Below are 57,185 nucleotides of genomic sequence, written 5' to 3'. Positions count from 1 at the left end.
TCCGCGCGGCGGGCTCTGCCTCTTCGGAGTTGTACAGCAGTCTCAGGACGGCGCGGTTGCCGCTGGTCGATTGCAGCCGCTGAATTTCGGCAATACGGGCCGCAGTGCGACCTTTGCCGGTGGAACTCGCGCCAGCGGTCAGGCGCGACAGCTCCATGCCATGCGTTTGCACGTTTCGCGCGAGTTCTGCCTGCAACGTACGCGGCTGCGAACGCGCGTCCGGCGTGCGGTTGGCCGGACGGTTCTCGCCGACGGTTCCAACCTTTCCCATGACCGAAACTCGCGCCGCTCCGAGCATCTCGACTCCTCGCGCCGGGCTGCCACAGTGATCGGCCGTGATGCCCGTTACGGCAGTATGAAGAGGTGTCCGGTTTCTCGCAATGGGTCCCTGGTCAGCGGTGCCTGGGACTTCAACGACTGGGAAGCCACGCATGCGCAACTGTGCGCTAGACCACATACAGTACCGGCTCGGTCTGGAGAAGCCCGCACTATCGCCTATTGTCTGCATTATCCAAATCAAGCGCTTCAACCATCGGCGCGCGACAGGTTTGCTGACAGGATGAGAAATCTATGCGGAATGGGTCACTTCAACAGGTCGAGCGTGGCGATGACGTCAAGACGTTGCAGCAGTCACTTCGATTGGAAGCATCAAGCAACCGGACGGCTCACAAGCCGATGGTCTTGATGGCGCGCTCCACCATGCGCGCGGCGGCAGAGTGTTCCGAACAGGTTAGCGAAGGGTCGCCGTCTGGACATCCGTTTGATCTTTACGACAATCGCAAGGACCGCGAAGACGCATGTCAGCGCGGAGTCACATTAATTCCGGATTCATCCGGCGACCGGACCGCATTGCGGAGCCAACCCGATGGCCACTCCTGCTATCACTAACGCGCCTGTCATTGAAGCCGAGCCAGGCACTTTCGACGAGCTCATTTTCAAGCGCGATCTCAATGAAGTGCATCTGCTATTGGATTTCATTTCCGGTCGGCCCGATGTCCATATCACGGATCTCGGCGACGTCAGGTTTCCGGACCGCAATGGTGCCAACGGCGCTTTCCTGTCGGCGTACCAGCTTATAAAACGTATCTGCGAAATGCGTTATCCGCCACAGGCTGTGCAGGACGCGACAGACAAGGCGGACAATTCGGCGCTACTTCTGTCTGTGAAAGACAAATTGAACGCGATCGCGTATCCGGCTTCCGGCGTGACGATCGCTTATACGTACATTTTTCTTGCAGAAACCGATAAATCCAGACGCGGTAACACGTTGCGCCGGAGCCCTCAGACGCGCGGCTCCGTCGCCGAAACGGCGTATCCCGGCTTGATTGCAAGCGCGAAGCGATTTCGCTACTTCCATAAAAGCGTCGCGTGGATGGGTGCTCTCCTTACGCTGTTCGCGGCGTTACTGTTGTGGCTGGTCGTGTACGGCGTGCAGTTGACCTCGCGGTTCGAGGAAGACCAGAAGAGCGCGGCCGACATGACCAGTCAGATCTACGTGGAAGTTGACAAGGAAAATGCAGCGTCGCCTGTCGCGCAGCAAACGCACGACAGCGTTCCAGCGCGGTGCCACGCGGACAAGATCGGCCAGCAAAGTAATCGGATCAAGCTGCTGTGCAACCAGTGGTCCTACTATCAGGCGCGCTACGACAAGTCGATCAGCGACGCCGCGATGTTTGCGAACCGATGGCCATCAAGCTGGCTGATGAAGCCATTCCCGACTTCGCCAGGACTGGAGGCAAAAGGCGACGACGGATATGTCGCGAAGCAGGAGAACATCCAGTCGATCACGCTGGTGCTTTCCGCGTACGCGAGCTACGTGTTGCCCGTGATGTTCGGCGTGGTGGGCACAATGGCGTCGTTTCTGCGCGACATCGGCAACCGCATTACCGGCAGCCTGCTCGCGCCACGCGACGAAACGCTCGCCATCATCCGTCTGATTATCGGCGCGATTGCCGGGCTCGCGGTCGGGCTGTTCTTTACGCCAGCGTCAGTCGCGGCCCAGGTGAGCTCGGGGGCCGGCGTGCTGACGTTGTCGGCGTCAGCGATTGCGTTCCTCGCCGGCTATGGTGCCGACGGGTTCTTCAGGATGATCGACGCGATAGTCACGCGCGTGTTCAGCCTCGATCATCCCGACAAGGCGCAGACAACCAGGTGAAATGCACGTGGCGCGGCGGGGCCTCGCCAGCGGCGAAAGTCGGGGAGGTGTCGTAAGCCGCGAGGCGGAAATACGCTGGATTCCTGACCTGCCCATGAATTCCGAGTTCGATCGCGCCTTTTGGATGCGCCACTTTGAGTCAGGTGGTGTCGACGGCTGCGTTCTAATGTCGGTGCTGCCACCACCAACCGACAACAGGAATCAAGATCGTTGCCGACAACCACTGCCAGTTTGCTTTAGCAAATTTCGTTACTCGTTGAGCGGGCGTCACCGTAACGAGGATGGACTGACTGAACGTTCGAATGGTTCGGTGGGCGGGCGCGCCGTCCACGGTGACGAGTGCGTCCAGGTTCACGCAAAGATTGAACTCGCCAACCGTCTTCGGCTTGACGGTCCAGAGCCAGATGGTCGGCTCGTTGCTACTGATGGCCTGTGTTTCCAGAGAGTTGGCGGTGATATCGAAGTCGGAGCCGGTAAGACGGGCGCTCATACGATTCGAAATCCTGACCTGCGCGTATTCCACTACGCCACGGGCGGTGATCAATTTCGCTAGTGCGGCCGAAGGCAGGTGTAGATCAAGAACCAGTTCTATCCTGGCGCTATGGTCGATGTTGATGGGGCTGGGCGAATTGAATGCGATGCCGCCAAGCGGCATCTTCGCGATCGCTTCGTCGACTGAAGAAAAAATGGATGGCGGCGTTGGCGACGCATCGTCACGGAATGAGTCTGGTGGACAGGCCGCCGCTTCCACGCCGGTATCGAATGAGTCAGGCGGGCGGCTTACCGGCCGCGGTGGTGGCGTGCCTGATCCTCGACGTTTGATTCGAGGCAACGCCAGGCCTAAAGCTGCAATCAAGGCGAGCGCAAAGGCTACTAGCTGTGTCCATCTCATGACTGCCCCCAGGTCAGGTCTCCAGGTTGATCTTATGCCCTGGTTCCGCTTTATGGCAGCACGCTTGATTTACTCTACCTGAACGATTGATCAATCGACATTTTCAACAACGCGGCGAACTTGAGTGCCCTGCGGCCTTTCGAGAAGGGTCCCTCACACACACTCGTTGACGTGGCTCTGTTTACCATCGCGCCTCGCGTGCGGATTGTCGCGGTGTTCAGTAGAGCCCGTCGACAGCAGCGCATGAGCAAATGTCGGCGACTTCTAGAAGCGGTGACGCAGGCCAGCCGTCACAGCGATCTGACCGTTGTTCGACGAAGCGGCGCTGAGACCGTTAATGTATGCAACCATGCCAGAACCTTCGTTGACAAGCTGATATTCGCCTTGCAGATACACGTCCGTGCGCCTGGATAATGCGTAGGCAGTCTGCAGGTTGAATTGATTCCAATGCATGTGTACGCCTTCGATGCTTCCCCGTGTGTACGTGTACGAACCGGCAACGGTGAGAGCCGGCGTTAAGGAATAGCGGGCATTCGCTTCGATGTTCTGAAAACGACTGCTGCCGCCGCCAAGGTCGACGCCACCTGTTACCCCCGACTGACCGCCGCTGATGCCAGGGTCATCTCTCAGGTTTGTTTGCGCGTATGCAAGGCCTGCCGTTATCGGGCCGAACGTGCAGTTTGCGCCAGCGCCCCACGTTTGCTGGCGGCCAGCGAGGAATGTGTTGTCGCCGGAAACGGCACCGCTCGCGTTGAATGTTGCGCCCGGATTCGTGTTGCTGTTCAGTTGAAGATAGGCGGCTGCGATATTCAGGCAAGCGTAGTTGTACGCCATGCCAAAGCTGTATGCGCGGTTGTTCGTGAATTGACCCGCCGCGTTCGAGAAGCCGTACAACGCGCCGAACTTGAAACCGGCGAAGTTCGGGCTCTGATACTTGACCGAATTGTTGATGCGGAACGAATTGGTCAGGTTGTCGTTGTCGAACGGATGGGCGAACTGCGTGCCGCCATATTGCGTGCCCGTCAGCGACAGCGGGCCGACGTAGTCAACCATGCTGTCGTATTGACGTCCGAGAGTCACGCCGCCGAACTGGTCGCTTGCCAGACCCACGAACGCCTGACGGCCGAACTCGCGGCCGCCTTGCTTCAGCGTACCGTCGTTGATGCCGAAACCGTTTTCCAACGTGAAGATGGCTTTCAGACCGTCGCCCAGATCTTCAGCGCCGCGCAGGCCCCACCGGCTGCCGTTCACCGAGCCGCTGGTTTCCTGCCAGTTGCTGTGGCCATGCTGGTTGTTCGTGTAGGTGATACCGGCGTCGATCAGGCCGTACAGCGTGACGCTGCTTTGTGCGTGAGCGGCGGTAGCGAAAACGCCTGACAGGACCGCGACCATGAGAGCCTTTTTCATCTTCGCAACTCCGATAACAGGATGGGTCCTGGAAGCCGAGGCTTGAAGGAGACTTCATGCGATCACTCAAGAGCCGAAATTCATGTGAAGCGGTAGATGACCCAGACGTCTTCGCTTCCGGACGGGTAACTGTAGAGCCGTTGTCGTGGGAAGACATGTCGGGTTGGGACTCTGATGTCTCGCTTTCGCGCGCTCCTGATCGATACGGGATCGTCGGGGCGTTTCTAACGCCTATTAATAAGCCAACCCGGGACGAAAGCACAGTTTTATTTCTTCGCCGTGTGGCGTGATTGTTGAATTTCCCCGGATCGACTGAGAGAAGGCGGCGTGCTCAATGAGCAGCAAGGAGAAGCTGGATGATCAAAGGGTGTGCCAGCACCTTCACGCCGTCTGTTCTACGGGAACATACCGACTCTTGACTTCCAAAGTATGTCGCCTACATTGAACCTGGGGCAGGCTGAGCGTGGTTCTCTACTCTGCATTCCCGGCTCTATCGAAAGGGGCCGTCGCCTTGCGCGCTCCGCTAAGGCACCGACGAGATTCGCACGAGGAGGCGCACGATGCCAGACGGTGCTTTAGTGCAGCAGGCAGTTCGAGATGCGTTCACCCTTGGCTGGAGTCTTGTCGAGTTGCAGGGCCGTGTATGCGTCGAACTCGGCGAGGTCGAGCAACGTGGAATGCGCGTCGCCAGTCTCTGGCGGGTTTCCCTTTACAAGATCAGCTCGCTTCAGCAACGCGTCTTTCAAACCAGCACGACGGCGCAGACGGTCTACGAGCCAGAAAAAGATATTCCGAAGTATCTTTACCCGGCTGACGGGAGCGACGACTACACCAAATTCGGAATCCTTCCGGGGACCAATACCGAGCAGGACATGCTGCCGGATTTCAAGCTCTACGATGTCACTCGTCGAGCGATCAATTGCCTGTCGTTGCTCTATGTCAGTCCGGAAGAGAGCCTTAACCCGGGGCGAATCAGCCAGCTTCAAGGGGAACTGGCGCGACGCGTCAAGGACGAAGCCGTTCAGGGAACGTCGTCACCGGCCGTTCAGGCGCCTGAACAACCTCCCGGCGAGGGTGCGTCCACCGCCGCGGACAAACCCGATCAGTCTTACGCGAAAAGCCAGCTCACCACGCTTCTCGGCAAGTTTCTCAACGCCTGGGACGGCTATCTGCGCGAGCAGTACTACGTGGGTGGAATGATTCCAAACAACGGACTGGAGCTGGTCGCGTATGAGGCTGGCCGCTCGATGGCCTCGCTCTCGTGGAACGTCACCATCGGCACCCTCGAGCAGGAGAGGGAAGACCAGCGGGCGCTATGTGCAAGGCAGGCAACGGGCACAGTGCCGGCGACACCCGCCGCGCCACCTCAAGCTCCGCAGCGCGACGACGCAAAGGAGAATGCGGTCCGAACCGCATGGGCTTCGGCTTTCAGACCTGAGTTCATTATCCGGCTGCAGCACGACGTCGTGGCATTAAGCGCGGCGCTCGACGCCGCCTATCACGATGCGCATTCCGGAACGCCTCCGGCAGCCGGGTCGTCCGCGCCGGTTGGCCGCGATCCTGACCTGCCCAGTGAGTCGATTTGCGCGGTCAAGCAGAGCATCGAGTTCTGGCGTCGGGCCGTCGAGAACCAGCTTTCGGCCACCTATCCGGAGCAACGCGACCGGTATCAGGACTCTGCGGGGTGGTCCCGTCCGCTGCGAATCGCGCTGACGAAGCAGGTCAACATCTGGCAGACATTGCTGACCGGGCAGCAATCGTTGCGGGCATTCAGTACGGAAAGCGTGGCGCAGAGTCTGATGGAAAGCGTCTGGAACGACGTGCAGAGCGGAATCGCAAATGACTTCACGCAAAGCCTGAAACAGGCTCGCGGTTCCCTGGCAAACCTTGCACGTGAAGCAGGTGATGCGATCGAGGTTGTCTTCAAACAGGCCACCTTCCTGCTATGGCCCATCGGCGTGATCGCCGCGGTGGTGTCGATAGGATTTGTCGTCGTGGCGTTCACGGGCCCCCCGGAAGCGTTGAAAGCAGCTGCTGGGGCGCTTGGGATTACCGGGCTTGGATCGAGTGTGGCGAGCTTCTTCAGGAACGCACAGTTGAGGGAAACAAAAGACCAGCAAAAGAAACGCGTTCTCGATCCAGCGCTCGGGTCGACGAAAGGAGGCGCCGATGACGAGACCCAAGGCGGCCTCGCGAATCAGATCGGAAACACCGCGCACTCGCTTGCAGACGACGTAGTGAATGCATTCAACAAAGGCCTGGAGCAGATCCAGGTGGAACTGGAAGGCTTGAACCGGAGCGTGGGTGTTTCGTATCCACTGGTCGATTACTTTGCGATGAAGTCGATTTCCGGGCAGACGACCGTCGATTTCCTGACAAAGATTGTATGGACCGGCGACGAGCGGATCAGGGAAATGAAAGCGGTCATGCGGGCTGCGCTGGGTCCGCTGGCGTTGTTTGCAACGGCGTCTTCAACTGCATCCTCTCACGCCGATGCGGGTTCCGGAGACGTCGGCAGCGCTGCCGGGAAGGGCGGGCGGAACGTCACGAAGAGAACTGACGAGGCAGGCGGGGCGGTTGCAACGACCAGCCCGTGAAGGGGCCGTCACTCCCGGCTCGCGAAAACCTCGAACATTGCATATCCTTTAGTCAATCTCGGACCGCAAGCAGGTCCACCTCGCCCCGCACCAGCGAATCAATCTGCAACGCCAGAACAAAAGCGCAATCGGCTGGCTATACCGTCGGGGCACGGGCCAGACGTGACAGGAGCCTCTCAAATGAGCGATAGAGACGGATTCGACAGGCCGCTCTCCACGATGTTGATTGAACGGCGCAGCGACGCATGGAAGTCGGGCGTTCATCCTCTCGACCGGCTGGAGGATGGCGCCCTGGTTTCGCGTGACCGTGTGGACAACGTAGCCTGCCGCATCGGCGACGCATCGTGTGCTTCGGCTCATGCGAGGGTGTTGAATCGCTCGAAGCGCAGCGTCGATCTGTCGATGCAGCGTTCGCTGTTACGCCTGCAGATGCGCTATGGCAATCGCTATGTCGGTCAGGTTCTTCACCGCGTTGCAGGCGGGGGCGAAGCCGGGAACGACATGGACGGTATTGAACATTCGATCGACGCGGCGCGCAGTAGCGGTCGAGCGATGGATCACGGCACGCGCACGCGGATGGAGACGGCCTTCGGCGCCGATTTTTCGGGGGTGCGTCTGCACACCGACGCGCATGCCGACGGCCTGAGCCGTTCGCTCAGTGCGCGCGCGTTCACCACTGGCCGCGACGTGTTTTTCCGGCATGGCGAATACAGTCCCGGGACCTCATCGGGCCGTGAACTGCTCGCACACGAACTGACACATGTCGTGCAGCAGAACGGAGACGGCCTGCAGCGCAAGATGACGGTGAGCGAGCCTGGCGATGCTCAGGAGATCGAGGCCGACCAGATGGCGCGCGCGGTGATCGCGCAGGAGCATGCGCAGACGACCCATCGTGAAGCGATCCGGCGCGATCCGGAAGAGGGGCGCCTGGCCGGAAAGGCAACCGGAGATACGCTGCTGCGCCAGCCCGAGGCGGCGCACGAAGACGATGAAGAAAAGAAGCGGCTGCACACGAAGGCCGACACGGCCGTGGCGTCGCCTTCGGGGCGTCGGATAGTCGCTTGAGCAGAACGTGCATCCGTTCACGTCCAGTATGAGATCGGCCACCGCGCCCCAATAGCGATTCAAAACCGCGTGGTGCTGATCGTTCTTCTAGGTAACCTGCGCTGCCTTCAGGTAAACAGAAGGGGGTGTCGCCATGCGACGTCTCGTTTGTTGTGTTCTGTCGTGCGTGATGTGCGTAACAAATGGGTTCGCACAGTCGGCGAGCTCGTGCGGCGGTGCGTACCGCCAGTGCCCCCCGAATCCGGCGTCGAGCTCCGGCGGATCTGCGGGAACGCAATCGGGAACGTCAACGCAGTCCACTGCTACGCCTCCTCAACGCACCGCTACGCCTCCTCAACCCACCGCGCCGACGACGCAGACACAATCCAATCCGCCTTCCGCCAGCCACGGCGGCTCGTCCGGATCGAGCAGCGCCGGCACCACGGCGGCCATCATCGGTTTGTCGGCGCTTGCGGCAGGCCTTTTGACCTATGCCGTGACCCATTCACACGAAGCGAGCGCGCCATCCGCCAGTAGCGCGCCTCAGCCTGACGAGCCAACCACGAGTGAACAAGTGCCGGTGGCACCGCCGGTGCCGGCGCCGGTGGTACAGCCGGTGGTACCGCCGGCGTTGGCGGCTTCGTCCGTCGAAGATGCGCCGGCAAAGTGGGGCATCGTGCCGAAGCTGTCGGGCATCACGGTCCCTGCGGCGCGCAGGGCGCTCACGCAAAACGGCCTGCAAATTGCGATCGAGACCAGCGAGGCAACGCGAAACGGAAAACGGGTCGCGACCCAGAGCATCATGCCAGGCGAGCATGTGCCTCCCGGCACGGTTGTGTCGGTGACGCTCAAGCCTCCTCCAGTGCACGCTCCGGCAGTCCCCTGGAAGCCTCCATCCGTCGTTCATGTCCCGGATCCGATCGTGACTCCGTCTGTGTTTCCTGTCGTGCTGCCTGCCTCGCAGCCGATCATAGGTCCCACGCCTCCAGAGCACGAAGTCAGCCCCAGCGTTTCCCCGCCTCCAAAGCACGAAGTCAGCTCCAGCGTTCCCCCTCTAGCCATTGGCGGACTCTCATTGTTCGCGCTTGCCGGTGCGCTCGTCTACGGCAGAAAGCACAAACTGCGGCTCAAAGCGCCGCCCGTCTACCGCGTCCGCCTGCAAGGGGACTTCGGCTCGCAAACGGCGCGCGTGTCGAACCGGCGCATGCGCTTGCCGGCAGTCGACGTGAGGCTCGCTTCCGATCCATGGGACGCGCATATGGTCAGTTCGGTCAAACCGGCTCACAGGTGAACAGGCCATGTCCAACGCGACTGTCACGCTTGGCACGCTTTTATGGAACGACTCGCCCGGCAAGGGCGCTGCGGCCCTGATCGAGGCCGTCAAGCGCCATGCGCCAGCCAACGTCGCCGGACTGCCGGCGCTTCAATGGAAAGAACTCGCGCAGGCGATTGAAGACCAGGTCGCGACCGGCTTCGATGTGAGTCTCGGCGCGATTCTGGTGCGCTCATGGTGCGACCTCGCCGAGATCCGCGCGGCGGCCGACCCGCGACGTACGCCACCCGACACGACGCGCTCGGTCCCGCTCGTCGAGCATGCGATCGAGTCCGTGCATCACCCCAAGCTGGAGATCACCGTCGAAGGTGTGTGCAGCTTCGATGTCGTGTTCGAAGTGAAGCTCGCGCTGAAGCTCCGCGGCGCATTGCTTTGCATACGCAACGCGCGGATTCGTGAGATCACGCTCGGCGATTGCCACGGCGAGGCGACGTTGTCGGCGTACGGGCACGCGCTGCATCGCTATGAACTGGGTTCGGCCCGCTTTCCCGGCCATATTCGCTTCGCAGGCGAGGGCATGTCGATCGGCCCGCGCCACGCGCCCGATGCACGCGACCCCTGGCGCCACCACTGACTTGCGCAGCGCGCTCAAGGCACGTCGGTGCGCACAGTCGCGGGGTTGGCGATAGTGATCATGCCGGCCCACATGCACATGCACTGAGACAGATTGTCGAGCGCCGGGATGCCGCCGATCAGCACCGTCGTGGCGCCTGGCGTCCACGGGCTCACTGTGGCCGGGATACAAGGCATCGGCGTCAGCACGCCGAGCGCTGCGCTTGTTGCGCTCGCCACCGCCGGATTCGCGATCGACATGCACATGCCGAACGAGCCGATGTTGACGAGCGGCACGTGGTCCTGGATCGTTGCGGCAGGCGGCCCTTCCGCCGTCACGCGGTTGACCGGCAACACCGTCAGGCTGGCGGGAGCGACGCCAAACGTGCACTGAAGCAGTGCTCCCATCGAAACTTGTTGTGCCATGGCAGATGCATGCCTCCGTGTTGATGGCGTGATCTCTATCCGGGCGACTGCTGGTTCGCTGCCGGAGTCCACAGGAGCGCTTCGCATTGATGCCTCATGTCCGCGGGCGAAGGCGTCTGTCCGGTCTCGCGGAACTGTCCGTAGTCGGCATCCGTCTGCGTCAGCACAAGCCGGCTTTGCGGACCGGGAGCCGGTTCGCCGAACACCTTGTGTACCGCGAACTGATTGAAATCCCCGAGGCGACGAAGCGCGGACCCATAGTCGTACGCGAAGCTCACCATGTTCCTGTCATTGTCGGCTATACGTTTCCTGAACAGGTCGATTTCATCGGCAAAGTTCTCTGCGATCGCAATCCCCATGTACCTGGAATTGTTCTTGCGATTGTTGTTTTCACGGCAAAACGAGTTGTACGAGTGCGTTGCGCTGATCATCACATTGCGTATCGCCTGTCTGTCGACATACATTGCCTTGACCAGGTAGATACTCAGCGCAGCCAGCACGCATGCGGACACGAGCATGTATTTCCATGCGTCGTTATCCAGCTTTTCGATCGCCTTGAGAAACTGCGCGCATCCCTGAAAACGCTCGTCGGGATCGTTGCGCATCGCGCGGCGAACCATTTCCGCAACCCGCTTGCGGATCTTCGGATTGACGTCGCGCGGATCCGGCGCGGGATGGGCGATCTGTTGCGCCGCAACGGCGTCGAAGGTATCGCCGGCGAACGGCAGCCTGCCCGTTAGCGCCTCGAACAGCACGACGCCTGCGGAGTAGACATCCGATCGATGATCGACCGTGGAACTGTCGCGCAACTGCTCGGGGCTCATGTAGGCCGGCGTGCCGATCAGGCGTTCCTTCTGCCGCACCTTGCTGCCCACCTGGGTCGCGATGCCGAAGTCGATGATCCGCGCGAGGCCGTCGTGGTCGACGAGCACGTTGGACGGCTTTACGTCGCGATGGACGATCGCCAGCCGGTGCGCGCGATCCAGTCCAGCCAGCATGCCTTTCGCGATGGCGAGCGCCCGCTTTTCCGGCAAGCCTTTACCGCCGAGGCTCGCAATCAGTTCGCCGAGCGACTGTCCATCCACATACTCCTGCACCAGAAAATAGTCGTCGTTGACGTGGAAGTAGTCGACCATCGGCACGACGTTCGGGTGGGCGATCTGCGCCTGATGACGCGCTTCATCGTAGAAGTGCTGCGCGAAATCCGGGTTGTGGGTGAACTCGCGTTTCAGGACCTTGACCGCATAGCGCTTTTCCTCAAGCTCCGCGTTCGTCGCGAGGTACACGCGGCCCATGCCGCCTTCTCCCAGCCGTGCCTTGATCACATAGACGTTGCGCAGCGTCTGGCCGATCAGATCGTCTTCTCGCATTGATCACCCCTTTGCGCCGGTGGCCTGCAAGTAGACTGCGGTGCCGGCGCCGGCCACGACCGGCCGCTGCGGCGCGAGGCCGTGTCCGTCGATGCGGACGCCATGCGGTGTGGAAAGATAACCGGTTGTCAGGATCAGCGCGGCGCCATTGCTCAACGGCAGGATGTCCTGCCGGCTGCCTTTGCCGGCGCTTGTGCGGCCGATCGACGTCGCCCGTGCGTTGTCAGTCAGCGCGCCGATAAACAGTTCGGCGGCACTCGCCGTGTGCTCGTCCTGCCAGAGGAACACCGACGTTGCGAGCCGCACTCCGTCGCGCGTGCTGGTGTAGGGTTGCGCGCCGTCGCGCCCGGTGACAGTCACAATCGGTTGCCCCTTGTTCAGAAACAGCATCACCGTGTCGACGGCCGCATAGAAATCGCCACCGCCGCAGCCGCGCAGGTCGATGATCACGGGCAACTCACGTGGCCAGTGCGCGAGGATCGCTTCGACACCGCCTGGCGTCGTGCTCGTGAAGCCTGAAAGACGGATGATGCGCGCGCCACCCGACATGTATTCGGACAGCGCCGGCGGGTTGACGAGTTCGCGCGTCACGCCGATCCTGCGTGCGGACGCATTTTCGCCGGCGACTTCGAGCATCACCTGCGTGCCGGGCAGCCCGCCCGTCCACGCGGCGATAACCGCGAGCGGCTTGCCTTTGACGGGCTGGCCGCCGATCGAAAGCAACCGGTCGCCTGCCTTGATGCCTGCCCGTTCAGCGGGGCTGCCCGGAAACGGATAGCACAGGGTTTCGCCATCGCGGCGCCGTTCCAGTTCCGCGCCGATGCCCGCATAGGTGTTGTTCTGCAGCGCCGTGAAGGCCGCGTATTCGCTGGGTGTCAGAAAGCCGGAGTAGGGATCCTTCGTCGCAAGATAGGCGGCGAGTGTCTGCCCGACGATGACCGCCGGGGCATCCGCGCCGAATACCGCCTGCTCGCTGATGCGCGCGAGTGCCTGCGCATAGAGCTGCAACGCGGCGTCGCCATTCGCGCCGGCGCGCGTCGCACAATCGGGCGGACAGGGCGGCGGCGCCTGAACCGTAACCGACGAACTGACGAGCGGCGTGACCAGCATGGCGAGCAACATGGCCTTGTTCATGGGGCGGCAGGAGCCAGGAATACGCTCATTCCGAGATCGCGAGAATCGCGAGTTTTTTTCTGATCTGCTCGCGCAACGCGTCGGCTTGCTGCTTCGCCTGTACGTCGTTCAGGCTTTTGTCGCGCTGAAGCGCGTCCAGTTGCGCGCGGTATTGCGCGATCTGCGCCCGCGCCGCCGCCGTCTTCTGCTTTTCCTGCGCATTGGTTGCCGCCAGCTGATCGTTTCTTTTCTGCAGGGCGGCGAGCCGGCGGTCGAGTTCATCGCTCGACATCTTGCGGTTCGCGAGGTCGGCGCTCAGCTGCTGCATCTGGTTGTGCAAGTCTGCCTGCAGCGCCTCTTCATTTGAGAGCTCGACCTCCTTCTGGTTCACGCGTGTCTGCGTCGCCTGCACGTCCTGGTACTGGCTGATCACCGTGCAGCCCGAGCCACAGCCTGTGGCGAGGGTCAGCAGCACGGTCGTCATAGTGTGGCGCTTCATCCCGGCACCTTTTCGGTGAAGTGGTCGGCCGCCGTCAGATACGTTGCCGCTGGCTCGCCAGCGCGGCGGTCTGTTGCCTTGTCTGCTCGAGCAGCATCTGTTGATCACGCAGTTCCTGCGCGAGGCGCGGGTCCTGCAGATTGTTGTCCGCCTGCAGTTTGCGCATGAGGTTGATGGACTTCTCCTGCGCGGCGATCGAGTCGTTCGCGTTCTTCAGATCCGTGTCGAGCTTCGAGCGCTCCTTCGCAAGCGTCTGCTGGTCGATCGTTTTCTGCCCGATCTGCTGGACCACGGTATCCGTGTGCTGCGTGATCGCCACGAGGTCTTTCTTCATGCCGGTGTTATAGCGGGTGGAATCTTCGTTCACGGCCTTCACATAGGCGATTCGCGCGTCGAGGTTGTTCTCGTGGCCCGCAAGTTCCTTGCGATGCTTTTCGAGGTTCGAGGACAGGCTGTAGCAGAGCACGCCGCCCCCTGCGGCGGCCACGCCTCCCACCGCGGCGCAGGTGGCATCGCTGCCGCCTGCGAGCTTGCAGGCGAGAAAGCCGAGGCCGGCACCCGCGACGCCGCATTCCAGCGAGGCGGTCTGCTGCTGGGTGGCACATGCCGCGGTCAGCAACATCAGTATCATTGCCGCGAATTTTCCGGTCATCGCAAGTCCTCCTGCAAACGTCATCGGCACGCTGCGGCGTGCCGCGGTGACTCATCCGGCGGTCAGCAGCGCGATCAGAACGAAGGCGGCCACAACGGCCACCACGATCGACACGGTGGACAGCACCCGTCTGAGCTGCCAGTCCGGACGCCTCGCGGAGGCTTCCAGCAGTCGCGCAAATTCCGCGCAGCCGGCGATGCGCCGCGCCGGATCCTTCGCCAGCGCGCGCATGATCAGCGCGCTCACATGCGCTGGAACCGAACGCTCGCGACGTCGCGGCGCGACCGGCTCGTCACGCAGATGAGCCGCCAGCACAGCAGCCCGCACCGTCTCGCCGCCGCCGCTTGTCGCCTCGAACGGCGGGCGGCCGGTCAGCGTTTCGTACAGCACGCAGCCGACGCTGTAGACATCGGAGCGGAAATCGATAGCTTCCGCACGGATCTGCTCGGGGCTCATATACGCGTTGGTACCGACAGAGACGCCCGCGCGCGTGCGCCGCTTCTCGCCCGCGGCGAGCGCGATGCCGAAATCGGAAAGCCATGCGTGCTGATGCGCTTCGTCGAGCAGGATGTTCGACGGCTTGACGTCGCGATGCACGATGCCCTTGCGATGCGCGTAATCGAGCGCGTCCAGCACGTCCTTGATCAATGGCAGCGCGACGCTGAAAGGGAGCCGATGGCCGGGACTCGCATCGAGCGCCATCGCAAGCGATCCGCCGGGCACGAGGTCCATTACCATGCAGGGACTCCCTCCGATGCTGAATACGTCGCGCACCGCAACGATATGCGGATGGTGCATTTGCGCGTGCCGCCTGACCTCGTCAATGAAGCGCGCGGTCAACTGCGCGTCGTCGGCGATCATCTCGACCATCACCTTGATCGCCGCGTACTGCCGGTGCCGCTCGTCCCATGCGCGCCAGACGGTGGCCATACCGCCTGCGCCCAACTGACGCTCGACGACATACGGGCCGACGCGCTGTCCGGGCCGCAGGCTCATACATGCCTAGCGAATGCTCGACGGGTCGCGCACGCCGGGCCGGTCGAAGGGTTCATCGCGATGCCGTGGGCCCGCCGCCGCGCCGCTCGAATCGGATTCGATCTTCCTCAGCAGCCAGACCGTTGCGCCGGTCTTGATCCTCGCGCCGTCCTTCAACTCCACGCCGCGGCTCTCGACGAACTCGCCGTCGACGAAGGTGCCGTTCGTGCTGAGCCGGTCGAACAGCTCGTAGCGTCCCTGGCGGCAGAGCAGCACCGCATGTTCGTTGGACATCGTGTTGTCCGCGTGCAGCAGCACGTCGCATGGCCGGCCACCTTCGCTCTCGACATACCCTTTGCCGATTACATTGCGGCCTTCGTAAAGCACGAACAGATCGCCCTGTTGGTCCCATGTGAAGGTGACCAGCACGCCCGTGATCTTGCGGCGCGGCAAGCCCTCGCGCGGCGGGCGCGGCGTGCTCTCCGGGCCCGTGTCGATCCGTGTGGGTTGACCGTGCGGTGATGGGTCGTCTGACGAGATCATGGTGTTGTGCGACATGGTGGGACTCCTCTCGACGTTCTCGCTGAAGGACTGCGACCCCGCATCCGCCGCGCTGCGTTCCTGCGCGCGGCTTTCCGCCTCGCAGCGTGGACAGCTCGTCCAGCCTGGATCCATCGGATGTCCTTTCGGGCAGGTGAATTCCGCGCGGCTGCTTCCTGTGCTCTGGTTTTGTCTGCGGCCCCATAGTTTGGCGACAGAGGACCAGATCGATTTCTCGCTCATGACATTCCGCCTTTCGCGCGCTGTGTCGAGCACGCACCGAACGCTTGTGGCAGGCGCGTGCGCTCGATCGAATCATCGATTCCGGCACGATGTCTCATTCGGATTGCAGTCATCGGTCAACTCCCTGACTTTCACCGCCGTCGGTGCCTGGCTGCACCGGCACCGTTTCCGGACGGCCCTGTCTGTCGGCGCCGGGTCCACCAGGCGCATCACCGGTGACCGTGCGTGGCGGCTGACGGGATTCCTGAGAGGGTCCCGGCGGTCGTTCCTGTGGTTCCTGCTGCCGTTGCCCGGCAGCCATCTTCCTGCTCTTTTCCGGCGGCCGCTTTTGCGCGTGCGACGATGCCGGCGTGCTGCCGGCTTTCGCCGGGGCGACCCGGCGGTCCAACGGGTCAAGCCGGGCGTTTATCTCATCCAGTTCGGTCTTCATGCGAGCGTAACGCTCGTTAGCCAGATCGCGGTCGCGTTGCATGACGTCTTCCAGTTTCGCGATGCGGGTGTCGAACGCGTGTTCCGGTGCGAGCTGGGTCGGCGCCGGCAGCCAGTACAGGGCGAGCGCGCCGACCAGCATGGCGGGCGCGAACACCGCGCCTGCCGCACGTGCGACTGCGCCAGACCAGCTGCGCGGCAGCAAGCCGGGACGGCCTTCATAGCGCAACACCTGAACTGTCACGTTGTCTTCGCCTCCACGTTGCAGCGCGAGCCTGACGAGTTCGTCGGCAAGCTCCTGCGGTGTGCGCCCGCCTTGCATGACCGCCGCGATATCCGCGTCGCCGACATAGCCGCACAGGCCGTCGGAGCACAACAGGCACGTTTCGCCAGCACGCACGCGCATCCATCCACTCACTTCTACATCGACCTGCGCCGTGTGCCCGAGGGCGCGCTCCAGAATCCCTGCATCGGGGTGGTGCGCCGCCTGCGTGTGCGTCAACAGCCCCGCATCAATCATTCGCTGAACACGGCTATGATCCCTCGTCAATCCGCGCAACCTGCCGTCGCGGCCAAACAGATAAGCCCGGCTGTCGCCGACGTGCGCGAGCATGATGCGCGCGTCGCGGGCGAGCATCGCCACCGCGGTGGTGCCCATCCCATGCGTCGTCGGGTCGGCCGACTGGCTGCGCGCATAAACCTCCGCGTTGGCTTCGCTGAACGCGTTGCGCAATGCCTCTTGCGCCGACGCAAGCGAAGTCAGATTCGCGAAATGCCGCTGCAACACCTCGACTGCCAGCTCGGCGGCGATCCCACCGCCCGCATGTCCACCCATACCGTCGAGGACGACGAACACGTCCGCGGCAGGCGCGCGCACCCAGCTCATGCGATCCTGATTTTCGGTTCGCACATAACCTGTCTCGGAACGCTGCCCAACCGACCATCGGCTAATCCGGGGTGACGCCGTCATGGTTGGCCGCCGCTGCGTTCAGCGCACATATACGCAACCTCAGGGCACGCGGTTCCGGTCGCCGCTGCGATGGCTGATCGGTGCGCCTTCGTCGGTGCCGCGCAACTCGAAGGCGGTGCGCCCAAAACGCAATTCGTCGCCGGGCGACAGCGTCCGTGGTGTTTGCGACACGCGCGCGCCGTTCAGAAAGGTGCCATTGGTCGACGCAAGATCGATGAGATAGAGTGTTCCTGATTCATAGCGGATGATCCCGTGGCGCCGCGATACGAAGTCGTCGCCCGTCAACGGCAGCTCGCTTTGCTCATCGGAACCGACATGGATCATCGCGTGCTCGATCGGAAACCGTTTGCCACGCCAGTCGCCGGAGCGGCCGATCAGCCACGCCGAGGGCTTGCCTCGCTGCGGCGGCGGAAAGCTCGCTCCGATCTGCGTCGGCGCGCGTGCTCGGGGTATGTTCTCGGGCAGCGGCGCGCTGACCGTCTCGACCTTGACGACGGTGCGCCGCCTGAAGATCAGGAGCATCCACGCAAGCGCGGCAAGGAGCGCGAGCAACGCAGCGGTCAGACTGCCAAAGGTGATTCTCAATACAGGAGACGAGGAGGCGCTCCAGTTTTTTAACTTGTCGAGCCATGTCTCCTGCGGCGTCGGCGTCACACGGGACGCCGGCCCCTCGTGCTTTGCCTCCGGTGCGGCGATCGGCACATTGACGGGCACGCTTGCTGCGCTCGCGCCCTGCGCCGCGTAGCGCAATATGGCAGTGCCGGGTGCTACGGTCGCGCTCGATGCGGGATAGTCGAACTGAACCTTGAACGCGGGGAGCGGGGCGGTGCCGAGATCGGCTTTGATCAATTCGGATAGCTCCGGGTCCGAATGTGCAAGTACGTACGTGCCACCCGTCGCAGCGGACATATTTTTGAGCGACACCGACCATTGCGGCGCGAGCTTGCCGTAGCCGATCGAATCGATGTGCAACCCTGGTACTTTCGCGGCGTTGATGAGGCTGTCGAGCGATACCCAACTGCCTTCATCCTTACCGTCGGAAATGACGAGCACGATGCTGGACTTCGTTGCGGGATTGTCTTTCAGGCGCTTCACGGCCTCGAGGACCGCGCTGTAGAGCAGCGTCTTTCCGTCGGCGCCGACGTCGGCCCGGATTCCGCTGATCGCGCGCGAGACGGCCTCGGGAGCAGCGGAAAGCGGCTGCAGCCTGTCGGAAATCGTCGATCCGAAGGACAGCAGCGATGCGTTGAGATCGGGCCTCTGAACGGCAAACGCATCCTGTAGCGCGCTCTTGATCGCCGGCAACGCACGCTGCATCGATCCGCTGTGGTCGACACAGACGATCACGGTCGTTGCCGTGTCGGCGGATGCGTTGGTGACAGGCGTGATGTCCGTGGCGACGATATCCTGCTGGTCGGGTGCGGCTCCCGGAAACAGCAGATGGAAAGCGGTCGTGGACGGTTTCGGATCGGCGGTGCGAATCGTCGCAACGACCGAGCCAGGCTTGACCTGTTCAATGGAAACGACTTGCGGGTCGACGGCCAGCACAGCGCCGCTCGCGACAAGCAACACCCCGGTCACTACCGCACGAAGATGGTGCAGCCACCATGCCGCATTGCGCATGGCATGTGGACGGGGTTCGACGGACATGGCCAACCCTTTATGGTCTCCACTCAACGCATAACGCGCGGCGACCTGGCATCGTACGTTGCACCGGTGCCAGATATATTTATTGAGTGTTTGCTACATCATTGTTTTCACAAAAAACGCAGAAATACGATATGGATTGCTAAGTTAGGTTTAGGCGTACCTCATGTGTTTGTCAAGCGTGTTTCTGGACTGGATTTCGCATGAAGTGCCGCATCGTTTTGTTTCACGTGGTGCACGTTAAGGTCCGGGCGCGGACGTGCAGATAATTGAAACAATCGCGGCGCACATTGCACGCGTTAGTAAATCAATGTGCCGGAGGAACCCAATGGTGCTGCGTAGCGCTGTGTGTTGAGTGGTGCGCGGCACTGTGCGGGATCTCGACGCTTTCGTTGTGCATGCCGACGGTTGCGTGACATTGGGTCAGGTATGTGAACCGGGCGCGAGATTCGCGATTCGATTCGTCGTCGCAGGAAGTGCAAGCCAACGCTAAAGCAATCGAAACCACGGAGCGAGAGACGCGATAAAGCCCTTATCGCGCCGCGGAGAGTCACCTTGACATTCACAACGGCATGCTCTATCCATAAATCGTCTCGAAGCCAGCCTTAAAGCTTTAACGGCGTGCAGCAGAATTTCCTTTCGCGCTGAGCCAAACCGTTCCAGTCGTCAATCGCATTGGCCGTGGTCGGCCAGCACGGTCCGCGTGCAAGAAAAGTCAGTGGCGTGTCGCGCCACGCAATACGAGGGCCTTATGATTGAAGACCTCGACAAGACGCTAGCGGCTCTGCTTAGGCGGGAGTTGGCGCCGGGTCTTAGCGAACAGGTTCAGGTCAGCTTCGAAGCACCGGACGATCGCTTTCCTCCGCAATCCGTCACGACGCCCGCGATCGATCTGTTCCTCTATGACGTCCGCGAGAATCTCGATCTACGCAGCAACGACGTCTTCCTCGGCAGGGATGAGGACGGTTCTGTGCATCGGCAACGCATGCCAGTTCGCGTCGACGCGTCGTATCTGATCACTGCGTGGCCGCGCGAAGGGCTTGCGAACCCCGCCGAGGACGAACATCGTCTGCTAGGCGAAGTGATGCGCGCGTTGCTGAGGTACCGGACGCTTCCGCATGAATTGCTGCGCGGCAGTCTCGCCGCCGGCGACCTGCCGTTGCCCGTCAGCGCATTGCAGCCAGGCCGGCTGCAGAGTCTCGGCGAATTCTGGCAGGCAATGGGCGGCAAGCCCAAGGCCGCGATCAACTACACCGTCACGCTTTCCGTCGATGTAGCCATGCCCGAAGAGGTGCGGCTCGCGACAGAAAGAATCTTCCATTTCGACGCTGTACTGGGCAGACCTGCATGACGGAGTGAAAACGTCGGATCGATTAACCGTTTTGGCAGATATGACTGTAAGGGGACGTGTCTATGTCAAGCGCTACCTATCTTGCCCCTGGCGTATATGTGGAAGAGGTTCCTTCCGCTCAGCAGCCTATCGCGGGTGTGGGAACCAATGTCGTCGGGTTTATCGGCATCGTGCCTTCGACGATCTATATTCCGGTTCCGAATCCTGACTACAACCCGGTTGCCGCGCGCGCGGCGGCGCGGCTCTCGGATCTCGCCGATGCGCCTTCTGGCGGCCCGGAAGATCCGCGCCAGGCGATCGCCGCTGCGGAGGCTAAAAGCAGGGATCTTGCGCTGCTTGACGCTACGCTCAAGGGCATCGAAAAGGATCTCAAAGATCTGAACGACCAGCTGGCGAAGGCCACGACGGACGCCAAAGCGTCGAAGGACATTTTCGACTCGGCGTCCAGAGACGCCAAGGCTGCCACCGACGCGCTCGCCGGTGCAACCGACGCCAACCGGGACGAGCTGACAGATGCGCTGGAGGCAGCCAAGGCAAAACTCGAGCCAGCCATGAGCAAGAATCTGGCTGATGCAGACGGGGTAAAGCGACTCAAAGGCCTCGTTCGTGACAAGCAGACAGAGCAAAAGAATCTTAACGACAGACTGATTGCGCTCAAAGGGGAACTTGCACCGCCAACGCCGCCAACGGATACGACCCCGGGCGAAGCCGAAGCCCCATCCACCACGGATTCGACGCAGGCATCCAAACCCGTTCCCAAACCCGCGCGCCCGCCCCGTTCGCTGGAAAAAGAGGACGACACCTTCGAGGACGCAGAGGGCGTCGACGTGTCCGGGTCGCGCTCTGTCCTGCAGCCGTTCATGCTGCAGGAATTCACGGTGAAGCCTGCATGCTTCGAGACGAAGCTATGCACGAACTTTACCGAGTACACGCAGCGCTTCGGCACCTTTTCGGCGTACAAGCCGGAGGCAGATTTTCCGGATGACCCGCCGGAGACCTGGACATTCAGTCCGATGCATCCGGGCCATCATGCGCTGACGCACGCGGTCAACGGCTTCTTTCAGAATGGTGGCACGAAGGCGTTCGTCGCGCGTATCGAGAACGAAAGTCAACTGGAGGACGCGCTGGCGAAATTCGCATCGATCGATGAGCTTGCGATCATCGCCGCTCCGGGTGTGCCGAGGGACGCTGGCAACTGGGAGTTTCTGATGGCCCATGTCGAAAACCGCGAAAACTGTTTCGCGATTCTCGACAGTCCGCTGGTTGTGCATGACGAGGACAGCAACGACCTCGACGTGAACCAGTTGAACTACGCGAGCAGCAGCGACAACCAGGCGTTGCCGCGCCCATGCAAGAACGCCGCGTTCTATTTCCCGCACGTGGAAGTGATTGACCCGGCCAAACAACTGCAGGATAGCGATCTGACACGCAAGGTCGATCCGAAATATCGCGGCCGGACCTATGTGGCGCCGAGCGGCCATGTCGCGGGCATCTATGCGCGCACCGACACCGAGCGCGGCGTGCACAAGGCGCCGGCGAACTGCGTGGTGCGCGGTGCGATCGAGGTCAAGTACTACGTCAGCAAGCCGATCCAGGAGATGCTCAATCCGCAGGGCGTCAACGCGATCCGGATCATGAACGGCGCGGTGACCGTGTGGGGCGCGCGCACGATCGGCGGTGACCGCAACAGCGAATGGAAATACATCAGTGTGCGGCGTCTGTTCCTGTTTTTGCAGAAGTCGATTGAGGAAGGGACACAATGGATCGTCTTCGAACCCAATGACGAAGCGTTGTGGGCCAAGATCCGTCTGAACGTGTCGGCGTTCCTGACCAACGTGTGGCGCAGCGGCGCGTTGTTCGGCGCCACGCCGCAAGAGGCGTTCTACGTGAAATGCGACGCCGAGCTCAATCCGCCCGAAGTGCGCGATCAGGGCCTCGTGATTACGGAAATCGGTGTCGCGATCGTGCGGCCCGCCGAGTTCGTGGTCTTCCGTATTACCCAGGCCACAGGTCCCATCCGGACCTGAGCGGAGCAAGCGATGCGTGCGCGCACGTCGCCGACCAGCAAACCGGGCGCCCGCCGGACGCCCGGTCTCTATTTCGACTGGTATGCAGGCGAGGGCACCGCGCAGTCGACGGTTCAGAGCGGCGTGCCGCTTTTCGCGGGCTTGACAGGCGCGGGCAGTGTCCACGTCGACGCGCCGCCGCTACACCGCTTCACACGCTGGCAACAATTCGATCAAGCCTTTCGCGGAGAAGGCGTGAGCAGCCTCCTCGCCTGCTCGGTGCGCGGCTTCTTCGAAAACGGCGGCCGGCTGTGCTACGTCATGCCACTGCCTTTCGATCCCGAAGAGCCGGCTGGCTACGCAGCGGACACGCCGTATGCCGACGCGCTCGCCAACGCGATCGGCACACCGTTCGAAGCTGGCGGCATCCTCGAGGAATTCGACGACATCGATCTTGTTTGCGCGCCGGACATCATGACGCCTGTGATCGCCGGATCGCCCGCGCGCGTGTTCGATCTTCAGGCTCGCATCGTCGACTATTGCGCACGCAAGGGCGACCGCTTCGCGATTCTCGATGCGCTTGAAGGCGGCCTGAACGACGCAGCAGACCAGCGCGCCGATGCGGCGGTGCTGGGCGCCATCAATCAGTGGCAGGCACTGCCGCCCGAATACGGCGCGATCTACTTTCCGTGGATACGCGTGAGCGCGCATCGGCCGACGAAGGGCGCGCCACTCGACTTCGTGCTCGTGCCGCCGTGCGGACATGTCGCGGGCGTGTATGCGCGCAGCGACCGCCGGGTGGGCGTGCACAAGCCGCCGGCGAACGAACTGCTGGAAGGCGTGCTCGATCTTGGCTTCGCGGTCGCCAACCGCGACGAGGCGGCCCTCAACGAAGCCGGTGTCAATTGCCTGCGCGAAATGCGCGGCTGGGGCATCCGCGTATGGGGCGCGCGGACCCTGAGCGACCGCCCGGCGTGGATGTATGTCAACGTGACGCGGGTCATGCTGGCCTTGAAACGCTGGCTCGAATATGACATGCGCGATCTGGTATTCGAACCGAACGGCGCGTCGCTATGGGCATCGATCGAAGAGCGCCTCGAACGATACTGCAGCGATCTGTTTCGCCGGGGCGCGCTTAAAGGGAGCAGCGCGGCCGAAGCCTACTTCGTGAAGTGCGACGCCGAAACCAACGCTCAATTCAGCCGTGACAGTGGTGTGGTTGTGGCGGAAGTCGGCGTGGCGCCCGCGGCGCCGAGCGAATTCGTCATTGTCAGAGTCACGCAGAGTGCGAGCGGCGTGAACTTCACCGTACCGACAGCCTGGTAAACGAGGAGAAACAATCATGGCAACTGGCAAGCGCAGCGATCCGTTTCGCGGGTTCAAGTTCAGGGTGTCGATCGGCGGCATTCAGCGCGCGGGCTTTCGCGAGGTGTCGGGTCTCGACGCATCTACCGACCCGATCGACTATCGCGAGGGCGATGACAAGACGCTGACGACGCACAAGCTCCCAGGCCTGAAGAAGTTTTCGAACATCACGCTAAAGCGCGGCATTACCGACGACCAGGACCTGTGGAAATGGCGCAAGCAGGTGATGGACGGCAAGATCAAGGATTGCCGCAAGAACGGGTCGATCATCCTGATGGATGACGAAGGCAATGATGTCGCGCAATGGGATTTCGTGGACGCGTGGCCGACCAAATGGACCGGCCCCACGTTCAATGCCACCGCCAATGAAGTGGCGATCGACACGCTCGAACTGGTGCACGAAGGTCTGGACCGGACGAAATGACTCTCACGACCGAATACAGCTTCACGCTGCCGCACGGCTATGTCGACGCGCAAGGCACGCTTCACCGCGAAGGCGTGATGCGGCTCGCTACGGCGAACGACGAAATTGCGCCGATGAAGGATCCGCGCGTGCAGTCCAATCCAGGCTATCTGGCGATCATTCTGCTTTCGCGGGTGGTGACGCGTCTCGGCGATCTGCCGCAGGTCAATCCGCGCGTGATCGAGGACATGTTCGCCGCGGACTTCGCGCACCTGGAAGAACTGTACCGGCGCATTAACCTGAACGGCCACAACAGGGTGCAGGTCAAGTGCCCGCATTGCGAAACGAAGTTCGAAGTCGAGGTCGAAGAGGCGGGGGAGCCATAGGCTACCCCCTCGACCAGCTGTTCGAGGAGGTAGCCTATGTCGCATATCACTTTCACTGGCCGCGCTCGCAATTGATGACGCTCGATCACCTCGAACGGCATCGCTGGGTCGAAGAGGTTGCGAGGATCAATCGACGAATCAATGACGCGCAGACAGACACGAGGGAGTAGCAGATGGCCGGGGCAACCAGCGCAGAGTATCCGTTCGCCGCTTTCGTGTACTCGATTGAGATCAAGGATGCCGGAAGCGGGGACCATGGTGTGGTCGCGGGCTTTAGCGAGGTGTCGGGGCTGGCTGTCGAAGTCGAGGTCGAAACGTTGCGTGAAGGCGGAGAGAACCGCTTCGAACATCAGATCGCGGGGCCGGCGAAATATTCGTCGCGGCTCGTGCTCAAGCGCGGGCTCGGAGACTCGTACTACCTGTGGTCGTGGTATCTGAAAGTGATGCAAGGGGAGATCGAGCGGCGGGACGTGACCGTCGTTCTTAACGACCCGACGCACAAGAAAAACCGTCGCTGGACTTTCCATGCCGCGTGCCCGGTCAAGTGGACGGGCCCCGACCTGCATGCGGCCAATTCTGCGGTTGCGTTCGAATCGGTCGAGCTGGTGCATCGGGGAGTGCTACCGTGAACCCGGGCGGCCCGGATTCGCGGGCGGCGCAGCCCCCGCGCAGCGACAGGCTGAGTGGCGCGCTCGGCGATTCGCTCTGGCGACGTCACACCCATACCGCGCTCAATGCGGGCTTGCGTACCGGTTGGAGCAGCGACATCGGCACGTCGGTCTACGAGCGGCATGCGGACTTCGTCGCCGCCGCTGCGCGCCGCATCGCGGGCGGTAGCGCGGCGGGCGGCCCGGACGACGCGCGACCCGTCGTGACCGGACAGCGCGTTCATTTCGATCCGTCTGCGCCCGACTTCGCCGCGCAGCCCGCGCAACCGTTGCCTCGAACCCATGTGGTTCAGCGTGCCACGGTCAGTCCGCGCGAAACGGAGCGCGATCCGGGCGTGCCGGCCGGCACGGCTGAACCGCAGCGCGATCCAGGCGGTACTGACGCGTCTTTCGCGTTCGCGTCTTCCGCGGCCTCGCCTGATCATTCCACGTCTGTCGCTCCGGCATCCGGCGCTTCGGCGCACGACAATGCCGCGTCCATTCAACGTGCGATGAACGTTCCGCTTGAGGATGCGCGAGACGCGAAAGCGGCGCGCATCGCGCACATTGATTCGCCAGGCGGCGGCACGCCCGCGCCTCCAGTCGTGACCCATGCGGCAGCCGCGCCGACCATTCGAGCGGACGTAGCAACACCTGTCGCTCGCACATGGCCGGCGATGGCGAGCGCTTCGAGCGACGCGCGCTCGCCCCTGGCACGGCAGATCGCTTCACATCGTCGCGCCGTGGTGCGGGGTGTAGCGTCAGCGGGAGCCTTCAGCACCCGCGATTCAGCGCCCTCGCAAAGCGACACGCATTCTGGTGCGTCGGAACTTGCGCGTCGTTCGATTGCAGGCCCGAAAGACACTCAGAATGTCGCAGCCTTGATTGCGGGTGCGATGATCACGTCGGACGCCCCGGACGCAGGTGGGCCACGACCTCGGTGGTGGCCCGACGCGCTTCACTCTGTTGCAATGCGCAAGCCGATGAGCGCGCTGCCGGCAGCGATCGACCTCGGAGAGAGCCAGCGAGCCGGCACAAAGCCAGCGAAAACGCAGGACATCGCTCCGGCACACACGTATGCGGTCTCTTCTCACGGCGTGAGGCAACGAGCCGGCCTGGACGCAACCGCATCGCCAATGCCGCGGCCGCTGGCAACAGTGATCGCCCATTCGCCTGACTATCCGGCTGCGGCTGCGGCTGCGGCCTCGACCACCGTCACCGCTAGTGCGACTTCGCGGACTACAACGCCCGCGCAGCGGCTGCTGTCGACGCACGCACAGGCCAGCCATCGCGCTGCGGCCGGCGCCGTGGTGGCGCAGGCCCGTTCGCATGGCGAGACGGCCGGCTCGGCCACGCAGACGAGATCCGGCGGCGCGCGGCCGTTCGAAAACACCGGGGCCGTCAGTGAGCGCGCGCCCGACGTGCCGGCCGTGCAGGCGGGCACAGCGGTCGATTCGAATGACCCGGCGACGCCAGACGTCGCGATGCACACCGATGCCGGGGCAGGAGCCCGTTCGGATGGTCTGCCCGTCACGTCCCGTCTGGCGGCGCATGAACCGGAGATCGACCGCACCATCGTCCGCGTGACCGACGCGAATGCGCACTCGGTCGTGCGGTTGCTGCGCAGCGCGCGAATAGCGGGGGATGTGCGCGGCGAGGCTGCGGTGAGCATCGGCGGTGGCGGTCATGGCGCTGCTTTGGACCGCGACGGGAGGCGAAACACGGAGCGCCCGGACAGGCCGCTCGGCGCCGCAGCCGCAAGCGCGCCCATCATTGCTGACACACGAATTGCTTCTTCGCATCCACGAGACATCACCCGGTCTGAATCACGGGATGCGCTGTCTGCGTCTGCGGTTACGGCGCACGAATCCACCGACGATCTGCTGCCGATGCCGATGCCGATGCCGATGCCGATGCCGATGCCGATGCCGATGCCGATGCCGCCCGCGGCTGCCCCAACCGGGGAGCGCGCAGCGCCCGTGTCCGCCGTGACGCGAGCGTCCGGTGCCACGTTACGCGCCCGTCTCGCGCAGCCGTTGGCAACGGCCACGCATGCGCGCCACGATCTGCCATCCCTCGGCCCGGCCGGTGACAACACTGGCGCGACGAAGCCACCACCGGCCGGAGAACTCACGGTCACGGCCGCAACCGGCACTCAAGCCCATGTCAGCGCTGCCCCAACGCCACCGCAATTGAGCGTGCTTGCCCGAGCGGCCATCCAGGAGTCCGGCGAAACCGTAACCGCGCCGGTGCGCGTCGACCGTCCTTTCGAGCCCGGCCCGTTGTTCAATCCTCAACGGCACGATCCGGCGCTGACCACGCTACCTGTCACATCGGCCGCGCCGCGCCCAGCCGCGCAGTACCCCGGCGCACGCATGCCCGAACTGCTGCGTGTATTCGCACCGGGCGCGCTGTGGGCGGCACGGGCGGTCGTTACGGCGGGCGCCGCCCAGGGGCAGCCGGCGTATTACGCGCGCCACGAAGGTCCATTGAGTCAGCGCGTCGGGCTCGATGCAGGCATGCCGGGCGGCGGAACTGCGACGTCCACCGCGATTGACCGGGTTGCCGAGACATACGGTGTCGTGCCCGCCGCGATCCAGACCCCGCAGGCAGCTTCTCCATTGCCGGGCCCGCACGCCGCTACGCCGGGCGCCATGTCGAACGCGCCACACGCGCAGGCAGGCAAGGACGACGTGAATGAACTGGCCGAGCGCGCATGGCAGATCATTCAGGACAAGCTCCTATACGAGCGCGAACGGCGAGGATACGCACCATGGCCCTGAACAAGCTGGTGATCCTCATCGAGCTGCCCGGCGAGAACATGCAATTCAGCGAAAACGACGAAAACTTCCAGATCGTCGCGCTGTTCAATCCGAAGAGCCTCGGCATCACCCGCCAGGTGCAGTGGCAGACGCAGCCGGCGACGAAGCACGACAGCCCTGAGCTGCAGTACACGAGCGGCCAGCCGGCCACGCTCAGCGTCGAACTGTTTTTCGACACTTACGACAACGACAGGAGCGCCGACCGTAAGGACAGTGTGTTCACCGCGTACATGAGCAAGCTGCTCGCACTGACGACCGTGCGCGGCGACAAGCACCGGCCGCCCGTCTGCCGGCTCAAGTGGGGCAGCCAGGGCATCTTCTTCCAGGGGGTGTTGCAGCAGCTGGACCAGCAGTACACGATGTTTATGGACGACGGCAAGCCCGTGCGCGCGACCGCGAAATGCACGTTCACCCAATGGCGCAGCAACGAGAGCGACCTGCAGAAGCAGAAGCTGATGTCCTCGGACGTGGTCAAGACCTGGACAGTCAGGCGCGGGCAGACGCTGGCGAGCATCGCCGCCGCGGAGTATCGCGATCCGCGCAACTGGCGCTACATCGCAGACGCGAATGGTATCGACGACCCGCTCGCGTTGCGGCCCGGCATGACGCTGCTGCTGCCTGCACTGCGCGTCTCGGCGAAGGCGGGCACACGATGAACGCACGCAGCGATTTCGACACGCTGGCGCCGGAGTACGCGCTGAAGGTGAACGGCGCGGCGCTCCCGCTTGCCGCCGCGGCCGATCTGATTTCGATCAACGTGCTCGACGACGTCGACGCGATGGGCATGTTCACGTTTTCGCTGACCTGCATGGACACCGTGGACATGAAGGTCAAATGGATCGACGACGACCTCTTTCGCGAAGGCAATCCGGTCGAGATTGAACTCGGTTACCGCGACAACCGGCGCATTCTTTTTAGCGGCGAGATTACAGGGCTCGAACCTGCGTTCCTGGAAGACAGCCCTCCCACACTGACGGTGCGCGGCTACGACCGCCGGCATCGGCTGATGCGTGAGCGCAAGACGCGCTCGTACACCAACGTGAAGGACAGCGATATAGCGAATCAGCTCGCGGGCGGCGCGGGACTCAAGCCCGAAATCGAAGACACCCGGGTCGTGCTGCCGTATGTGCTGCAGCACAGTCAGACCGACCTGGAATTCCTGCTGGGCCGCGCGCAACGCATCGACCACGAAGTGGTGGTGGACGGCCATTCGCTGATCTACCGGCCGCGCAAGGTCAAGGACAGCGCAACGCTCACGCTCAGGCGCGAAATCGAGCTGCTCGAATTTCGCCCTCGCATGTCGACGATGGGCCAGGCGCAGGAGCTCGTGGTGCGCGGCTGGAGCCCGAAGGACAAACGCGAGATCGTGTCACGCTCGGGCGTCGGCGACGAGCCCTCGTTGATGAGCGGCCAGGCGTCGGGCCCGGCGAGCGTTCAGCGCGTGTTCGGCCGCACCGGCAGCATGATGGTGCGCGCACCCGTGCAAAGCCAGGAGGAAGCTGACCTGGTCGCAAAGCAGCGCTTCGCGGAAATGGCGCTCGGCTATATCCGCGCGGACGGCGTGTGCATCGGCGAGCCGCACCTGCGTGCCGGCATCGTGGTCAAGATCGAAGGGCTCGGCGCGCGCTTTAGCGGTCTTTACTATGTGACGGCGACCGAACAGCGGTTCTCGATACGCAACGGCTATCGGACCCGCTTCGCGGCGAGGAGGAATGCGACATGATGCACGACGATCTGCTGCGCGGCCTGCTCGCGCGCCCGGATACGGATGGGCGGTACTACGGCGTGGTGGTCGGCGTTGTCACCAGCAATCGCGATCCGGACGGCATGCACCGCGTCAAGGTCCGCTTCCCGTGGCTCAACCAGGACGACGAGAGCAACTGGGCACGCGTCGCGACGATGATGGCGGGCAACGGCCGCGGCGCTTATTTCCTGCCTGAGGTCGACGATGAAGTGCTGGTCGCGTTCGAGCACGGTAGCGTCGAGCATCCCTTCGTGATCGGTTCCGTATGGAACGGCAAGGACGTGGCGCACGAGTCGAACGCGGACGGCAACAACGACAATCGCAGCATCAAGTCGCGCAGCGGTCATGTCGTGCGCCTGTGCGACCGCTCGGGTCAGGAAAGCATCGAGATCATCGACAAGACCGGTCATAACCGGATCGTGATTCAGGCGTCCGGCAACACAATTTCGATCGAAGCGCAGGGCGACATTGCGATTCGTTCGCAGACCGGGAAGCTGACCATCGAAGCCGTCGGCGTCGAGATCGATTCGAAGGCAGGTGTTCAGATCAAGGCGGCAGAGACCGTCGACGTGACAGCCACCGCGCAGATGAACCTGAAGGCTGCGCTGATCAACCTTAACTGATGCGCGCGCGTCCGGGCGTCAGCGGCGGCAGGCGCTGCGGGCCGGTGAACGCGCAGGAGAAGCGGCCATGCCCGCAGAGGTACTTGGAGTCGGATGGGGTTTTCCGGTCGAACTGGTCGACGACGGCACCGGCGGGCCGCGTTTTGCGCTTGCGCGCTATGAAGAGAGCGTGCGGCAGTCGGTTGTGATCATCCTATCCACGGCCAGAGGCGAACGTGTGATGCGACCGACGTTTGGTTGCGGGCTCCACGAACTGGTGTTTGCCGTCAACAATAGTGCGACGCGCGGCATGGCGGCGTTCCACGTGCGCGAGGCGTTGCGTGAGTGGGAACCGCGCATCGACGTGCTGCGCGTGGACGCGTCGAGCGGAGGCGAGCATGGCGAACAGTTGCTGATCGATCTGGATTATCGGGTACGGCTCACGGACGGCCGTTTCAACCTCGTGTATCCGTTCTACCTTGACAGGCCGATCGTATGAATCCCGACAACGTGCCGGTGCTGAGCACAAAGGACTGGACGGCAGCGCAGGTCGCCGAGGTGGTGGACCGTTCGCTCGCGCGCGGTGCAGGAAGTGCCGATCCGCTCCGGCATGCGCTCGAAGCGGTGCTCGCCCACTATTGCCGCGTCCTGACCGTGAGCCTGAACCGCGCGCCGGACGCGCATCTCGCTGCCTTTGTGTCGTTGCTGCGCGCCGGGCGCGTGCCGCCGGTGCCGGCCGTCGTCCCGCTGTCGTTCAAGGCGACGCGCACACCGGCTGCGCAGGAAGGTCCCGTTGTACCGCGCTATACCGAGGTCGCTGCCGCGGCGCAGGGCAGCGCCGGGCCCGTGGTGTTCCAGACCACCCGCGACCTGCAGGTATTGCGCGCGGAGCCGGTGCGCGCGATGGCCGTCGATTTCCGGCGCGCCGCGGTTGCCAACGCAGCTGTCATCCTGTCGGACACGCCTGCCGTCGATGCGGATCTGTTCTCAACGGCTGCCCCGTTGATCGGCACAGTGCATATCGGCGCACTGGCGTTCGGCGATCACGCCTGCCTCGTGGGATTGCAGGTGAATGTCGCGATCGACGCAACGCAGAACCCGCGTCCCGGCACGGCGATCGAATGGGGCATCACAGCGCCAACCGGCTTCGTGCCGCTGACGCCGCAGCGCGATACGACGGCGAATCTGACGGTCAGCGGCACGGTCGAATTTGGCGCGCTGCCGGACTGGCCGAAGGCTGTCGTGCGTGGCGCGGAAAGCTTCTGGCTGAGCGCGCGCATGCGCCCGACGCCTCTGCCGCCCGGAGACGGCGACGCGGAGGAAGCGGTGCCTTGCGCGCCGATCCGTCAATTGCGCGTGACCACCCGTCACGCAACGGCCGCGCTTCCACCGCAAGCCGCAATGTATGGGCGCATACCGCTCGACGTGACGCGCGACTGCTATCCGTTCGGTGAACGGCCGCGCTTCGGCGATGTGTTCTATGTGGCATCGAAGCAGTTCATGGTGGCCGGCGCGACGATCGAGTTGCGCATCGCATTGACCAATCCCGCCGACGGCGACCCTGCCGCCACGCCGCTGCCGCCGGTGAGCCGCGACGGCGACCCGCGCGTGCGCTGGGACATTCATACGGCGGCAGGCTGGGTCGGGTTAGCTGTCGACGATCGCACCGAGGCGCTCACGGTGAGCGGCACGCTTTCGTTCACGGTGCCGGCGGACGCGTCGCCGGCCACGCTCGGCAACGTGACGAGCGGATGGTTGCGGGCGCGCCTTGTCTCCGGTAGCTATGGCGCTGCCCGCACGGTCCCGGACGCCGCGGTGCTGCCGCCCGTCAGCGCGCCTTCGATTGCGAGCATCGCAGTCGACATGTCGATCACGCGCGGGCCACTCGAACCGGAACATGTGATTCTCGACAACAGCTTCGAACAGGCGGTAGTGAGCCGGGGAGCGGACGCGCGGCTCGCGCCGTTCTGTCCGTTTCCACCGTTCGATGTGCAAGGCGCGGCGCTGTATCTCGGCTTGCAGGCGGCACGTGACGACGTTGCGGGGTGCACGCTGCATTTCTACGTGAGGGTGAGGCCGGACGACGGGCCGCCCGTTTGCCGCGAGACCGGTCAGCGCGCGGCGCCGTTGCGCTGGCAAGCGCGCGGCACTACGGGCTGGCATGACTGTACGGCCGTCGATGAAACGGACGGGTTGCGGCATTCGGGTTTCATCGCGGTCAGCACGGGCGATGACGTCGCGACATGGGACACCGCGATCGCAGAGAGCGATCGTTCGCTATGGTGGCTGCGACTTTTGCCGGGCGGGGGCAACGGGTCGGCGCCGCGTGTTGGCGCAATTGGCCGTGTCGTGCTGAATGCCGTGCCGGCCGTACAGACGCTCCGTCTCGAGCACGAACTGCTCGGCTCGAGCAACGGCCGCCCCGCGCAGGCGTTTCATGCGGCACGCAGTCCCTTCATCGGCGCGGTCGAAGTCGATGTGCGGGAAGGTCCCGCGTTGCCGGATCAGGAATGGGTGCGCTGGATCTGCGTCGACGACTTCGACGCATCGACACCGGCGTCACCGCATTACGTCGTCGACCGGCTCGCGTCGAGCGTGCATTTCGGTGACGGCCGGCGCGGGCGTATTCCGCCGGCGGGCGGCAACAACCTGCGGATAAGCTACGCCTCCGGCGGGGGCGCACGCGGCAATTGTCCCGCGCTCACGGTCAAGCAGTTGCGTACAACGATCCCTTATATCGAATCGGCGACCAACGTCGATGCGGCAAGCGGCGGCCAGGACGCGCAGGATGAGTCGTCGGCGCGGCAGTCGGCGCTCGCGTGGCTCAGGCATCGAGACCGCGCCGTGTGCGTCGACGACTACGCGGTGCTCGCGCAACGCGCGTCGCCCGAAGTGGCGCGCGCCGATGCGTTCGCCGCCGGTGAACTGAAAGCCGGTACGCTGGCGGCGCCGTTGCCGCCCGGTATCGTCGGCGTGTCGATCGTGCCGCGCAGCGCAGTGCCCAGGCCGCAGCCATCCGCGACGCTGCTGCGCACCGTCAGGCAATATCTCGATGCGTGCCGTTCGCCCGGCGCTGAACTGGTGCTGTTCGGCCCCAGCTATCTGCTCGTCGGCGTGAGCGCGGTACTGGCGCTCCGGCCGGACGCACTCGCGACGCGCGTCGTCGCGCTTTGCGAGCAGCGCCTCGACACTTTCCTGCATCCGCTCACGGGGGGCAGTGACGGGCGCGGCTGGAAAGCCGGTGAGCGTCCGCATGCGTCGGATTTTCATCAGGTACTCGACGGCGTAGACGGGCTGGACCATGTGCAATCGTTGCGGCTCCTGTTCGAGACGGCGTTCGCCGATGCGCCCGGCGCGGCGCGCCCGCTCGTGGCTGCCGGTCGCCACGCGCTGCGCGCGGAGTGACGATCATGACGAACTCCGTCACCGGCGAACGCGATTTCGAAGACCTGGTCCGCGAGGGCATCGCGCTGCTGCCCGTCCATGCGCCGCAGTGGACCGACCACAATCCGTCCGATCCAGGCGTCACGCTGATCGAACTGCTGGCGTACCTGTCGGACATCCTTCTGTATCGGACCGGGCGCATTACGCCCGCAGCGAAGCTGCAGTTTCTGCGCCTGCTCAGAGGTGCTGCATGGCAGGACTGGGTGCGGCTCGACATAGCGGACGCGGATGAATTGCAGCGCTCGATCAACGCCGCCGTGAGCGAGCTCGCTCACGTGCAGTGCGCGGTCACGGCCGGCGATTTCGAGCAGCTCGCACTGGCCGCCGCGCAGCGTCAGGCGCCGCCCGGACAGCGCTACGCCACGCACTGCGTGATGAACGCGAATTTGAGCGGCGGCGGGCGGCGCGGGGTCGATCTGCAAAGCCCCGGGCACGTCAGCGTGGTGATCGCCGCGCTTGACGAAATCTCCGCGGACGACGCTGCGAAATTGCGGGCGAGAGTGCGGCGCTACCTGCTGCCGAAGTGCCTGCTGACGACACGGCTGCATGTCATTTCGCCGGACTACCTGTACATCGGGATCGGCTTTCGCGTGGCGCTGCGTCCTGGCGTTTCATTGCAGGCCACCACGCAGCAGATCGGCGCCGCGCTGCAGGAACGCTTCGAAACGGGCGGCGCACCGCCCGACATGGAGTCCCTGTTCGGCGCCACGCTCCATCTCGCCGAGGTCGCGCGCATCATCGACGACGTGCCGGGCGTCGACTATGTCGAAGACGTCACCGTGCTGCAGTTGAGCACGATGCGCCACGCGGCGATGCACGTGGACGCAAGTGTTGGCGTGCAGGTGGGCCGGCGCTCGACGCTCGGGGTGGACACGCGGATCGGCGGCGTAGCGCTGGACGAAGAGCGGCTCGTGCGCGACAGCGAAGGTGTGCTGGCGTCGGTCAGACTCAAGCCGTGGGAACTGCTGCGGCTTGCGATCGCGCACGACGGCGTCGAGCCGATCGCTGCCGCGAAGTTCGATGAAGCCGCCCGTCGGGGAGGCCGCGATGGATGAGGAGCGCGGCACCCGTTTGCTGAACAGCCTGCCCGCGATCTATCGCGCAGCGGACGAATCGGGGCAGTTGTGCGCGCTGCTCGGCGCGTTCGAAGCGATCCTGCTCGAAAGCGACGATCCGAAAGCGCCGGCAATCGCGCAGCAGATCGATGCGCTTCCCGCGCTGTTCGCGCCGCTAGGAGCCGGCTTACCCGGCCATCCGCAGGCGCGCACGCCCGACCGCTTCTTGCCGTGGCTTGCGCAGTGGGTCGCGTTCGAACCGTACCGGCTGTTTTCGGGCGACCGTCTGCGAACGATCATTGGCGGCATGGTTGTTCTGCACGGCCGCCGTGGCACGCGCCGCTATCTGATCGAGTTGCTAAAGCTCTGTTTCGACGGCATCGACGAAATCCGCATCGACGAAAACCCCGTGCACGGATTCACGATCGGACTCGCGCGGCTCGGTCAGGATTCGGTGCTGATCCGCGAAGCGCCGTATTGTTTCAGGATCGAGATCGCGCCAGGCAGCGCTTCCAGCGAGTTGCAGCACGAGCCCTGGCAGTCGCTTGAACAGCGCGTGCGCGCCGTGGTGGACTTCGCGAAGCCGGCACACACCGTGTACGACCTCGTGTTGAGAAGAGGCACAACAAATGCAAAAGAAACAGCTACTCCATAAGAAGCCGGGGTACTTCCGCGGCCAGTTGCTGCTCGAAGACGACTTTATCGCCGAGCAACGCTACCATTCACACGCGCGCTATCGCCATGCGCTCAATATGCATGGCTGGGGCGTCGTGCGCGGGCTCGACGTGGTGCGCATCGACGAAACGACGATCGCGGTGAGCCCGGGCCTCGCAGTCGACGGACACGGCCATGAAATCGAACTGCTGCATGAAGAAAGATTGAGTCTCGCGGCGATCGCAGCACAATCACTGGTGGCGATCAGCCTCGTCTATGCGGAGGAGGGCGCGGCCGAGCCGGCTGATGAAGCGGGGCAGCGCGTGCGCAACTGTTATGGCGTGCTGTCGGCTTCCGTTGGTGTGGCCGAGGCCGCGGTCGTGCTCGCCACCGTGCAATTGAATGAGAGAGGGCACGTCGTCGATCACCACGCGATCGGCCTCGCGAACCGGCGCCTGCTGAGAACGCCACTGGAGCCGGGTTCCGTGACGGCTGCGGCACTCGATGAGCATTTGCGCGTCGGCTGGCTCAGAATGCCGTTCCGGCCGATGCCCATTCCGCGGGAGGGAGACGAAGAACCGCCGCCGCCGTTTCGGGTTGGCCCCACCGAAGCGCGCGCGCACCGCGACTATGACGGGCGGGCCAATACGCGCGGCGCGGCGGGCAGCATGGCGATCGCGTTGCCACCTGGCGTGACGCGCGTACTGCGCCTGCGTATCGCGGGCGAGGAAAACGATGCCCGCATGCAGATCGAACTGATGATCGGCGGCTGGGACCCGGAGAAGCGCAAGCATGTCCTGCGCAATCTGCTGAAGGTCGATCTGAAAGGCGGCTCGTTCGATAACACCTGGCAGATAGACAGGGGCGAACTGCACACGGAAACCTCTACGCTTGCGCTGGAAATACGCTGCGAAGGGTACGCCCGCGTGTCACTCGTCGCCATCCAGGTGACCTGCGATCCGCGCGCGCTGCAGGCATCGATGCCGGCGTCCTGAGCAGACAGCCATGCACGCATTTGAGAACTCGCTCGAGCATCTGCTTGCCGAAATCGAGTGGGTGGATGTGCTGATTCGCGCGCTCGTCGCGCGCGTGCGGGCCGAGCAGGCCGAGGACGACCCGTTCCGCGGTCTCTATCTGTCCGAGCAGCACGTGGATGCGCTACTCGCCGCTCCGCTCGGCATGCCTTCCTGGCTGACTTACAGCGCGGCGCACAATGACGCGCGCGGCGCGCAACTCGCCGCGCTGCGCAAGCAACTCGACGCTCGTCGCCGGTTGAGTCTCGACGCCGGCATCGACTTGCGGCTGGAGCGCCTGCGCTTGCTGCTGGACCTGAGCGATTTCGATGTCGGCGTGTTGCTGGTCTGCATTGCGGCTGGCCTCGATACGCGTTACGAAAGGCTTTACGCGTATTTGCAGGACGATGTCACGAAGACACGGCCTGGCATCGATCTCGTGCTTAACCTGCTGGAAGCGGACCCGCTCAAACGGTTCGCCGCGCGCACGCGCTTCGAAGCGGACGCACCGCTGCTGCGCTACCGGCTGGTGTCGCTCTTCGACGATCCGTCGCGGCCGATGCCGCTCCTGATCGGCCGGTTTCTGAAACTGGATGACCGCGTCGTGTCGTTCCTGCTCGGGTCCGACGCGGCCGACGAGACGGTCGCGCCGTATATGTGCCACGCGGAGCCGGGACCGCCGCTCGATGCGCTGGTCGTCGACGACAGCGTGAAGCGCGGTCTGCAGGGGCTCGCTCACGCGCCGTCCAGCACGCGGCGCGTCGTCGTGCATTTACAGGGCCGCCGCGGCTCGGGACGGCGCACGATCGCGCGAGCGTTGTGCGCCGGGCGCTGCGTGCCGTTGATCGAGGTCGACCTCGAGCGGCTACTGGCGGCAGCGGATTTCGCGGCCTCTCTCGCATCGATCGACCGGGAAGCGCGCCTCGCGGGCGCAGCGTTGTACTGGGACGGATTCGATACGCTGTCGCCACCGGAGCAGCGGCCGCTGCTGGCGACGTTGCTGCGCATGATCGGTCGCGGGCCTGCGCTCGCGTTCGTTGCGAGCGAAACTTCACCGCTGCCGTCGAGCGCCTTCCCTGACGTGCGGCACGTCAACGTGACGCTCGCGCCGCTTTCCGCCGCCCAGCGTCTGGAACTGTGGCGCAGGGCAGTCGACGGCCAGGTGCTGGCGATCGATGCGATCGATGCGATCGACCTGTCGGGTGTCGCAGCACGCTTCAAGTTTACGCCGCGGCAGATTCGCGAATCGATGGACACCGCGGCCAGTCTCGCAAGCTGGCGCAATCCCGCTGAGGCAGGCATCTCGGTACAGGATCTCTACGACGCGTGCCGGTTCCATTCGAACCGCATGCTGTCGACGCTCGCGCGCAAGATCACGCCGCGCGTGGGATGGGACGACATCGTGCTGCCGCCGGCCCGTCTGCTCCAGTTGCGTGAGATCTGCAATCACATGAAATACCGCCACCAGGTTTTCAGCGAGTGGGGCTTCGAGCGCAAGCTCATCTCGAGCAAGGGGCTGATGGCGCTGTTCGCGGGACCGTCCGGCACCGGCAAGACGATGGCCGCTGAAATCATCGCAGGGGAACTCGGCCTCGATCTGTACAAGATCGATCTGTCGTCGGTGATCAGCAAGTTCATCGGCGAGACCGAAAAGAACCTCGCCCGAATTTTCGACGAAGCGGAAACGGCCAACGCGGTGCTGTTCTTCGACGAGGCCGACGCGCTGTTCGGCCGGCGCAGCGAAGTGAAGGACTCGCATGACCGCTACGCGAACATCGAAGTCGGCTACCTGCTGCAGCGCATCGAGGAGTACGAGGGTGTCGCCATCCTCGCGACGAATTTCCGTCGCAACATGGACGAGGCTTTTGTGCGGCGCCTTCAGTTTACGGTGGATTTCGCGCTGCCCGGCGAAGCGGACCGCTACCGGATGTGGCAGCGCATTCTGCCTGAGCAGACGCCGCGCGACCCGGCTATCGACCTCGGCCAGCTGGCGTGCCGTTTCGATCTGACGGGCGGCAATATCCGCAACATCGCGGTCGCCGCGGCATTTCTGGCGGCCGACGATCGCGACATCGTGCGCATGACGCACCTGATCGCGGCCACGCAGCGGGAGTATCAGAAGATGGGAAAACTGGTGTCGGACGGCGAATTCGACGACGCGTCGTCCTGAACGGCGCGGCGCGCCCGCGCTGCGTCAATAGCGCTTCGAAGCGGCACATTCTCCGGTGCTGCCGTAGCCCTCGCATAAAAACAGCTTGAGCCAGTTGATTCTCTCCTGAACGCGCTGGTCGAGGCACGTGGCATAGACCAGCGACGACATCGAGCCGCCGCCCGACAGACCGCGCTGCCACGCGCATTCGCGGCGCGCCAGTGCATCCCACTGGGCTTGCGTGTCATGGAGGTCGCGCGCCGGCTGGGCGGGAAGCGAATGGTCGAGTTCGCCGAGCAGTGCCTGAAGCTTGCGCTGAGAATCCGCAAGGTGCTCCGCTTCGCTCTGCTGCGTCTGCACCATGCTCGGCCCGGCGGACGGCGGTGCGCCCGGCGCCGTGCAGGCAGCGCACAGCAACAGTAACAGCCACACGGATGCACGACTACGCCGCCGTGCTGCGTCTGCCGCGCGGGCAATGGTTAGATTTGCCCGAGCCAAAGCTTGATCTCGTTTTCGCGGCGATTGGCGAGTCCCTGGTTGAAGACACCCCCGGCCTTGTTCCATTTGCGCAGGTCGTCGGGTACCTCATCGAACGCGCTGTTGTTGACGTCCTTCAGGGCCGAGCTGCCATGAAAGCCCGCGATGCCGATGTTGAAACAGAACGATACGAGTGCATCGAACTGGTTCTGATTCAGGTCGACGGCGATCGAATCGTTGAGCGTATTTTCATAGGCAGGCAGGTCGGACGCGAGCAGGGCCTGCACCTGAGCGAGCGTGAGACCTTGCGCATAAGGCACTGCCGTTCCGCCGATATTCACCGTGCCCGAACTTTTTTCGGCTGGCGTGAGCGCGTGACCCACGCCGATCGTCAGCACGCCGACGCCGTCATCGTAGGCTTTGGTCTCGAAGCCCTCCCACTGGGTCAGCAAGCCGCACCCATGTTCACTCATTTGCATGGCCATCATCGCTCTCCGAACAAGACATACCCGACGCGAGCGATACCAGCGAGATATCCTGCGCGCGCCAACCCTGGCCGCTCCAGCAATCGCGCTGACGCGGCGCGCCTGGAACCGTGGTCCATACAGCGCTTTCGATAAACGATTTCATGAACGCGAATTTGAAGCTCGGGGGTACGGGTGCGGGGCCCAGTGCTGGTCACGTAGCATCCGCAGAACGCGTTGCCTTAATGAAGATAGGACAGCGCTGAACCTTATACAAGCGGCCGTGGTGTCGGTGGTGCGGGATGCACAAATACGCGGCGGCGCTCGGGAGTCGCTGACCACGCAACCGACCGGCGCCCCGCAATCGAAAGTACTATGCTTTAGGTGATCTGTGGCGAGGCGGCCCTGCGGCCGGTCGGAGGCAGTATGCCGTATCACGATCTCAAAGAAAGCGTCGGGTCCGCCGTGATTGCCAGGCTGTCGGCTGGCCGCGAGGCAACGCCTGCTATTTCCCGTCAGCCGGTAGATGCCTTCAGCGCTAGCCGTGCGGCGAATGCGCCGTGGACATCGATCCATCACCCGGTACTGCAATTGCAGCGGCAGTACGGCAACCGGTTTGTCAGCCGGCTGTTTCGCGAAGCCAGGGCGGATGAGCGCTCGAACGGCGGCACGCACCCCGAGCGCGCAATCGATCGTGTGCGCTGGGGTGTGCTGCAACGCAAAAGCGACGACGGTCAGCGCAAGCTGTTTATCGGTCCGTCGCGTCATGCAGGCGAACCGCAAACGCGTCGAGTGGCTAGCCAGGGCACGGGCAGACTCGCGCGAGGTGTGACGCCAGCGGTCAGGCTTAACTCGTATTTCCGACGCTTGCAACGTCGATGTGCATGTGGCGCGCGCGCCCCTTCGCAGGAAAAATGTGAAGAGTGCGGCCAAGGCATGCAGCGAGCTGTTTCGGCAAATACTCGCGAAACCGTGTACAGGGCGTGCGGCGACCTCGATCGGCGCCTGGGCCGTTCGGTCGTCGGAGCAACGGTTATTCAACGCGTCCATGTCGATGCCAAAGGGCGCAAGGCATTCGACTGTGCGGCGTTCGCCGGCGATCCGAAGCTGGAGGCGTGTCTGAACGATGAGGACCGGCTTCGTCCGCACGAAAGGGGACCCACGGTTGCGAAGGTTCAAGCCGCGCTTCAAAGCGACGGCCAGGATCTCGGCCCCGATGGCGCAGATGGAGTCTATGGGGCCGCCACCGGACAGGCGGTCATGGCGTTCAAGGCCAAATATCACCTTGGCTTCGAGCGCTTTCCGGATGTCGGACCGGGTACGATGACCAGGCTCGACGAACTGTGCGCGAAACCCAAACCCGGCCCAACGCCCAAACCACCGAGTACTGGAAAGTGCTTTGACAAAATCGACTGGCCTGCCTTCTTTACACAGGCCCGTGAAGCTTGCGAGACCGAACGCGGTGTCGAAAAGCTTTTGTGCCAGCAGTTCTCAAATGATTGCAAGCAGTTCGACGATCCTTTATTCGTTGAGAACTGCGTTGTCAACGGCGGATTTCAATTGCTCGTAGAAGAATGTGGGATTCCTGCCCAACCGCCAGGGAAGGCTGAAATCCGTCAGCTTTTCCAGAATTTCATCAAGGGCAAGTAGCGCACCGGGGATCGGCCGACAGCACACGTGGAAGCGAAGGAATGTGAGGGAGCGCCATGCCTTTTCTAGCGGCAATTGAGTCTGAACGCAAGGGCACCGGATCGACCCCCGCAAAAATCGCCGCGCCGGCCCGCAAGGTATCGGTTCCGTCATCGAACACGTTCAGGACGACGTCCGCCAATAGCAAGCCCGTGTCCAGCGCGCGACGCGACGCCCGCGCCCTGAACGGTCTCTCAGGCTCGCCGGCGTCCGTTGGCCTCTACCTGGTCCAGTTGCAGCGGCAGTGCGGCAACGGTTACGTGCAGCGTGTGATCAATCTGGCGGAAGCGTCCCTGGCAGCGAGTCCATCGGCACGGATGGTTCAGCGGCAAGACGACGGCGCAGACGAGAACAGTCAGTCTCCCGCTTCGTCCTACGTCTCTCTGGACGAAGACCTGTTTGTCGAGGACGGTCAGGATAACGACGGAGTGGCCGCAGCCAGCGGCCCGCCTGTTCTGGTCCAGCGCGCGCCTGACGGACAGGACATCCCTCCACCGCCGCCGGCATTCCCGAGCGTATCTGAGTGGGCGTTCGACGTGTTCGACGATGCTGGCAGTCTGTACGGCCTGACGTGCGAAGACCGACGGGAGCGCGGCTTTGTAACGATGTGGAACGAACGGACCAACACATCGTTTGCCGGTCCGACAGCCATTGGCGACCCCACCGTCGGCTGTAGCACCCGCGCTCACATAGATCTGGTTTTTCCCGCTGACAGGCCGCCTCTGTTCCCGGTGGGCTGGTTCCATACCCATCCGCCCGCCAACCCGGGGTGCAGGAAGCTGGCCGTAGGTCCAAGCGATAAGGACAAAAAGACTTCGGAGAGGTTGGGATTGCCGGGCATGGTGATTGACACCGCCACGCCAACGGCTGATTGCAAAACTTCAAGCTACTTCTTTTTCGGCCCGGCAAGAAGGACCGCTGCCGGCTGACCGGTGCGCGGAAGCCAGTCGTTTTTCAGGAGTTTTGCGCTTTCCAATACGTTCGACACTTCCGATAAAATCGCATCCGATATATAATTGTCCTCATGCTAAACATCTGGCTTTTTGCCAAAGAGGATGCAGATGAAATCTACCGACAAGGCCTCCGCGGCCGTTCCGCTCTCCGACTTCCTGTGCTTTGCGGTCTATTCCGCGAACCTGGCGTTCGGCAAGGCATACAAGCCGATCCTCGAGGAGCTTGGGCTCACGTATACGCAATACATCACGATCATTGCGCTATGGGAGGAAGACAACCAGACCGTCGGCAGCCTGGGCGAGAAACTGTTTCTCGAATCCAACACGCTCACGCCGATCCTGAAGAAGCTCGAGGTGATGGGTTATCTGGAGAGGCAGCGCGATCCCGAAGACGAGCGCCAGGTGCGGGTCAGCCTCACGAAAAGCGGTCGACGGCTGCGCGAAAAAGGCCTGAACATGGACCTCATCAAGGAGACTGGCCTGGCACCGGACGAGTTCGCAAAAGTGCAGAAGGCGATCGTCACGCTGCGCAACAATCTCGTCCAGTCGGTGCAAACCGAGGCGTGAGCGCTGACCGGCCGGATTGACGCAATCCTTTTCGCGCCGTCGCGTGTCAATAGCGCGGCGCGTCGATCCGCGTCGACCCATCATCGCGCCGCTTATGGCAGCTGATACTTTTCGCGTACCAGATGACCGATCCCGATGCGATCGAGAATCTCCAGCGGGCACAGGAAGGTCACGCGGACGGTGCCGGGCAGCCGGCTGATGTCGATCGATCCGGTGATGGTGGCGCGATTGAGCACTTCTTCGTATGCCAGGCCGGTGACAGCGGCGGCCCGCCGCAGGCCGTTTTCGGTCGCTTCGTTGAGGTTGACGCCGCTGCCGATGAAGGTGACCGGACCACTCTGCTCGATCTCATGCTGCCCCCACCGCGCGCCGAGTTCAGCGACCTTTTGCCGTTGAGCGGCGTTCATCGGACGCGCCATCGGCGGCAAGTCGTCGACGTTTTGCAACAGGATCGGGCCATCGAGTGTGAGGTGCTTGATCACCTCGACCGTCAGCTCGGTTTCGCCGGACACGTCGGTGGCATGCCCGGCGATTTCGCCGTTGCCCTGCTGCGCATGCATGTCGCCGAGGTACACCCCAGCGCCGGGAACCTTGACCGGACAAATCACGATGCAGCCCTCGCGCACCGAATTGGTGTCCATGTGACCGTCGGTCTTGGCGGCATGCAACGCTTCGTGGGTCAACGCATAGCGATGCGGCGCGCCGACCAGGTACTGGCCGAAATCAGCGCAATTGTGCGAGTCCGGCAGATCGCGAGCCGGCGTCGTGCCGATGTTGCCGAGGAACGGCCGCATGTGCGCCGCGACGCCGGGGATATCGGCGCGCGCGAGCGACAGGATTGAATGCTGGGCCGCGCGCTCGGGGAGTGCCGACATTTCCGACGCTTGATGTGCCAAACGGTCGGCCACATCCTGGTTGACGGTGAGGCTGACCTGGTTTTCCTGATCGAGCACGATCGTATAGCCGTGCTTGAACCGGAATGCGCTGACCTCGGCGCCGCAGTGATCGCAGTGAATCGCTTCTTCGCCAATGCCTTCGATGCGGCTCGCGGGCTGCGCGGTGCCGCACGCGTGGCAGAACTTGGCGACAAACGGGTCGCCGTGATAGCGGCCCTCGACGAACTTCATGACGCCAGAGGACGTCGCAGCCGACGTGACGCGCATGCGCCGAAGCCTGAGCGCGACAGCGTCGCCGATTTCGGCGCCGGCGATCGCGACCGGTTGTGTCACTTCGTGGCCACCCTCAAAGGCGGGCGTGATCATCGGCCCCCAACAGCCCGGCGGCGTGCCGGCGATCAGCGTGCCGCCGTCGGCGAGAGGGCCCAGCATCGGCTGGCTGGGTCCCAATAGTCCATTCGTGTAGGAGTCGACACGCAGCCGCGTCACAGGCGGCTGTTCGGTGGTTGCGTCATGCAGAAGGGTCGTCATTGTCTATCTCCATGTGCCGCACGGAATGCGGCCGCTTATAAATGACTGGCTTGGCGAGGTGGCCAGGGTCGACAGGATTCGCATTGCGATCGATGCCGTTAGCGGCACATGCCGCTCCGACACGCATTCAATGGCGAAGACGCTAAATGGCCCGGTGAGGGAGGATGCGCGCGATTCAGTGACGTGCGTAGAGGCTGTCGAGCGGTGTCACGGCGGCACGGCCCGCTGATTCGGAGTGGCCGGCGAGTGTGCCGCCGTACGCCTCTTGTGAGCCGGTGGCTTCGTCGCGTGCGGCGGCGAGGGTTTGCGCGCTCTGACCGCGTTGCGACGCCGGTGCGCCAACCGATGGCTTGTAGAAGGGGGCGGGACCGTAGCCACTGGCGAACGCGGGAGCAGCGACGGAAGAGGACAGTGCGACGAGCAGTGCAACGATGAGTTTGGTCTTCATGATGGATTCCTTAAAAGATAAGTGGATACGCATTCATATCGTATGCGATTGAATCGCGTTGGATTAATAGTGAAGAAGTCAGTCGGTAATGTCAAGCGGAATCGATTGCATCGTGTGCGATATATATGGGGATAGAAGAAATATCCGACGTTGAATGCAGGAGCTGGGTCCAGGTCCCGGCTTCAAGCTTCGCAAACCCGTGCGCCGTCATTATTCCGATCGCGCCAGCTGTTCCCGGATGGCCGCCTCGGTCTTCGCATAGTTCCCTTCGCCGAAGTGGCTATAGACGATCCGCCCTTTCTTGTCGATCAAGTAGAGCGCCGGCCAATACTGGTTGCCGTATGCGTTCCATGTCGCATATTCGTTGTCCTGCGCGACGGGGTAGTGCAGGCCATATTGCTGGATGGCCGCGCTGACCTTGGCGGTCTTGCGCTCGTACGGGTACTCCGGCGTGTGCACGCCGACGACCACGAGGCCCTGGTCTTTGTACTTCTCATGCCAGTCCTCGACATGCGGCAGGGTATTGACGCAGTTGATGCAGGAGTAGGTCCAGAAATCGACCAGCACCACTTTCCCTCGGAGCTGTTGCATCGTCAGCGGCGCGCTGTTGAGCCATCTTTCGATGCCGGCGAATTCCGGTGCGGGACTGTTTCTGTCGATCGGAAGCGCGGTGGCCGCGCCGCTGTTGGCGGTCATCCCGCCTATCGCCGCCATTGCGGCTATCACGGCTATCGCGGCTGCGGCAGTTATGGTCTTGAATCGGGCGAGCATTTCTGGGTCCTTGGAACTGGAAGAAAAAGCCGGAACTGGCATGACTCAATTGGAACGCGTGCGCGTATCTGGCTTGTGTCGGGCGTGCTGTGCGTATGCAATGTTTTGTGTCGGGACGGCATCCGAATACATTGCGATACAAACGGCCGCGCGGTTTGCGCCATAAAGCAGACGTTCCTCTTTTAGGCATGCGCCGCGTCAACCCACTGTGCAGTCCACCGTCTGCTTACACCGTGTTAAAAGTGAATTGCAGCACGGGCTATTCATGATCGTGTGGTTCGAACATATAGTCAGTCCCGAAGCGCGTTGCCGGATGGCGGCTTAAGTCGCCAGAAACTCGAGCCGGTTGGCGTCGCACTCATCGAGTGCTTGTCTGGAGCTGGATGGTGGAGCAACCGGGCGATAAGAGGTCCACACGCGCGGCGTCAAAGCGTTGTGCGTCCTGATGGTCGCGCGTCCAATATATGAAGATGGAAGAGGATATGAAGCTGATATTTGTTGGTGATCCGATGTGCTCGTGGTGCTATGGTTTTAGCAAGGAAATGGCCTCGATCGTCGAGAGCATGCCGGAGCTTGAAGTGCAGATCGTCGTCGGCGGCATGGCGGCGGGGTCGACCACGGTACTGGACGACGCCGGAAAGCAGTTCCGGCTCACGCACTGGGCCCGCGTCGAACAGATGAGCGGGGCGGAATTCAACCGCGAAGCGCTGATGGCGCGCAAGAACTTCGTCTACGATACTGAGCCTGTTTGCCGCGCCGTGGTGGCCGCGCGGATGGTTGCACCTGCCGGCGACCTGCTGAAAGTGTTTCGTGCGTTGCAGCGTGCGTTCTACGTCGACGGACTCGATACGACCGATGGCAAGGTGCTCGCGGACGTAGGCGCACAGGCTTTGGCGGCACAAGGTTTTGAGGGCACCGCAGAAGCGTTTTTCAAAGTCTGGTCGTCAGAGGAAGCAATCGACGCCGCGCAGGCAGACTTTGCGCTGACACAGCGCATGGGCGTGAGGGGATTTCCGACGCTCTTCGTCGAACTCGACGGCCAGATCGGTCAGCTCAGCTCCGGCTATGCAACGGCCGGGCAAGTGACGCAGGCGCTGAGATCGCTTGCAGCGTGATCACCCGTCGGGACTTGAAGGGCCACCATTTCATTCGGAATCGGTGGCTTTTATTGTGTCCGTCATCGGTGAATGCGCTTGACGAGCGCAATCGACGCTGCGATTTCGCCAGCGTTGACCGTTGCAAGGAAACCTTGATCGTCATGTAGCGGGCCCGGAGCCTGGTAAAGGAAGTGCGCGGCTTCTGTATCAGCGTAACGACTGCTGGTTGCGGGCGCGCACCGTCAGAACGCGCTGCGGTACGCGAACAGTCCAGGCAGACCACCCGTCATCAGGAACAGGACCTTTGCGCGAGGCGCGAGCTGCCTGTTCCTGATGTCATCCAGCAGGCCTGCAAAGGCCTTTCCGCCGTACACCGGGTCGATGATCAGCCCTTCGGTCGAAGCCAGCAACCGCACAGCTTCGCGCATCGCATCGGTCGGCAGGCCGTAGCCTTCACCGAGCTGGCCGCCCTTGATGACGACGGCGCCCTCCGGCACGACTGCCTCGGGCCGCAGCAATGCCAGTGTTGCCTTCGTCTTTGCCTGCGTGGTGGCTAGCGCATTTTCCAACGGCGCCAGCACCGTATGGGCGACAACGCGCGTGGCGTCTTGCCCCATGGCCAGCAGCCCGGCGATGAGACCCGCCTGGGTGCCGCCACTGCCGTTGGGCAGCGAGATGCGGTCGAATGCTAGTCCGGCCTCGTGTGCCTGGGCGATGATCTCTGCGGCACCCGCCGCGTAGCCAAGGCAACCCACCGCGGAGGAGCCGCCGAGCGGAGCCAGATAGACGTTGTGCCCGGCCTTGCGCAGCTCGTCGGCGCGGTTCAGCGCGAAGGCCATTGCGTCGGCGCTGCCGGGCAGGTCGTGCACGCGCGCGCCCAGCAACGCATCGAGCAGCACATTGCCATTGTGGATGTAATCGTCGTCGTAGCGCGGTACGGCGCGCGTCAGTACCAGTTCGCAGGCGAGGCCGGCCTTCGCCGCCGCGGCAGCCGTGAGCCGGGCGTGGTTCGACTGCCGTGCGCCCACCGTCATGATCGTGTCGGCGCCTTGCGCCAACGCTTCACCCAGCAGGAATTCGAGCTTCCTGAGCTTGTTGCCGCCGCCACCGCCCAGGCCCATGACGTCGTCGCGCTTGACATAGATGTCTACGTCGCCCAGTTGCCTGCTCAGGCGGGGCAGATGCTGGACAGGCGTTGCCTTTTCGATCAGACGATAGCGGGGAAACGCGGTCAAATCGAGCGTGGGTGTCTGGGACATTGGCGTCTCTCCTAATGGTGGTCGGGTACCTCGCGCCGCACCCGTAACGATACGACTTTTTGTGATGTGCGCATGGCAAGCGTCGAAACAGGTTGATCCGGCGAGTGACGGCCGCCCTGGCGAATCGCGTTCTTTATGCTGCCGCAAGACCGCCATCAATCAGATAGATGGCGAAGGAGAAAGTGACGACCGACAGAACCGTGCTGATGAGAATGGAAGTGGTTGCCTCACTGCGGTATGCACCCGCTTCGTTGGCAAACATGGCCGGAATCGTTGCGGACGGCAGCGCACAAAGCAGGATCATCTGTTGTGCGTAGACGCCTTTGACCGAGAGGATGAGGGCTGCTGCGACCATCAGCGCGGGGTGCAGCACCAACTTGAGTCCCATGTTCATCCAGACCTCGCCTGACAACTTCAACTTCACAGACGACATGATGAGTCCGAGACAGAACAGCGAAACACCAGGCGTCGCCTTACCAAGGAGGTTAAAGGAGTCAGCGACCACGGGCGGAAGCTTGATCGCGAGCAGGGAGCACAGGATGCCGATCGCCGGAGCCCACATCAGCGGTCGTCGAACGGCAGTTGAAATGCTCGAGACGAAAGCCTTCGCGCCACTTCCTTCACCACTGGCTATCGCGAGAAGCATAGTCGTCAGTGGAATCATGACGAGGCTGGCGACCAGGTTGAGCACTAACACCGAATACAGGCTTCCGGGTCCGAACATGGCCTGCAGAATGGGGATTCCCATAAATGCCGCATCGGGGTATCCGTTCACGAATCCCTTCAGCGTTGCGGCCTTCAGTTCGCGATAGCGGTACCATCCGATCGCGAAGGCCAGGACGTACATCCCCATGATTCCAATGAACGTCGCGACAACGAACCGGAAATCGAGCAACTGTGACCGGGGCGTGCTGGCCATGCCGACGAGCAGAAGGGCGGGGAAGATCCAGTTGAGAACCAGTCTGCTAATCAGAAGACTGTCTGAATGATTAAGCTTGCCTCGTTTTCCTGCTACAAACCCGAGAATGATGACAAAGGCAACGGGCAGGATAGGCCCCAAGATACGATTCAGCATGACGATGACACTCCCTGGAATTGACCTGGGTGCCCGTCACGTTTCCCGTCCGGCACCTTACCCTCGATTCTGCGCAGCGCTTCATGGCTGCCGCTGACGCTCATGCATCGTGCGCGTTCAGGGCACCCGATATTTGCGGATGACATCTGCGTCCGGCTCAAGGCCGAGTCCCGCGCCTTGAGGCACTGCGATTGCCCCATTTTTCGGGACGATCGCGTCACCATACAGTTGTGCCTCGAGATTGAAATAGCGCCACTCGACGAGTGCGCCAGGCCCGCCCAGGGCCGCGCTCGCATGCACGCTGGCAAGCAGACCCGGGCCATCGTAAAAGGTGTGAACCATCACCGTGACGTTATTGGCGTTCGCCATCGCGAACACTTTCTTCAGTTCGGTAAGACCACCCATTTTCGCGGGGCTCGGTTGAATGAAGTCGACGGCATTCGCCTCGAGAAGATGCTGAAAATCCATCAACGTCGACGCGTTCTCTCCGGCCGCGACTGGAATGCCTCCCTCCCGCCGGACCCGTGCAAGCCCTGAATAGTTTTCGGGCGGCCAGACAGGTTCCTCGAGCCACCGGAGGTTGAACGGGCGCAGCCTGTCTGTCATGTCGAGCGCTTCGCGCACAGTCCACGGGCAATTGACGTCGAGTGTTATCTCGATGTCGTCGCCTGCTGCTTCGCGAGCGGCACGCACGCAGTCGACATCGATCTCGTGCAACTTGAGATGGCGATAGCCATCGGCTACTGCACGCCTGACGTTTTCTCTGACAAGTTCGGGGTCGGAATACCGGATAAGGCTGGCGTAGGTGCGAAGCGAGCTGGCGTCGCTGCCCCCGAGGAGTTGATAGACCGGCTTTTGCGCTACCTTGCCGGCGATATCCCACAGCGCGATGTCGATGGCCGAGAGTCCGTAGATAAAGACCCCGCTACGCCCGAAGATGTGGAATTTCTTCTGCATATCGAGCATCAGCTTTTCAAGCTGGGTTGCATCCCGACCGACAAGTTCGGGTGCGAGGATGGAATCGATCACGACCCGTGCAGCAGGAATCGCCGTGAAGCCAAACGTTTCGCCCCAGCCGACTACCCCTGTATCGGTTGTTACCTTGACGATCAGCGAGTCGACCGTCTGGAGATCAGCTCGGCCCCACGCTGCCGCATCCGATCGGCCACCCGCCGTAAAGGGAATTCGAAGTGGAATGGACTCTATGCTTGCAATCTTCATGGCGTTTCTCTCTCCTCATTGACTCGACTGATGCCGCCGGTGGCTGTGTCCCAGCACGTGATTTGTGGTTCCCGCATCCCGGTGCGCGTCTGGGTCCACGGATCGCAATGCCCTTGGGACGTAGAGTACGTTCTTGTCTGTCCGGGAAAAACCCAGGTGCGCGAACAACACTTGATACGTCGAGTCAAGAATCCGATAGGTGCCGCCGCTACTTGTCGGGTCTCACCCGTCCTGATGGCAACGGCCACGCCTGTGAAGAGCAGTGCGCCACTGCCGTTGCGGCAGCGGCGCATCAGGTGCGATCGTGCTTCATGAGATTGCGTCCGGCAGAGTACGTCCTGAGACGCTCCTCATGCGGCGCCTTCGGAGTTCCGCGCATTGATAGCAGAGGCGTAGGGCGTCGAGCACGATCGCGTGGTCAGCCTGGTTTGAGTCCGCGTTGCTTGCGATACTCGAGCGTCGGTAGACCGCCCCAGCCCCAGTTTTCCATTTCGACCTCTTCGATGACGACATAAGTCGATTCGAGAGGCTTGTTCAGCACGTCGAGCAGCAGGTGACTGACGCCCTTGATCAGCTGGGCCTTTTCTTCTGCGGTGACCGACGTCGCGCCGGGCTTTGTGCCCTCGCGGGTCACCTGGATCGTGACAATAGGCATGTCTTTCTCGCTTACAGTGATTGGAGATAGCGGGGCGCCGGCAGGCGGCGCCCTGACGCCTAGTGACCGGCGCTCTGGCCGCCGTCGACGTGCAGGATCTCGCCCGTTACGAACGGCGCCGAGTCCAGATACAGGATGGCTCCCACGATATCGCTCATCTCGCCCATGTGGCCGACCGGATGCAGCGCGCCGAGCGCCGCGTGTGTTTCAGGCGCGTGCATCGGCGACTTCATGATACCGGGCGAAACCGCGTTCGCGCGGATACCGCGCTTCGCGTACTCGATCGCAAGCGACTTCGTGGCCGCGTTCAGGCCGCCTTTTGTCAGCGATGCCAGTACTGAAGGGACGCCGTCGATGGCGTGGTCGACGAGACTGGTCGTGACGCTGACCACGTGGCCGCTCGAATGCTTCTCCATTTCAGCGATCGCGAGCTGCGTGATATGGAAGAAGCCGTTGAGGTTCACGCTTAACACAGCTGCGTAATCTTCGGCTGTGTAGGCGGTAAAGGGCTTCGCGATGAAGATGCCGGCGTTGTTGACCAGCGTATCGACGCGGCCGAAGCGTGTCACGGCTTCGGCAATCACGCGCTGGGCGGTAGAAGGATCGCCGATATCGCCTGCCACCGTCGCGATGTTCGGATCGTCCGACGGCTTGATGCTTCGAGCCGTTGCGACGACGCGGTAATCCAGCTTGCGGAAAGCCTTGACCACTTCTGCGCCAATGCCTTGCGACGCGCCAGTAACGACAACGACCTTTTGTGACGTGCTCATGGTTAATCTCCAGATAAGTTGATCCGGCTTGCCTGCCGGTTGGACCGGTGGTGCCGATGGAGAGCAATCTATGCGCATTTGCCCGGAGTTCGAATACCCGCCATGGACAAACAGTAATGCGTGGCGGGAACAAATCGCTTGTCCCGGGCGTTTTCAGGCGGGTTGCCGGATCGCCGCGAAGGCGCAAGGCGGAGGTCGCGCCCCGTATTATTTCCAGCGGTGGCGTTGTGACGGCGCGCCCCGTGGCCGTTTTGCGCCGGCCCGCCTCGCAGCCCCCGTATAATCCGGCATGATCCTCACTCTCTCCTGCAGCACGCCCTTCCGGGCGGCCATGCGCATACGCCTCCTCGATTTTCTGACGGCGCTCACCTCATCCGACAATACGCCTTTCGCACCCGTCAGATGTGCCGCCGACGGTTCGCGCGAGGCGGTCGCATGAAAATTCCCAAACGCCTTGTACCGCTTCTCGAAGAAGGGCTGATCGACGAAGTGATCAGCCAGCTGATGAGCGGCAAGGAAGCGACCGTCTATGTCGTACGCAGCGGCAACTCGACGCGTTGCGCAAAGGTCTACAAGGACGCGAAACAACGCAGTTTCCGGCAGGCCGCGTCATATCGCGACGGCCGCAAGGTCAAGAACAGCCGGCAGGCCCGTGCGATGGAGAAGGGCTCACGCTACGGACGCCAGATGCAGGAAGAGATGTGGCAGAACGCCGAAGTCGATGCGCTGTTCCGGCTCGCCGACGCCGGCGTGCGCGTGCCGCAGCCTCATATCTGCACCGATGGCGTGCTGTTGATGGAACTGGTTGTCGATGCCATGGGCGATGTCGCGCCGCGCCTCAACGATGTCGAACTGACCGAAGCGCGCGCGCTCGAACTGCACGCGCTGCTGCTCAACCAGGTTGTCCGCATGCTCTGCGCGGGCATGATCCACGGCGACCTGTCCGAATACAATATTCTGCTGGCGGCAGACGGTCCGGTCATCATCGATCTGCCTCAGGCGGTCGATGCAGCCGGTAACAACGAAGCCGCCGCGATGCTCAAACGTGATGTCGACAACCTGGCTTCGTATTTCGGACGGTTTGCTCCGCAAATCCTCAGCGCGGATTATGGAACAGAGATCTGGAGACGCTTCGAAGCAGGCAGCCTGCATGTCGCGACCGAGCTGTCTGGCCGCGTCGAGGCTGACACCCGACCTGTCGACCTCGACAGCGTGCTCGAGGTGATCGAAGAGACGCGTCTCGCGGAAGACGCGCGGGTACGGCGCCAACTGGAGTTGGGCGCAGCCGGATGACGGGCATGACGGTGATGTCCTGCTGATATCCGGTACGCTCAGTACGCCCCGTGACGCATTGAGTGCATCGCAGCAGATCGCGCGCCGTCCCGATCACCCGTTCATATCCGGTTCGCGCCATCAGCGGCTGTACATTCGAAGCGAACAATGCCGCCCGGACGCAGATCCAGGCTCGCGGAACGCCACTTGCGTGTTTTCGTGAACACAGTTTTCAAGCACGATCATTGACATATATGTCAATGATTGCCAGGATGGCGACGTTGTCACTCGTGTCAAAGATCGCGGCGGGGCGAATTTCCGCCTTCTCAAAGCGTCTGCACGTCGTGCAGTTTTTTTGCGGAAACTCGTTCCATGTCCAGTTCAGCCCTCCTTGAAGCGCCGCTCCCGACAAGTAATGCCGCGATCTGGCGGCATATCTTTGCCGGCCTCTCCGCCAGTCTCATCAGCATTGGACTTGCTCGCTTTGCGTACACACCGTTGATTCCTTCATTGATCCAGGCGCACTGGTTTTCGGCGTCGGATGTCGTCTATCTCGGCGCCGCGAACCTGGCGGGCTATCTGATTGGCGCGCTCGTCGGTCGTCCGATTGCGAGCCGCGTGACGAATGCGCATACGCTGCGCGGCATGAAGGTCCTCGTCACGCTGGCGTTTCTTGCGTGCGCGTTTCCGGTCTCGGTAGGCTGGTTCTTTGCCTGGCGTCTGCTGTCCGGTGTCGCGGGCGGCGCGATCATGGTGCTGGTGGCGGCAACCGTCTTGCCGCACGTGCCGGGCGACCGCAAGGGGCTGGCGAGCGGCGCCGTGTTTCTCGGGCTTGGGCTCGGCATCGCGGCGTCCGGCACGGTCGTGCCGCTGCTGCTGAAGCTCGGTCTGCGTGAAGCGTGGATCGGCCTCGCGGTGCTGTCCGCCGTGCTGACTGCGGCAAGCTGGACCGGCTGGCCCACGAAGGAAGCGCCGGCCGCGAAGCCGGCCGATGTGAAGGCCGTCGCCGACGCGCCGGCCAGCACCGGCTCCGCGATCCGGATCCTGTACGCCGAATATGCGCTGATGGCGGTCGGCCTGGTTCCTGCGATGGTCTTCCTCGTCGACTTTATCGCGCGCGGGCTGGGAGCCGGAGCGCATCTCGGGTCGCTGTTCTGGATCCTGTACGGCGTGGGCGCGATCTTCGGGCCGCCGGTGTATGGCCTCTTCGCGGACCGCATGGGCTCGCGCCTCGCGTTGCGTGTGATCCTGCTGGTGCAGGCGGTCGCGGTTGCGTGGCTCGCTGCATCGAGCGATCACGTTGTGATCGGCCTGTTGACGGTCGTGATCGGCAGCTTTCCGCCAGGCATCGTTCCGCTGGTGCTGGCCCGCGTGCACGAAACCGTGCCGGGCAATGCGGCGAAGCAGAATGTGATCTGGAGTCGTGCGACGACGGTTTTCGCCGCGTTCCAGGCGGTGGCTGGCTACAGCTACTCGGCGATTTTCAACGGCAGCGGCGGTAATCATCGTCTGCTGTTCGCCATCGGTGCAGCGGCGCTTGGGATCGCGCTGGTCGTCGATTTCGTCGTGCCGCTGTTCTCGCGTGAATTCCGCGATTCACGCGCGCAGGCCGCTGCGCATCAATGACGGCGATCGGGGCAGGGGCGTGTCGGTCACGCGCCTGCCCCGTGCGTATGGACCAGCAACGCAATTAACTTCTTGAAACGATAACGCGCACTACGCGCATCGCGCGGTCGTATAGAATCTTGCCCTTTGCCGGGCGTCTCCACATGTGGTTCAAGAACCTTCAGCTTCACCGTCTTTCGTCCCCGTGGTCAATCACTGCTGAAGCGCTCGAAGACGCGCTCAGGCCGCACGCGTTCCAGCCCGGCAGCAGCGTCGAGATGCAGCGTCAAGGCTGGGCGCCGCCGCGCAATACCGACAACAGCGAAAATGGCGGCGCGCTCGTCTATGCGAACCATCGCCAGATGCTACTCACGTTCCGCTCGGAAAAGAAGCTGCTGCCGGCGTCGGTTGTGAATCAGGTCACGAAAGCGCGTGCGCTCGAAATCGAAGAGCAGCAGGGCTACAAGCCGGGCCGCAAGCAGATGCGCGAACTCAAGGAACAGGTCACCGATGAACTGTTGCCGCGCGCGTTCAGCATCCGTCGCGATACGCGCGTGTGGATCGATACGGCCAACGGCTGGCTCGTCATCGATGCCGCCGCGCAGGCGCTCGCCGACGACGTGCGCAGCCTGCTCGTCAAATCGATCGATCAGTTGCCGCTCGCGAGCGTGCGCGTCGCGCAGTCGCCCGTCGCGGCGATGACCGACTGGCTGCTTTCGGGCGACGCGCCCGGTGGTTTCACGGTCGATCAGGATGCCGAGTTGCGCTCCGCCGGCGAAGGCAACGCAACCGTGCGTTACGTCGGCCACGCGCTCGAAGCCGACGACATGCGACGCCACATCGAAGCCGGCAAACAGTGCATGCGCCTCGCGATGACATGGAACGACCGCATCTCGTTCGTGATGACGCCATCGCTGGTGATCAAGCGCGTCACGCCGCTCGACGTCGTGAAGGAAGCGTCCGACCCGACCGCACAGAACGACGACGAACGCTTCGATTCGGACTTCGCGTTGATGACAGGCGAACTGGCGCAGATGTTCAGCGACCTCGTCGACGCGCTGGGCGGCGAGCACAGCGACATGGCGACGCCACAGGCGGTGGCGGCCTGAGTGTTTCAGGCGGCTGGCACGCTCACCTGCGCCGACGCGATCGCTAACGTCACGCCGCTACGGCGGCGACGATCTGTTTGCGTAGCGCGTCGTCCGGATAGTGACCGAGCCCGGCGTGCACGTTGTCGATCATGTATTCCGGGCGGCCCGTGCCCGGAATCACGCAGGTGACCGCCGGATTCGCCAGCACGAACTTGAGCAGCACCTGTGCCCACGAAGTACAACCGATCTCCTGTGCCCATCCTGGCAGAGGACGGTTTCGCAGACGCGCGAAAAGACTGCCGCCACCAAAAGGCTGGTTGATCACCACACCGATGCCACGTTCAGCCGCGAGCGGCAGGAGTCGCTGTTCAGCCTCGCGATCGTCGGCGGAATAATCGATCTGCACGAAGTCGATTTGCTCGGCGCGCATGATGGCTTCGACCTGGTCGAACGCGCTCGACGTGTAGTGCGTGATGCCGATATAGCGGATCCGGCCACGCGCTTTCCAGTCACGCAGCGTCGCGAGCTGCGTTTGCCAGTCGACCAGATTGTGAATCTGCATGAGGTCGATACGCGGCTGCTGGAGCAGCCGCATCGATTCTTCCATCTGTTTGATGCCCGCTTCGCGACCCGTCGTCCAGACCTTGGTCGCGACAAACGCCTTGTGATGCGCGGACATCCGCGTCAACAGCGCGCCCGTCACGGCTTCGGAAGAGCCGTACATCGGCGACGAATCGATCACCGAGCCGCCCGCATCGAACAGCACGCGCAGCACGTCGGCGAGCTTTGCCTGCGCGGCGGCATCGTCGCCCACGTCGAAGGTGCGCCACGTGCCGCATCCCACGACGGCCAGCTGTTCGCCAGTGCCCGGGATCGCGCGCCTGTTCATGGTTTGCGGCGTGACCGGGGTTTGCGCCAATGCGAGAGCGGCCGGGAAGGGCGACAGGCCAAGCGCCAGCGTTCCACCCGCCGCCGCGCGCAGAAATGCTCGTCGATCATCGCGTGTACCGGCTTTCCTGAGTGGCGACATCACAAACGCGCGGCCGCGCTCAGGCATCGTCAGCCGGATCGTAGGGGACGACCTGCTCGCTTTCGTCCGCGAGCGTGCGCGCGACGATCGCTTTTGCAGGCGTCGTGTCGCTTAGATTGAACGGTTGATGTGGCACGCCCGGCGGGATGAACAGGAAGTCGCCGGCTTCCGTGACCACGGATTCGCGCAATCCAGGGCCGTAGCGCGTCTCGACGCTTCCTTCCAGCACATAAATGCCCGTCTCGTAACCGCGATGCGCGTGCGGTTCCGCATGGCCGCCCGGCGGCACGACGATGAGATACATCGATAGTCCACGCGTGCCGGCGGACTGGGCCGACAGGCCGACGAAGTAGGGAAGCCGCTGCCGGGTTGCAATTTCCCGGTCGGGCCGAACCTTGACGACGGACTGTTGGGTGTCCGTGCCCTGTAAGGCGTCGCTCATGGGTGCTCCTGCTAAAAGCAGAGTGGGCGGCGCGTTTAGAGCCTGTGTAGCGCCGAATGGCCGGTTAGAGCGCACCGAACCCAGGCCGAAACCGAAGCCGAAGGCACGCTCCAGCAGGAAATTCTACGCCCGCCGCCGGTTTGCCTCGTGCGATAGCAAATGCAAATCATTCACATATAAACAATCAATTTTAACTATGTAGTGGCTCCCGACATAATCACCTCACTTTCTCCACCACGCAAAAAAGAGGACGCAACAATGCCGATCATCAACAGCCAGGTCAAACCGTTTAAGGCAACCGCATATCACAAGGGCGATTTCGTCCCCGTCACGGAAGAAACGTTCAAGGGCAAGTGGTCCGTCGTCGTGTTCTACCCGGCTGACTTC

Annotated in this window: 54 protein-coding genes (2 of these 54 only partly in view); 30 read left to right on the top strand and 24 right to left on the bottom strand. The window is 63.0% G+C overall.

Features of this window, described 5'->3' with window-relative positions; genetic code table 11:
• On the bottom strand, nt 1-271 hold the beginning of the coding sequence (locus P3T21_RS17445; protein WP_429257176.1) for a phage tail protein. It extends 2,624 nt beyond the left edge of the window; only the first 271 of its 2,895 coding nucleotides appear in the window; its start codon is at nt 269-271; its stop codon lies beyond the left edge, outside the window.
• A gap of 594 nt (nt 272-865) precedes the next feature.
• On the opposite strand from P3T21_RS17445, the gene P3T21_RS17440 reads away from it, so the two are divergent.
• Nucleotides 866-2,155 (top strand): hypothetical protein, encoded by a 1,290-nt coding sequence (locus tag P3T21_RS17440; RefSeq protein ID WP_429257175.1) that lies wholly within the window; start codon nt 866-868, stop codon nt 2,153-2,155.
• A 163-nt stretch (nt 2,156-2,318) separates the two neighbouring features.
• Here P3T21_RS17440 and P3T21_RS17435 read toward each other — a convergent pair whose 3' ends face one another.
• Entirely contained in the window at nt 2,319-3,047 is a 729-nt protein-coding gene (locus P3T21_RS17435; RefSeq protein ID WP_429257174.1) for a hypothetical protein, read from the bottom strand.
• Nucleotides 3,048-3,311: 264 nt separating this feature from the next.
• The gene (locus P3T21_RS17430; protein ID WP_429257173.1) at nt 3,312-4,454 is read right to left on the bottom strand and encodes a porin; all 1,143 of its coding nucleotides are present in this window, start codon (nt 4,452-4,454) and stop codon (nt 3,312-3,314) included.
• A gap of 560 nt (nt 4,455-5,014) precedes the next feature.
• Between P3T21_RS17430 and P3T21_RS17425 the strand changes: the two genes are divergently transcribed.
• The 4 genes from P3T21_RS17425 to P3T21_RS17410 all read left to right on the top strand — a co-directional run bounded on the left by P3T21_RS17425 (nt 5,015) and on the right by P3T21_RS17410 (nt 10,002).
• A complete protein-coding gene (locus P3T21_RS17425; RefSeq protein ID WP_429257172.1) occupies nt 5,015-7,051 on the top strand; it encodes a hypothetical protein in 2,037 nt (678 codons plus the stop codon).
• Between the two features lie 180 nt (nt 7,052-7,231).
• Complete coding sequence (locus P3T21_RS17420) at nt 7,232-8,116, top strand: DUF4157 domain-containing protein (protein ID WP_429257171.1); 885 nt, start codon at nt 7,232-7,234, stop codon at nt 8,114-8,116.
• A gap of 553 nt (nt 8,117-8,669) precedes the next feature.
• Nucleotides 8,670-9,386 carry a PASTA domain-containing protein gene (locus tag P3T21_RS17415; RefSeq protein WP_429257170.1) on the top strand — a complete coding sequence of 239 codons (717 nt, stop codon included), beginning with the start codon at nt 8,670-8,672 and terminating at the stop codon, nt 9,384-9,386.
• Between the two features lie 7 nt (nt 9,387-9,393).
• Nucleotides 9,394-10,002: a hypothetical protein gene (locus tag P3T21_RS17410; protein ID WP_429257169.1), complete on the top strand. Its 609-nt coding sequence runs from the start codon at nt 9,394-9,396 to the stop codon at nt 10,000-10,002.
• A gap of 14 nt (nt 10,003-10,016) precedes the next feature.
• On the opposite strand, the gene P3T21_RS17405 is transcribed toward P3T21_RS17410, so the two are convergent.
• From P3T21_RS17405 to P3T21_RS17365, 9 genes are all read right to left on the bottom strand, one after another.
• Nucleotides 10,017-10,406 (bottom strand): DUF4280 domain-containing protein, encoded by a 390-nt coding sequence (locus P3T21_RS17405; RefSeq protein WP_429257168.1) that lies wholly within the window; start codon nt 10,404-10,406, stop codon nt 10,017-10,019.
• Between the two features lie 35 nt (nt 10,407-10,441).
• Nucleotides 10,442-11,776: a serine/threonine-protein kinase gene (locus tag P3T21_RS17400; RefSeq protein WP_429257167.1), complete on the bottom strand. Its 1,335-nt coding sequence runs from the start codon at nt 11,774-11,776 to the stop codon at nt 10,442-10,444.
• A 3-nt stretch (nt 11,777-11,779) separates the two neighbouring features.
• Nucleotides 11,780-12,910, bottom strand: a complete 1,131-nt coding sequence (locus P3T21_RS17395) for a S41 family peptidase (protein WP_429257166.1) — start codon at nt 12,908-12,910, stop codon at nt 11,780-11,782.
• A 25-nt stretch (nt 12,911-12,935) separates the two neighbouring features.
• A complete protein-coding gene (locus P3T21_RS17390; RefSeq protein ID WP_429257165.1) occupies nt 12,936-13,388 on the bottom strand; it encodes a hypothetical protein in 453 nt (150 codons plus the stop codon).
• Between the two features lie 34 nt (nt 13,389-13,422).
• Nucleotides 13,423-14,040, bottom strand: a complete 618-nt coding sequence (locus tag P3T21_RS17385; protein ID WP_429257164.1) for a hypothetical protein — start codon at nt 14,038-14,040, stop codon at nt 13,423-13,425.
• A 51-nt stretch (nt 14,041-14,091) separates the two neighbouring features.
• Nucleotides 14,092-15,036 carry a serine/threonine-protein kinase gene (locus tag P3T21_RS17380; protein WP_429257163.1) on the bottom strand — a complete coding sequence of 315 codons (945 nt, stop codon included), beginning with the start codon at nt 15,034-15,036 and terminating at the stop codon, nt 14,092-14,094.
• A 6-nt stretch (nt 15,037-15,042) separates the two neighbouring features.
• The gene (locus P3T21_RS17375) at nt 15,043-15,690 is read right to left on the bottom strand and encodes an FHA domain-containing protein (protein ID WP_429257162.1); all 648 of its coding nucleotides are present in this window, start codon (nt 15,688-15,690) and stop codon (nt 15,043-15,045) included.
• Nucleotides 15,691-15,907: 217 nt separating this feature from the next.
• On the bottom strand, nt 15,908-17,137 hold the full coding sequence (locus P3T21_RS17370) for a protein phosphatase 2C domain-containing protein (protein WP_429257161.1): 1,230 nt from the start codon (nt 17,135-17,137) through the stop codon (nt 15,908-15,910).
• A 99-nt stretch (nt 17,138-17,236) separates the two neighbouring features.
• Complete coding sequence (locus P3T21_RS17365) at nt 17,237-18,847, bottom strand: FHA domain-containing protein (RefSeq protein WP_429257160.1); 1,611 nt, start codon at nt 18,845-18,847, stop codon at nt 17,237-17,239.
• Nucleotides 18,848-19,595: 748 nt separating this feature from the next.
• On the opposite strand from P3T21_RS17365, the gene P3T21_RS17360 reads away from it, so the two are divergent.
• The 17 genes from P3T21_RS17360 to P3T21_RS17280 all read left to right on the top strand — a co-directional run bounded on the left by P3T21_RS17360 (nt 19,596) and on the right by P3T21_RS17280 (nt 38,506).
• Complete coding sequence (locus P3T21_RS17360) at nt 19,596-20,195, top strand: DUF4255 domain-containing protein (protein WP_429257159.1); 600 nt, start codon at nt 19,596-19,598, stop codon at nt 20,193-20,195.
• A gap of 62 nt (nt 20,196-20,257) precedes the next feature.
• On the top strand, nt 20,258-22,222 hold the full coding sequence (locus P3T21_RS17355) for a phage tail sheath C-terminal domain-containing protein (RefSeq protein ID WP_429257158.1): 1,965 nt from the start codon (nt 20,258-20,260) through the stop codon (nt 22,220-22,222).
• Nucleotides 22,223-22,234: 12 nt separating this feature from the next.
• Entirely contained in the window at nt 22,235-23,527 is a 1,293-nt protein-coding gene (locus P3T21_RS17350) for a phage tail sheath family protein (RefSeq protein ID WP_429257157.1), read from the top strand.
• A gap of 16 nt (nt 23,528-23,543) precedes the next feature.
• Entirely contained in the window at nt 23,544-23,990 is a 447-nt protein-coding gene (locus P3T21_RS17345; RefSeq protein WP_429257156.1) for a phage tail protein, read from the top strand.
• Nucleotides 23,987-24,355, top strand: coding sequence for a phage tail assembly protein (locus P3T21_RS17340; protein WP_429257155.1), 369 nt, complete (start codon nt 23,987-23,989; stop codon nt 24,353-24,355). The genes P3T21_RS17345 and P3T21_RS17340 overlap by 4 nt, the downstream gene beginning before the upstream one ends.
• Nucleotides 24,298-24,525: a DUF6760 family protein gene (locus P3T21_RS17335; RefSeq protein ID WP_429257154.1), complete on the top strand. Its 228-nt coding sequence runs from the start codon at nt 24,298-24,300 to the stop codon at nt 24,523-24,525. Before P3T21_RS17340 ends, P3T21_RS17335 begins: the two co-directional genes overlap by 58 nt.
• A 3-nt stretch (nt 24,526-24,528) precedes the next feature.
• A complete protein-coding gene (locus P3T21_RS17330) occupies nt 24,529-24,984 on the top strand; it encodes a phage tail protein (RefSeq protein WP_429257153.1) in 456 nt (151 codons plus the stop codon).
• Entirely contained in the window at nt 24,981-27,785 is a 2,805-nt protein-coding gene (locus tag P3T21_RS17325; protein ID WP_429257152.1) for a hypothetical protein, read from the top strand. The genes P3T21_RS17330 and P3T21_RS17325 overlap by 4 nt, the downstream gene beginning before the upstream one ends.
• Nucleotides 27,776-28,480, top strand: a complete 705-nt coding sequence (locus P3T21_RS17320) for a CIS tube protein (protein ID WP_429257151.1) — start codon at nt 27,776-27,778, stop codon at nt 28,478-28,480. The genes P3T21_RS17325 and P3T21_RS17320 overlap by 10 nt, the downstream gene beginning before the upstream one ends.
• Nucleotides 28,477-29,547 carry a phage late control D family protein gene (locus tag P3T21_RS17315; RefSeq protein WP_429257150.1) on the top strand — a complete coding sequence of 357 codons (1,071 nt, stop codon included), beginning with the start codon at nt 28,477-28,479 and terminating at the stop codon, nt 29,545-29,547. The genes P3T21_RS17320 and P3T21_RS17315 overlap by 4 nt, the downstream gene beginning before the upstream one ends.
• Nucleotides 29,544-30,191, top strand: coding sequence for a phage baseplate assembly protein V (locus tag P3T21_RS17310; RefSeq protein ID WP_429257149.1), 648 nt, complete (start codon nt 29,544-29,546; stop codon nt 30,189-30,191). The genes P3T21_RS17315 and P3T21_RS17310 overlap by 4 nt, the downstream gene beginning before the upstream one ends.
• A 67-nt stretch (nt 30,192-30,258) precedes the next feature.
• Nucleotides 30,259-30,669 (top strand): GPW/gp25 family protein, encoded by a 411-nt coding sequence (locus tag P3T21_RS17305; protein WP_429257148.1) that lies wholly within the window; start codon nt 30,259-30,261, stop codon nt 30,667-30,669.
• A complete protein-coding gene (locus P3T21_RS17300; RefSeq protein WP_429257147.1) occupies nt 30,666-33,575 on the top strand; it encodes a putative baseplate assembly protein in 2,910 nt (969 codons plus the stop codon). The genes P3T21_RS17305 and P3T21_RS17300 overlap by 4 nt, the downstream gene beginning before the upstream one ends.
• A gap of 5 nt (nt 33,576-33,580) precedes the next feature.
• Nucleotides 33,581-34,669 carry a hypothetical protein gene (locus tag P3T21_RS17295; RefSeq protein WP_429257146.1) on the top strand — a complete coding sequence of 363 codons (1,089 nt, stop codon included), beginning with the start codon at nt 33,581-33,583 and terminating at the stop codon, nt 34,667-34,669.
• The gene (locus tag P3T21_RS17290) at nt 34,635-35,324 is read left to right on the top strand and encodes a phage tail protein (RefSeq protein WP_429257145.1); all 690 of its coding nucleotides are present in this window, start codon (nt 34,635-34,637) and stop codon (nt 35,322-35,324) included. Before P3T21_RS17295 ends, P3T21_RS17290 begins: the two co-directional genes overlap by 35 nt.
• Complete coding sequence (locus P3T21_RS17285; RefSeq protein WP_429257144.1) at nt 35,299-36,318, top strand: hypothetical protein; 1,020 nt, start codon at nt 35,299-35,301, stop codon at nt 36,316-36,318. The genes P3T21_RS17290 and P3T21_RS17285 overlap by 26 nt, the downstream gene beginning before the upstream one ends.
• A 10-nt stretch (nt 36,319-36,328) precedes the next feature.
• Nucleotides 36,329-38,506, top strand: a complete 2,178-nt coding sequence (locus P3T21_RS17280; RefSeq protein WP_429257143.1) for an ATP-binding protein — start codon at nt 36,329-36,331, stop codon at nt 38,504-38,506.
• A 24-nt stretch (nt 38,507-38,530) separates the two neighbouring features.
• Here the strand turns inward: P3T21_RS17280 and P3T21_RS17275 are convergent, their stop codons facing one another.
• Together P3T21_RS17275 and P3T21_RS17270 are read right to left on the bottom strand one after the other, a co-directional pair.
• Entirely contained in the window at nt 38,531-38,917 is a 387-nt protein-coding gene (locus tag P3T21_RS17275) for a lysozyme inhibitor LprI family protein (protein WP_429257142.1), read from the bottom strand.
• Nucleotides 38,918-38,964: 47 nt separating this feature from the next.
• A complete protein-coding gene (locus tag P3T21_RS17270; RefSeq protein WP_429257141.1) occupies nt 38,965-39,447 on the bottom strand; it encodes a lysozyme in 483 nt (160 codons plus the stop codon).
• A 915-nt stretch (nt 39,448-40,362) separates the two neighbouring features.
• On the opposite strand from P3T21_RS17270, the gene P3T21_RS17265 reads away from it, so the two are divergent.
• The 3 genes from P3T21_RS17265 (at nt 40,363) to P3T21_RS17255 (ending at nt 42,635) form a co-directional block, all read left to right on the top strand.
• Nucleotides 40,363-41,076: a peptidoglycan-binding domain-containing protein gene (locus tag P3T21_RS17265; protein ID WP_429257140.1), complete on the top strand. Its 714-nt coding sequence runs from the start codon at nt 40,363-40,365 to the stop codon at nt 41,074-41,076.
• 191 nt (nt 41,077-41,267) lie between these two features.
• Nucleotides 41,268-42,044, top strand: a complete 777-nt coding sequence (locus P3T21_RS17260; RefSeq protein WP_429257139.1) for a hypothetical protein — start codon at nt 41,268-41,270, stop codon at nt 42,042-42,044.
• Between the two features lie 132 nt (nt 42,045-42,176).
• Nucleotides 42,177-42,635, top strand: a complete 459-nt coding sequence (locus P3T21_RS17255) for a MarR family winged helix-turn-helix transcriptional regulator (protein ID WP_429257138.1) — start codon at nt 42,177-42,179, stop codon at nt 42,633-42,635.
• A 92-nt stretch (nt 42,636-42,727) separates the two neighbouring features.
• On the opposite strand, the gene P3T21_RS17250 is transcribed toward P3T21_RS17255, so the two are convergent.
• The 3 genes from P3T21_RS17250 to P3T21_RS17240 form a co-directional block, all read right to left on the bottom strand.
• Nucleotides 42,728-44,062, bottom strand: a complete 1,335-nt coding sequence (locus tag P3T21_RS17250) for an acetamidase/formamidase family protein (protein WP_429257137.1) — start codon at nt 44,060-44,062, stop codon at nt 42,728-42,730.
• A gap of 175 nt (nt 44,063-44,237) precedes the next feature.
• Nucleotides 44,238-44,510: a hypothetical protein gene (locus tag P3T21_RS17245; protein WP_429257136.1), complete on the bottom strand. Its 273-nt coding sequence runs from the start codon at nt 44,508-44,510 to the stop codon at nt 44,238-44,240.
• Nucleotides 44,511-44,720: 210 nt separating this feature from the next.
• Nucleotides 44,721-45,281, bottom strand: a complete 561-nt coding sequence (locus P3T21_RS17240; RefSeq protein WP_429257135.1) for a thioredoxin family protein — start codon at nt 45,279-45,281, stop codon at nt 44,721-44,723.
• Nucleotides 45,282-45,763: 482 nt separating this feature from the next.
• On the opposite strand from P3T21_RS17240, the gene P3T21_RS17235 reads away from it, so the two are divergent.
• Nucleotides 45,764-46,396: a DsbA family protein gene (locus tag P3T21_RS17235; protein ID WP_429257134.1), complete on the top strand. Its 633-nt coding sequence runs from the start codon at nt 45,764-45,766 to the stop codon at nt 46,394-46,396.
• A gap of 224 nt (nt 46,397-46,620) precedes the next feature.
• Here P3T21_RS17235 and P3T21_RS17230 read toward each other — a convergent pair whose 3' ends face one another.
• From P3T21_RS17230 to P3T21_RS17210, 5 genes are all read right to left on the bottom strand, one after another.
• Entirely contained in the window at nt 46,621-47,637 is a 1,017-nt protein-coding gene (locus P3T21_RS17230; RefSeq protein WP_429257133.1) for a D-cysteine desulfhydrase family protein, read from the bottom strand.
• 133 nt (nt 47,638-47,770) lie between these two features.
• Complete coding sequence (locus P3T21_RS17225) at nt 47,771-48,712, bottom strand: AEC family transporter (protein ID WP_429257132.1); 942 nt, start codon at nt 48,710-48,712, stop codon at nt 47,771-47,773.
• A 117-nt stretch (nt 48,713-48,829) separates the two neighbouring features.
• Nucleotides 48,830-49,933 (bottom strand): mandelate racemase/muconate lactonizing enzyme family protein, encoded by a 1,104-nt coding sequence (locus P3T21_RS17220; protein ID WP_429257131.1) that lies wholly within the window; start codon nt 49,931-49,933, stop codon nt 48,830-48,832.
• Between the two features lie 418 nt (nt 49,934-50,351).
• Nucleotides 50,352-50,588: a tautomerase family protein gene (locus tag P3T21_RS17215; RefSeq protein WP_429257130.1), complete on the bottom strand. Its 237-nt coding sequence runs from the start codon at nt 50,586-50,588 to the stop codon at nt 50,352-50,354.
• Between the two features lie 59 nt (nt 50,589-50,647).
• Nucleotides 50,648-51,358, bottom strand: a complete 711-nt coding sequence (locus P3T21_RS17210) for an SDR family NAD(P)-dependent oxidoreductase (RefSeq protein ID WP_429257129.1) — start codon at nt 51,356-51,358, stop codon at nt 50,648-50,650.
• A 435-nt stretch (nt 51,359-51,793) separates the two neighbouring features.
• Here P3T21_RS17210 and P3T21_RS17205 point away from each other — a divergent pair, with 435 nt between their 5' ends.
• The 3 genes from P3T21_RS17205 (at nt 51,794) to P3T21_RS17195 (ending at nt 55,344) form a co-directional block, all read left to right on the top strand.
• Entirely contained in the window at nt 51,794-52,651 is an 858-nt protein-coding gene (locus tag P3T21_RS17205) for a PA4780 family RIO1-like protein kinase (RefSeq protein ID WP_429257128.1), read from the top strand.
• Between the two features lie 351 nt (nt 52,652-53,002).
• On the top strand, nt 53,003-54,256 hold the full coding sequence (locus tag P3T21_RS17200) for a YbfB/YjiJ family MFS transporter (protein WP_429257127.1): 1,254 nt from the start codon (nt 53,003-53,005) through the stop codon (nt 54,254-54,256).
• Nucleotides 54,257-54,399: 143 nt separating this feature from the next.
• The gene (locus P3T21_RS17195) at nt 54,400-55,344 is read left to right on the top strand and encodes a recombination-associated protein RdgC (protein WP_429257126.1); all 945 of its coding nucleotides are present in this window, start codon (nt 54,400-54,402) and stop codon (nt 55,342-55,344) included.
• A 49-nt stretch (nt 55,345-55,393) separates the two neighbouring features.
• On the opposite strand, the gene P3T21_RS17190 is transcribed toward P3T21_RS17195, so the two are convergent.
• Together P3T21_RS17190 and P3T21_RS17185 are read right to left on the bottom strand one after the other, a co-directional pair.
• A complete protein-coding gene (locus P3T21_RS17190) occupies nt 55,394-56,356 on the bottom strand; it encodes an aldo/keto reductase (RefSeq protein ID WP_429257227.1) in 963 nt (320 codons plus the stop codon).
• A gap of 19 nt (nt 56,357-56,375) precedes the next feature.
• Nucleotides 56,376-56,798, bottom strand: coding sequence for a cupin domain-containing protein (locus P3T21_RS17185; protein ID WP_429257125.1), 423 nt, complete (start codon nt 56,796-56,798; stop codon nt 56,376-56,378).
• Nucleotides 56,799-57,056: 258 nt separating this feature from the next.
• On the opposite strand from P3T21_RS17185, the gene ahpC reads away from it, so the two are divergent.
• A protein-coding gene (gene ahpC, locus P3T21_RS17180; protein ID WP_429257124.1) for an alkyl hydroperoxide reductase subunit C crosses the window boundary here: on the top strand, nt 57,057-57,185 show its 5' portion. The gene runs 435 nt beyond the window's last position; the window shows 129 of its 564 coding nt (coding positions 1-129); it begins with the start codon at nt 57,057-57,059; the stop codon falls past the right edge of the window.

The sequence above is a fragment of the Paraburkholderia sp. GAS334 genome (assembly GCF_050436625.1).
In the GTDB taxonomy this organism is placed as follows: Bacteria; Pseudomonadota; Gammaproteobacteria; order Burkholderiales; family Burkholderiaceae; genus Paraburkholderia.
The sequence above is the reverse complement of the archived record's forward strand: the minus strand, read 5'-3'. Positions and strand labels throughout refer to the sequence as shown.

Bases quoted from the DNA above. Each gene is read 5' to 3' on its own strand.
- P3T21_RS17440 (WP_429257175.1), top strand. From the start codon at position 866: ATGGCCACTCCTGCTATCACTAACGCGCCTGTCATTGAAGCCGAGCCA.
- P3T21_RS17435 (WP_429257174.1), bottom strand. From the start codon at position 3,047: ATGAGATGGACACAGCTAGTAGCCTTTGCGCTCGCCTTGATTGCAGCT.
- P3T21_RS17430 (WP_429257173.1), bottom strand. From the start codon at position 4,454: ATGAAAAAGGCTCTCATGGTCGCGGTCCTGTCAGGCGTTTTCGCTACC.
- P3T21_RS17425 (WP_429257172.1), top strand. From the start codon at position 5,015: ATGCCAGACGGTGCTTTAGTGCAGCAGGCAGTTCGAGATGCGTTCACC.
- P3T21_RS17420 (WP_429257171.1), top strand. From the start codon at position 7,232: ATGAGCGATAGAGACGGATTCGACAGGCCGCTCTCCACGATGTTGATT.
- P3T21_RS17410 (WP_429257169.1), top strand. From the start codon at position 9,394: ATGTCCAACGCGACTGTCACGCTTGGCACGCTTTTATGGAACGACTCG.
- P3T21_RS17405 (WP_429257168.1), bottom strand. From the start codon at position 10,406: ATGGCACAACAAGTTTCGATGGGAGCACTGCTTCAGTGCACGTTTGGC.
- P3T21_RS17400 (WP_429257167.1), bottom strand. From the start codon at position 11,776: ATGCGAGAAGACGATCTGATCGGCCAGACGCTGCGCAACGTCTATGTG.
- P3T21_RS17395 (WP_429257166.1), bottom strand. From the start codon at position 12,910: ATGAACAAGGCCATGTTGCTCGCCATGCTGGTCACGCCGCTCGTCAGT.
- P3T21_RS17390 (WP_429257165.1), bottom strand. From the start codon at position 13,388: ATGAAGCGCCACACTATGACGACCGTGCTGCTGACCCTCGCCACAGGC.
- P3T21_RS17385 (WP_429257164.1), bottom strand. From the start codon at position 14,040: ATGACCGGAAAATTCGCGGCAATGATACTGATGTTGCTGACCGCGGCA.
- P3T21_RS17380 (WP_429257163.1), bottom strand. From the start codon at position 15,036: ATGAGCCTGCGGCCCGGACAGCGCGTCGGCCCGTATGTCGTCGAGCGT.
- P3T21_RS17375 (WP_429257162.1), bottom strand. From the start codon at position 15,690: ATGGATCCAGGCTGGACGAGCTGTCCACGCTGCGAGGCGGAAAGCCGC.
- P3T21_RS17365 (WP_429257160.1), bottom strand. From the start codon at position 18,847: ATGTCCGTCGAACCCCGTCCACATGCCATGCGCAATGCGGCATGGTGG.
- P3T21_RS17360 (WP_429257159.1), top strand. From the start codon at position 19,596: ATGATTGAAGACCTCGACAAGACGCTAGCGGCTCTGCTTAGGCGGGAG.
- P3T21_RS17355 (WP_429257158.1), top strand. From the start codon at position 20,258: ATGTCAAGCGCTACCTATCTTGCCCCTGGCGTATATGTGGAAGAGGTT.
- P3T21_RS17350 (WP_429257157.1), top strand. From the start codon at position 22,235: ATGCGTGCGCGCACGTCGCCGACCAGCAAACCGGGCGCCCGCCGGACG.
- P3T21_RS17345 (WP_429257156.1), top strand. From the start codon at position 23,544: ATGGCAACTGGCAAGCGCAGCGATCCGTTTCGCGGGTTCAAGTTCAGG.
- P3T21_RS17340 (WP_429257155.1), top strand. From the start codon at position 23,987: ATGACTCTCACGACCGAATACAGCTTCACGCTGCCGCACGGCTATGTC.
- P3T21_RS17330 (WP_429257153.1), top strand. From the start codon at position 24,529: ATGGCCGGGGCAACCAGCGCAGAGTATCCGTTCGCCGCTTTCGTGTAC.
- P3T21_RS17320 (WP_429257151.1), top strand. From the start codon at position 27,776: ATGGCCCTGAACAAGCTGGTGATCCTCATCGAGCTGCCCGGCGAGAAC.
- P3T21_RS17315 (WP_429257150.1), top strand. From the start codon at position 28,477: ATGAACGCACGCAGCGATTTCGACACGCTGGCGCCGGAGTACGCGCTG.
- P3T21_RS17310 (WP_429257149.1), top strand. From the start codon at position 29,544: ATGATGCACGACGATCTGCTGCGCGGCCTGCTCGCGCGCCCGGATACG.
- P3T21_RS17305 (WP_429257148.1), top strand. From the start codon at position 30,259: ATGCCCGCAGAGGTACTTGGAGTCGGATGGGGTTTTCCGGTCGAACTG.
- P3T21_RS17300 (WP_429257147.1), top strand. From the start codon at position 30,666: ATGAATCCCGACAACGTGCCGGTGCTGAGCACAAAGGACTGGACGGCA.
- P3T21_RS17295 (WP_429257146.1), top strand. From the start codon at position 33,581: ATGACGAACTCCGTCACCGGCGAACGCGATTTCGAAGACCTGGTCCGC.
- P3T21_RS17290 (WP_429257145.1), top strand. From the start codon at position 34,635: ATGAAGCCGCCCGTCGGGGAGGCCGCGATGGATGAGGAGCGCGGCACC.
- P3T21_RS17285 (WP_429257144.1), top strand. From the start codon at position 35,299: ATGCAAAAGAAACAGCTACTCCATAAGAAGCCGGGGTACTTCCGCGGC.
- P3T21_RS17280 (WP_429257143.1), top strand. From the start codon at position 36,329: ATGCACGCATTTGAGAACTCGCTCGAGCATCTGCTTGCCGAAATCGAG.
- P3T21_RS17270 (WP_429257141.1), bottom strand. From the start codon at position 39,447: ATGGCCATGCAAATGAGTGAACATGGGTGCGGCTTGCTGACCCAGTGG.
- P3T21_RS17265 (WP_429257140.1), top strand. From the start codon at position 40,363: ATGCAGCGAGCTGTTTCGGCAAATACTCGCGAAACCGTGTACAGGGCG.
- P3T21_RS17255 (WP_429257138.1), top strand. From the start codon at position 42,177: ATGAAATCTACCGACAAGGCCTCCGCGGCCGTTCCGCTCTCCGACTTC.
- P3T21_RS17250 (WP_429257137.1), bottom strand. From the start codon at position 44,062: ATGACGACCCTTCTGCATGACGCAACCACCGAACAGCCGCCTGTGACG.
- P3T21_RS17245 (WP_429257136.1), bottom strand. From the start codon at position 44,510: ATGAAGACCAAACTCATCGTTGCACTGCTCGTCGCACTGTCCTCTTCC.
- P3T21_RS17240 (WP_429257135.1), bottom strand. From the start codon at position 45,281: ATGCTCGCCCGATTCAAGACCATAACTGCCGCAGCCGCGATAGCCGTG.
- P3T21_RS17235 (WP_429257134.1), top strand. From the start codon at position 45,764: ATGAAGCTGATATTTGTTGGTGATCCGATGTGCTCGTGGTGCTATGGT.
- P3T21_RS17230 (WP_429257133.1), bottom strand. From the start codon at position 47,637: ATGTCCCAGACACCCACGCTCGATTTGACCGCGTTTCCCCGCTATCGT.
- P3T21_RS17225 (WP_429257132.1), bottom strand. From the start codon at position 48,712: ATGCTGAATCGTATCTTGGGGCCTATCCTGCCCGTTGCCTTTGTCATC.
- P3T21_RS17220 (WP_429257131.1), bottom strand. From the start codon at position 49,933: ATGAAGATTGCAAGCATAGAGTCCATTCCACTTCGAATTCCCTTTACG.
- P3T21_RS17215 (WP_429257130.1), bottom strand. From the start codon at position 50,588: ATGCCTATTGTCACGATCCAGGTGACCCGCGAGGGCACAAAGCCCGGC.
- P3T21_RS17210 (WP_429257129.1), bottom strand. From the start codon at position 51,358: ATGAGCACGTCACAAAAGGTCGTTGTCGTTACTGGCGCGTCGCAAGGC.
- P3T21_RS17205 (WP_429257128.1), top strand. From the start codon at position 51,794: ATGAAAATTCCCAAACGCCTTGTACCGCTTCTCGAAGAAGGGCTGATC.
- P3T21_RS17200 (WP_429257127.1), top strand. From the start codon at position 53,003: ATGTCCAGTTCAGCCCTCCTTGAAGCGCCGCTCCCGACAAGTAATGCC.
- P3T21_RS17195 (WP_429257126.1), top strand. From the start codon at position 54,400: ATGTGGTTCAAGAACCTTCAGCTTCACCGTCTTTCGTCCCCGTGGTCA.
- P3T21_RS17190 (WP_429257227.1), bottom strand. From the start codon at position 56,356: ATGTCGCCACTCAGGAAAGCCGGTACACGCGATGATCGACGAGCATTT.
- P3T21_RS17185 (WP_429257125.1), bottom strand. From the start codon at position 56,798: ATGAGCGACGCCTTACAGGGCACGGACACCCAACAGTCCGTCGTCAAG.